54 protein-coding genes and 3 tRNA genes (1 of these 57 cut by a window edge) are annotated in these 55576 nt (G+C 71.1%); 9 read left to right on the top strand and 48 right to left on the bottom strand.

Annotated features, from left to right (window positions below):
* Nucleotides 1-24, bottom strand: the start of a protein-coding gene (locus VLK66_RS22180; RefSeq protein ID WP_325311671.1) for an FdhF/YdeP family oxidoreductase. 2361 nt of this gene lie to the left of the window's left edge; the window shows 24 of its 2385 coding nt (coding positions 1-24); its start codon is at nucleotides 22-24; its stop codon lies beyond the left edge, outside the window.
* A 503-nt stretch (nucleotides 25-527) separates the two neighbouring features.
* A complete protein-coding gene (locus tag VLK66_RS22175; protein WP_325311670.1) occupies nucleotides 528-863 on the bottom strand; it encodes a hypothetical protein in 336 nt (111 codons plus the stop codon).
* Nucleotides 864-1156: 293 nt separating this feature from the next.
* On the opposite strand from VLK66_RS22175, the gene VLK66_RS22170 reads away from it, so the two are divergent.
* Complete coding sequence (locus VLK66_RS22170) at nucleotides 1157-1348, top strand: hypothetical protein (protein WP_325311669.1); 192 nt, start codon at nucleotides 1157-1159, stop codon at nucleotides 1346-1348.
* Nucleotides 1349-1433: 85 nt separating this feature from the next.
* Here VLK66_RS22170 and VLK66_RS22165 read toward each other — a convergent pair whose 3' ends face one another.
* From VLK66_RS22165 to VLK66_RS22095, 15 genes are all read right to left on the bottom strand, one after another.
* Nucleotides 1434-2675: a hypothetical protein gene (locus VLK66_RS22165; protein ID WP_325311668.1), complete on the bottom strand. Its 1242-nt coding sequence runs from the start codon at nucleotides 2673-2675 to the stop codon at nucleotides 1434-1436.
* Nucleotides 2672-3352 carry a hypothetical protein gene (locus VLK66_RS22160; protein WP_325311667.1) on the bottom strand — a complete coding sequence of 227 codons (681 nt, stop codon included), beginning with the start codon at nucleotides 3350-3352 and terminating at the stop codon, nucleotides 2672-2674. The genes VLK66_RS22165 and VLK66_RS22160 overlap by 4 nt, the downstream gene beginning before the upstream one ends.
* A complete protein-coding gene (locus VLK66_RS22155; protein WP_325311666.1) occupies nucleotides 3345-4208 on the bottom strand; it encodes a serine hydrolase in 864 nt (287 codons plus the stop codon). The genes VLK66_RS22160 and VLK66_RS22155 overlap by 8 nt, the downstream gene beginning before the upstream one ends.
* Before the next feature lie 598 nt (nucleotides 4209-4806).
* The gene (locus tag VLK66_RS22150) at nucleotides 4807-5985 is read right to left on the bottom strand and encodes a tetratricopeptide repeat protein (RefSeq protein ID WP_325311665.1); all 1179 of its coding nucleotides are present in this window, start codon (nucleotides 5983-5985) and stop codon (nucleotides 4807-4809) included.
* Nucleotides 5986-6002: 17 nt separating this feature from the next.
* Nucleotides 6003-6560, bottom strand: a complete 558-nt coding sequence (locus VLK66_RS22145; RefSeq protein ID WP_325311664.1) for a hypothetical protein — start codon at nucleotides 6558-6560, stop codon at nucleotides 6003-6005.
* 194 nt (nucleotides 6561-6754) lie between these two features.
* Nucleotides 6755-7132, bottom strand: a complete 378-nt coding sequence (locus VLK66_RS22140; protein WP_325311663.1) for a helix-hairpin-helix domain-containing protein — start codon at nucleotides 7130-7132, stop codon at nucleotides 6755-6757.
* Nucleotides 7133-7463: 331 nt separating this feature from the next.
* Nucleotides 7464-8849: a Na+/H+ antiporter NhaA gene (nhaA, locus tag VLK66_RS22135; protein WP_325311662.1), complete on the bottom strand. Its 1386-nt coding sequence runs from the start codon at nucleotides 8847-8849 to the stop codon at nucleotides 7464-7466.
* A gap of 186 nt (nucleotides 8850-9035) precedes the next feature.
* The gene (locus VLK66_RS22130) at nucleotides 9036-11564 is read right to left on the bottom strand and encodes a DUF4132 domain-containing protein (RefSeq protein ID WP_325311661.1); all 2529 of its coding nucleotides are present in this window, start codon (nucleotides 11562-11564) and stop codon (nucleotides 9036-9038) included.
* Nucleotides 11561-11956 carry a hypothetical protein gene (locus tag VLK66_RS22125; RefSeq protein ID WP_325311660.1) on the bottom strand — a complete coding sequence of 132 codons (396 nt, stop codon included), beginning with the start codon at nucleotides 11954-11956 and terminating at the stop codon, nucleotides 11561-11563. The genes VLK66_RS22130 and VLK66_RS22125 overlap by 4 nt, the downstream gene beginning before the upstream one ends.
* 630 nt (nucleotides 11957-12586) lie before the next feature.
* The gene (locus tag VLK66_RS22120; protein WP_325311659.1) at nucleotides 12587-13282 is read right to left on the bottom strand and encodes a hypothetical protein; all 696 of its coding nucleotides are present in this window, start codon (nucleotides 13280-13282) and stop codon (nucleotides 12587-12589) included.
* 134 nt (nucleotides 13283-13416) lie between these two features.
* Nucleotides 13417-13770 (bottom strand): hypothetical protein, encoded by a 354-nt coding sequence (locus VLK66_RS22115; RefSeq protein WP_325311658.1) that lies wholly within the window; start codon nucleotides 13768-13770, stop codon nucleotides 13417-13419.
* A complete protein-coding gene (locus VLK66_RS22110) occupies nucleotides 13767-13991 on the bottom strand; it encodes a DUF433 domain-containing protein (protein WP_325311657.1) in 225 nt (74 codons plus the stop codon). Before VLK66_RS22110 ends, VLK66_RS22115 begins: the two co-directional genes overlap by 4 nt.
* 219 nt (nucleotides 13992-14210) lie before the next feature.
* The gene (locus tag VLK66_RS22105) at nucleotides 14211-14915 is read right to left on the bottom strand and encodes an AAA family ATPase (protein ID WP_325311656.1); all 705 of its coding nucleotides are present in this window, start codon (nucleotides 14913-14915) and stop codon (nucleotides 14211-14213) included.
* A 42-nt stretch (nucleotides 14916-14957) separates the two neighbouring features.
* Nucleotides 14958-15746, bottom strand: coding sequence for a hypothetical protein (locus tag VLK66_RS22100; RefSeq protein WP_325311655.1), 789 nt, complete (start codon nucleotides 15744-15746; stop codon nucleotides 14958-14960).
* Between the two features lie 57 nt (nucleotides 15747-15803).
* Nucleotides 15804-17276: a tetratricopeptide repeat protein gene (locus tag VLK66_RS22095; protein WP_325311654.1), complete on the bottom strand. Its 1473-nt coding sequence runs from the start codon at nucleotides 17274-17276 to the stop codon at nucleotides 15804-15806.
* Nucleotides 17277-17836: 560 nt separating this feature from the next.
* Here VLK66_RS22095 and VLK66_RS22090 point away from each other — a divergent pair.
* Nucleotides 17837-19366, top strand: a complete 1530-nt coding sequence (locus VLK66_RS22090) for a M28 family metallopeptidase (protein WP_325311653.1) — start codon at nucleotides 17837-17839, stop codon at nucleotides 19364-19366.
* 214 nt (nucleotides 19367-19580) lie between these two features.
* Here the strand turns inward: VLK66_RS22090 and VLK66_RS22085 are convergent, their stop codons facing one another.
* The 10 genes from VLK66_RS22085 to VLK66_RS22040 all read right to left on the bottom strand — a co-directional run bounded on the left by VLK66_RS22085 (nucleotide 19581) and on the right by VLK66_RS22040 (nucleotide 27733).
* Nucleotides 19581-20141 carry a GrpB family protein gene (locus VLK66_RS22085; RefSeq protein WP_325311652.1) on the bottom strand — a complete coding sequence of 187 codons (561 nt, stop codon included), beginning with the start codon at nucleotides 20139-20141 and terminating at the stop codon, nucleotides 19581-19583.
* Nucleotides 20142-20186: 45 nt separating this feature from the next.
* Nucleotides 20187-21461: an RtcB family protein gene (locus tag VLK66_RS22080; RefSeq protein ID WP_325311651.1), complete on the bottom strand. Its 1275-nt coding sequence runs from the start codon at nucleotides 21459-21461 to the stop codon at nucleotides 20187-20189.
* A 17-nt stretch (nucleotides 21462-21478) separates the two neighbouring features.
* Nucleotides 21479-22435 carry a DUF5677 domain-containing protein gene (locus tag VLK66_RS22075; protein WP_325311650.1) on the bottom strand — a complete coding sequence of 319 codons (957 nt, stop codon included), beginning with the start codon at nucleotides 22433-22435 and terminating at the stop codon, nucleotides 21479-21481.
* Between the two features lie 15 nt (nucleotides 22436-22450).
* Complete coding sequence (locus tag VLK66_RS22070; RefSeq protein WP_325311649.1) at nucleotides 22451-22777, bottom strand: hypothetical protein; 327 nt, start codon at nucleotides 22775-22777, stop codon at nucleotides 22451-22453.
* A gap of 143 nt (nucleotides 22778-22920) precedes the next feature.
* The gene (locus tag VLK66_RS22065; protein ID WP_325311648.1) at nucleotides 22921-24561 is read right to left on the bottom strand and encodes a TROVE domain-containing protein; all 1641 of its coding nucleotides are present in this window, start codon (nucleotides 24559-24561) and stop codon (nucleotides 22921-22923) included.
* Nucleotides 24562-25082: 521 nt separating this feature from the next.
* Nucleotides 25083-25207: transfer RNA gene (locus tag VLK66_RS22060), tRNA-OTHER, on the bottom strand.
* Between the two features lie 222 nt (nucleotides 25208-25429).
* A tRNA-OTHER gene (locus VLK66_RS22055) sits at nucleotides 25430-25554 on the bottom strand.
* A 21-nt stretch (nucleotides 25555-25575) separates the two neighbouring features.
* Nucleotides 25576-25648, bottom strand: a tRNA-His gene (locus tag VLK66_RS22050).
* A gap of 262 nt (nucleotides 25649-25910) precedes the next feature.
* Nucleotides 25911-26225 carry a hypothetical protein gene (locus VLK66_RS22045; RefSeq protein WP_325311647.1) on the bottom strand — a complete coding sequence of 105 codons (315 nt, stop codon included), beginning with the start codon at nucleotides 26223-26225 and terminating at the stop codon, nucleotides 25911-25913.
* Between the two features lie 263 nt (nucleotides 26226-26488).
* Entirely contained in the window at nucleotides 26489-27733 is a 1245-nt protein-coding gene (locus tag VLK66_RS22040; RefSeq protein ID WP_325311646.1) for an acetate kinase, read from the bottom strand.
* A 347-nt stretch (nucleotides 27734-28080) separates the two neighbouring features.
* Here VLK66_RS22040 and VLK66_RS22035 point away from each other — a divergent pair, with 347 nt between their 5' ends.
* Together VLK66_RS22035 and VLK66_RS22030 are read left to right on the top strand one after the other, a co-directional pair.
* The gene (locus VLK66_RS22035) at nucleotides 28081-28398 is read left to right on the top strand and encodes a hypothetical protein (protein ID WP_325311645.1); all 318 of its coding nucleotides are present in this window, start codon (nucleotides 28081-28083) and stop codon (nucleotides 28396-28398) included.
* Entirely contained in the window at nucleotides 28398-29735 is a 1338-nt protein-coding gene (locus VLK66_RS22030; protein WP_325311644.1) for a hypothetical protein, read from the top strand. Before VLK66_RS22035 ends, VLK66_RS22030 begins: the two co-directional genes overlap by 1 nt.
* A 152-nt stretch (nucleotides 29736-29887) precedes the next feature.
* On the opposite strand, the gene VLK66_RS22025 is transcribed toward VLK66_RS22030, so the two are convergent.
* The 7 genes from VLK66_RS22025 to VLK66_RS21995 all read right to left on the bottom strand — a co-directional run bounded on the left by VLK66_RS22025 (nucleotide 29888) and on the right by VLK66_RS21995 (nucleotide 38770).
* Nucleotides 29888-30811, bottom strand: a complete 924-nt coding sequence (locus VLK66_RS22025; RefSeq protein WP_325311643.1) for a peptidoglycan recognition protein family protein — start codon at nucleotides 30809-30811, stop codon at nucleotides 29888-29890.
* A 199-nt stretch (nucleotides 30812-31010) separates the two neighbouring features.
* Nucleotides 31011-31799, bottom strand: a complete 789-nt coding sequence (locus VLK66_RS22020) for a type II CAAX endopeptidase family protein (protein ID WP_325311642.1) — start codon at nucleotides 31797-31799, stop codon at nucleotides 31011-31013.
* A gap of 377 nt (nucleotides 31800-32176) precedes the next feature.
* On the bottom strand, nucleotides 32177-33016 hold the full coding sequence (locus VLK66_RS22015) for a LytTR family DNA-binding domain-containing protein (RefSeq protein ID WP_325311641.1): 840 nt from the start codon (nucleotides 33014-33016) through the stop codon (nucleotides 32177-32179).
* Nucleotides 33009-34145, bottom strand: a complete 1137-nt coding sequence (locus VLK66_RS22010; RefSeq protein ID WP_325311640.1) for a sensor histidine kinase — start codon at nucleotides 34143-34145, stop codon at nucleotides 33009-33011. Before VLK66_RS22010 ends, VLK66_RS22015 begins: the two co-directional genes overlap by 8 nt.
* A gap of 196 nt (nucleotides 34146-34341) precedes the next feature.
* A complete protein-coding gene (locus VLK66_RS22005) occupies nucleotides 34342-35121 on the bottom strand; it encodes a c-type cytochrome (RefSeq protein WP_325311639.1) in 780 nt (259 codons plus the stop codon).
* 333 nt (nucleotides 35122-35454) lie between these two features.
* Nucleotides 35455-37527: a chloride channel protein gene (locus VLK66_RS22000; protein WP_325311638.1), complete on the bottom strand. Its 2073-nt coding sequence runs from the start codon at nucleotides 37525-37527 to the stop codon at nucleotides 35455-35457.
* Between the two features lie 310 nt (nucleotides 37528-37837).
* Nucleotides 37838-38770, bottom strand: coding sequence for a DUF4249 family protein (locus VLK66_RS21995; protein WP_325311637.1), 933 nt, complete (start codon nucleotides 38768-38770; stop codon nucleotides 37838-37840).
* Nucleotides 38771-38928: 158 nt separating this feature from the next.
* Here VLK66_RS21995 and VLK66_RS21990 point away from each other — a divergent pair, with 158 nt between their 5' ends.
* Complete coding sequence (locus VLK66_RS21990) at nucleotides 38929-39552, top strand: Pycsar system effector family protein (protein ID WP_325311636.1); 624 nt, start codon at nucleotides 38929-38931, stop codon at nucleotides 39550-39552.
* Nucleotides 39553-39765: 213 nt separating this feature from the next.
* Here VLK66_RS21990 and VLK66_RS21985 read toward each other — a convergent pair whose 3' ends face one another.
* Nucleotides 39766-40476 carry a hypothetical protein gene (locus VLK66_RS21985; RefSeq protein WP_325311635.1) on the bottom strand — a complete coding sequence of 237 codons (711 nt, stop codon included), beginning with the start codon at nucleotides 40474-40476 and terminating at the stop codon, nucleotides 39766-39768.
* Nucleotides 40477-40643: 167 nt separating this feature from the next.
* Between VLK66_RS21985 and VLK66_RS21980 the strand changes: the two genes are divergently transcribed.
* Complete coding sequence (locus VLK66_RS21980) at nucleotides 40644-41276, top strand: nuclear transport factor 2 family protein (RefSeq protein ID WP_325311634.1); 633 nt, start codon at nucleotides 40644-40646, stop codon at nucleotides 41274-41276.
* Here VLK66_RS21980 and VLK66_RS21975 read toward each other — a convergent pair.
* Complete coding sequence (locus VLK66_RS21975; protein ID WP_325311633.1) at nucleotides 41218-42105, bottom strand: transglycosylase domain-containing protein; 888 nt, start codon at nucleotides 42103-42105, stop codon at nucleotides 41218-41220. The genes VLK66_RS21980 and VLK66_RS21975 overlap by 59 nt on opposite strands.
* A gap of 186 nt (nucleotides 42106-42291) precedes the next feature.
* Between VLK66_RS21975 and VLK66_RS21970 the strand changes: the two genes are divergently transcribed.
* Entirely contained in the window at nucleotides 42292-43551 is a 1260-nt protein-coding gene (locus VLK66_RS21970; RefSeq protein WP_325311700.1) for a 4-hydroxy-3-methylbut-2-enyl diphosphate reductase, read from the top strand.
* 152 nt (nucleotides 43552-43703) lie between these two features.
* On the opposite strand, the gene VLK66_RS21965 is transcribed toward VLK66_RS21970, so the two are convergent.
* The 8 genes from VLK66_RS21965 to VLK66_RS21930 all read right to left on the bottom strand — a co-directional run bounded on the left by VLK66_RS21965 (nucleotide 43704) and on the right by VLK66_RS21930 (nucleotide 51168).
* Nucleotides 43704-45308, bottom strand: a complete 1605-nt coding sequence (locus VLK66_RS21965; protein WP_325311632.1) for an HD domain-containing phosphohydrolase — start codon at nucleotides 45306-45308, stop codon at nucleotides 43704-43706.
* A 123-nt stretch (nucleotides 45309-45431) separates the two neighbouring features.
* The gene (locus VLK66_RS21960) at nucleotides 45432-45938 is read right to left on the bottom strand and encodes a hypothetical protein (protein WP_325311631.1); all 507 of its coding nucleotides are present in this window, start codon (nucleotides 45936-45938) and stop codon (nucleotides 45432-45434) included.
* 279 nt (nucleotides 45939-46217) lie between these two features.
* Nucleotides 46218-46577 (bottom strand): hypothetical protein, encoded by a 360-nt coding sequence (locus VLK66_RS21955; RefSeq protein WP_325311630.1) that lies wholly within the window; start codon nucleotides 46575-46577, stop codon nucleotides 46218-46220.
* Nucleotides 46574-47083, bottom strand: coding sequence for a cytochrome c (locus VLK66_RS21950; RefSeq protein WP_325311629.1), 510 nt, complete (start codon nucleotides 47081-47083; stop codon nucleotides 46574-46576). Before VLK66_RS21950 ends, VLK66_RS21955 begins: the two co-directional genes overlap by 4 nt.
* A gap of 152 nt (nucleotides 47084-47235) precedes the next feature.
* The gene (locus VLK66_RS21945) at nucleotides 47236-47703 is read right to left on the bottom strand and encodes a SufE family protein (RefSeq protein WP_325311628.1); all 468 of its coding nucleotides are present in this window, start codon (nucleotides 47701-47703) and stop codon (nucleotides 47236-47238) included.
* Nucleotides 47704-47934: 231 nt separating this feature from the next.
* Entirely contained in the window at nucleotides 47935-49260 is a 1326-nt protein-coding gene (locus VLK66_RS21940) for a hypothetical protein (protein WP_325311627.1), read from the bottom strand.
* A 65-nt stretch (nucleotides 49261-49325) separates the two neighbouring features.
* Nucleotides 49326-50681 (bottom strand): OmpP1/FadL family transporter, encoded by a 1356-nt coding sequence (locus tag VLK66_RS21935; protein WP_325311626.1) that lies wholly within the window; start codon nucleotides 50679-50681, stop codon nucleotides 49326-49328.
* A gap of 202 nt (nucleotides 50682-50883) precedes the next feature.
* Nucleotides 50884-51168 (bottom strand): hypothetical protein, encoded by a 285-nt coding sequence (locus VLK66_RS21930; RefSeq protein WP_325311625.1) that lies wholly within the window; start codon nucleotides 51166-51168, stop codon nucleotides 50884-50886.
* Nucleotides 51169-51480: 312 nt separating this feature from the next.
* On the opposite strand from VLK66_RS21930, the gene VLK66_RS21925 reads away from it, so the two are divergent.
* Complete coding sequence (locus VLK66_RS21925; protein ID WP_325311624.1) at nucleotides 51481-52458, top strand: hypothetical protein; 978 nt, start codon at nucleotides 51481-51483, stop codon at nucleotides 52456-52458.
* Between the two features lie 135 nt (nucleotides 52459-52593).
* Complete coding sequence (locus VLK66_RS21920; RefSeq protein WP_325311623.1) at nucleotides 52594-52752, top strand: hypothetical protein; 159 nt, start codon at nucleotides 52594-52596, stop codon at nucleotides 52750-52752.
* Between the two features lie 93 nt (nucleotides 52753-52845).
* Here the strand turns inward: VLK66_RS21920 and VLK66_RS21915 are convergent, their stop codons facing one another.
* The 4 genes from VLK66_RS21915 to VLK66_RS21900 form a co-directional block, all read right to left on the bottom strand.
* Nucleotides 52846-53130, bottom strand: coding sequence for a DUF427 domain-containing protein (locus VLK66_RS21915; RefSeq protein ID WP_325311622.1), 285 nt, complete (start codon nucleotides 53128-53130; stop codon nucleotides 52846-52848).
* Between the two features lie 10 nt (nucleotides 53131-53140).
* Nucleotides 53141-53878 carry a hypothetical protein gene (locus tag VLK66_RS21910; protein ID WP_325311621.1) on the bottom strand — a complete coding sequence of 246 codons (738 nt, stop codon included), beginning with the start codon at nucleotides 53876-53878 and terminating at the stop codon, nucleotides 53141-53143.
* Between the two features lie 29 nt (nucleotides 53879-53907).
* Complete coding sequence (locus VLK66_RS21905) at nucleotides 53908-54660, bottom strand: Nif3-like dinuclear metal center hexameric protein (RefSeq protein ID WP_325311620.1); 753 nt, start codon at nucleotides 54658-54660, stop codon at nucleotides 53908-53910.
* Between the two features lie 133 nt (nucleotides 54661-54793).
* Nucleotides 54794-55252 carry a polymer-forming cytoskeletal protein gene (locus VLK66_RS21900; protein ID WP_325311619.1) on the bottom strand — a complete coding sequence of 153 codons (459 nt, stop codon included), beginning with the start codon at nucleotides 55250-55252 and terminating at the stop codon, nucleotides 54794-54796.
* Nucleotides 55253-55576 lie beyond the last annotated feature (324 nt).

The following is a 55576-nucleotide window of genomic DNA, read 5'->3' as shown; positions in this document are numbered from 1 at the left end:
GTCGTTCGAGGCTTGCCTGGACATCGGGCTCACGCTCGGGGAATGGAGATGTAAGGCGTTGCGTGGAAAGGTGGTTTGGGCGCGGCGGAGGGGCAAGGTGGGGAGGGTGCGAACGTGCGGAAGTGCGGAAGTGCGGAAGTGCGGAAGTGCGGAAGTGCGGAAGTGCGGGGACGGAGTACGAAAAGTACGAGAGTACGACTCTGTCACGCTGAACCGGTAACGCGCTTCGGACGTCTCGTGCCCTCCCCCCGCGCCGGAGGGCGCGACCCCCTCCCGTTCCGGGAGGAGGTGGCTTTCCAGCATCCCCGCGCCACCGAACCCGCGTCTCACCCGGGCTTCCCTGGCGCGGCGAAGGAGGGGCCAGCCGGACGGGCAAGATGCAGCCACCTCCGCGCCGATGCTGTCCAGCTACCTCTCCCGGTACGGGAGAGGTGGACGGCCTCGGCCGGCCGGAGAGGGCGCGATGCCGGAGCGCGCGCGAACGTCGGACGACGCGCCGCGGCTCGGCATCGCGCCCGCATCGCCGTTTATACCGTGCAGCCGTCGGTGCAGACGTACGCGCCGCAGACGCTCTCGCCGCCGGGGGCGCCGCAGGTGCCGTAGCAGGTGGCGCTCGGGTAGACCGTCATCGGGCACTGGTCGGCGTACGAGTGGCAGTTGTCGTTGTACGGATCGTTGGTGCACCCCTCCGTGTCGTTGCCGCAGCCGAACGCGGCGTCGCTCGCATCGCCGCACAGCCCCCAGCAGCGCGTGTACTCCGTCCCCGACCGCGCGCGCACCGTGCCGATCCGCCCGGCCACCGCGTCCAGCGTCTCGAAGGTCTCCACCTGCAGCCCGTCCATCTCCAGTCGCAGCTTCTTCATGCGTTCCTCCCTGCGTGGTGATTGGGATAATGCGCGACGGTGCGCCCGGAAGATTTAAGATATCTCATCGAAACTCACCAGTAGGTCGCAAAAGAAGCTCAACGTACATCAACTCCACGTCACCAAAAAGAAATTTTGATCTTTATGTTCGCTATTTTGACGCTATAGGATTTTATGCTGAGGAGGATCGCATGCGTTTCCGGCGGGGACGAGGGTTGGACGCGCGGACCCGGATCGGCCATCGTGGAACTGGTTCCCGAACGATCGCCCGTCCCTTTCGCAAGGAGTCACCCATGAAGAAGCTGGCACTCACGATCGAGTCGCTGACGGTGGAGTCGTTCGCGGTGGAGGGCGTCGAGCGGGAGGGAGGGACCGTGCGGGCGCACGTCGACACGCGCTTCGGAGAAACCTGCATGACCCAGTGCGCCACGGGGATCTGCGACTGCTACTTCACCGACCCGAGCTGCAACTCTCCCTGCGGTTGAACCCCGCGCCGGGAAATACGAAGCAGGGCGCCCGGACCTACCTCGGGACGCCCTGTTTCTTGTCGCTCCCGCCGGACGGGACGGATCAACCGCCACGCCCCGCCGGCTGCTCCCAGTCGCGCAGGTGGTCGATCAGGTAGTCGATGCCGAACACGTGCCCGGTGCGGTCGTCCTCGCGGCGGAAGATGACCTGCGACCAGCCGCGCATCCCCGTGGGGATGTAGCGCATCCCGTGCATGGTCAGCTTCTGCCCGCTGATGGCGCGGATCAGCACCTGCTCGTAACGGCTGCGGCTGAGCTCCCTCTCGGGGAACAGGTTGTCCCAGGTGCACAGGCGGCCCACGTCCTCGTACTCCGGCGGGCGGTCGTCCAGGTCCAGCAGACTGGGCGCGCGGCCGCGCATCACGCTCCCGATCAGGCGGAAGGTGAACGGGTCGCTGATGCGCCGGATGGGGTGCCAGAAGTGCCGCACCGTGAGCCCCGCGATGGCCCGCAGCGACAGCTTCCGCCCGTCGGTGGTCTCCCACATCGGCCGGTCCACGTCGGCCTCGAAGGGGTTGCACTGGAAGCAGGTGAGCCGGGCCAGCCACCCCTTGCGCGAGGTGTGGGGGATGGGCGCGTAGCCGCGGATCACGGGGATGTCGGTCTGCTCCAGGATGTCCAGCTCGAAGCTGGGCCAGGTCATCACCTCGCGCACGATCCCCGTGATCAGCGTGGCCGTGGCGATCATCAGGCTCGCGCTGGGGGTGAAGTCGGCGGTGATCTCGATGCGGTCGCCGCGCGGCCGCACGCCGATCCCCGTCGATCTGCGATTCGCCGCCAGCATCATCACGGGGACGGGAAGGATGTAGCTGAGCAGGAGCGCCAGCTTCTCCACCGTGCGGTTGCGCCCCCGGCGCGCCCGCGGCAGCTCGAACGACACGTTGTAGTGCGTGCTGAAGCCCACCAGGCGCACCTCGCGCCCGTTCCGCTCCTCCCACGCGTCCAGCTCCTGCCGCACGAAGAGGATGGCCTCCCAGAGCGAGCGGCCGGCGCGCGCGGCGCACCCCCGCTCGATCTCGATCACCGGCGTGGCCACCTCGATGACGCCGGTGTCGAAGTACACGGCGCCGCCGGTGGGCAGGTGGTACGAGGTGCCCATGCGGTGCATCAGGTCGCCGCGCACGAAGGCGCGCGGGTCGCCGAACACGTCTTCGGGGCGCACCAGCTCGCCGTCCACCGCCACCTGGAACTCGGCCTCCATCCCGATCGCGGCCAGCTTCAGCCGCGCCTGCCGGGCGCGCCCGCTCTTGGTCGCGTAGTCTTCCTTCTTCGCCTTCATGCTCATGGGGCCACTGCTCCGGCGGTTTCGGTCTCGCTCGTTTCCACTTCGCCCGGCTCCTGCGGCTGCAGCTCGTCCTCGCGCCGCGCGCGCTCGCCGGGCACCCCGTGCGGCACCACCACCGTCCATCCCAGGTCCACGTGCAGGTGGTCGTCGGCCTCGGCCACCCCGCTCCCATACGGCCGCACCCACACGCCCGGCATCAGCCTTTCCGCGATCTTCGCGTAGCGGGAGATGGTCTTCCGGTCGTCCAGCCAGTCGTCGCCCACGCGGTAGATGTTGGCGGCCGTTCCCCAGCAGTGCGTGCTGGCGTGGGTGGACAGCGCGTGCGCGGGCGAGCGGTATCCCCCGTTGGCGGCGATGTGCACGTAGGTGCCCACCTCGCGGCGGAAGAGCTCCAGGAACGAGGCCAGCAGGCTCACGGCGCAGGGAAGGTAGCGCGGCCAGCCGCTCCTCAGCCGCTCCGTCTCGCGCACGTCCACGTTCAGGAACTCCCAGATCTCGAAGTTGGGCGCCAGCCCCGTCTCCAGCGCCACCTCCCAGGTGGGCACGCGGTAGAAGAAGCGCGGCAGCCGCCGCAGCCGCCCGTCGCGCCCGCGCATCAGCTCGCCGGGGCGCAGGATCCGGCGCAGCTCGTCGTTCAGCCGCGCGCCGTCGGTCACCTGCAGGGGAAAGTCAGCCATCCCGGCCTTCCCCCGCGGTCAGGTGCTCGTAGATCGCGCGCGAGATGCGGGCGATGGTGTCGCTGCGTCCCGAGGCGCCCGGCTCCCACTGCGTGAGCACGGCCAGGCAGTACGGCTTGCGGCCGGGGAGGTAGACGATGGCCGCGTCGTGCGCCACGGTGCTGATCTCGCCCGTCTTGTTGGCCACCCGCGCGCCCTCCGGCACCCCGGCGGGGATCCCGCTCCTGAACTCCTGGTCGTGCAGGATCTCCAGCATCCGCGCCGAGAGCGGCACGTCGAACGCCGTCCCCTCCTCGATGGGGCGAAGGACGGAGATGAGCCCCTTCGCCGTCACCCGGTTGTTCAGCCCCTTCTCCCACGCCCGCTCGTCTTCCACGCCGCGGTGCAGCTCCACGCCCGTCACCCCCAGCTTCTCCACCGATTTGCGGATCTCGTCGATTCCGACGAGGTCCACCAGGAGGTTCGTCGCCAGGTTGCTGCTGGTGACGATCATGTGGTACGCCAGCTCGTTCACCTTCATGGTCTTGCCCAGCGCGCGGTGCACCTCGCTGTTGGCGTCGCGCCCGCTCTCCACGTGGAACGGCTTGCCATCGGCCGCGCTGTAGAAGCGGTTGCGCACGTGCACGCGGCTGTCCAGCACCAGCACGCCCCGGTGCGCGGCGCCGAACACGCCGAGCAGGATGGGCACCTTGATGGTGCTGGCGGCGTGGAACCACTCGTCGCCGTCCAGGTCCCACGCACGTTTCGTTTCATAGTCGTACCAGGCCACGCCCACGCGCTGCGCGCCCGCCTCGTCCGCGATCCGCTGCACCGTGTCGTGGAGCGTGCCCTTCGTTGCCTTCGCCGTAGCCGTCATGCCGTCGGGTGGGTGTTTGCGGCCCGGGCGCACGCCTCCCCTGGGTGCGCGCGGGATCGGCAGGGCATTGCAGGATGAGGGCCAGCGAGGGAACGGGAGGTGCGAGAGTGCGGAAGTGCGAGAGTGCGTGCGGGAGTGCGGGAGTGCGGGAGTGCGGGAGTGCGGGAGTGCGGGAGTGGATGCGGCGGTGATCGGGCCGGGATTGCTCCGGGCGACTGAAGTCGCGGCAACAACAGCACAAAGTCCCTGCGGGACTGCCGCCTCGACATTCGAGTGATGCAAGGACGGCCGTGCATGCGGTGAGTTCTCCCCTCCCCCGCGGAGCGGGCGGAGGGGCCGGGGGAGGGAACCAGCTTGGCGGGCAGGATGCAGCCCGGCCGCGCCGATGCCTCTCCTCACGCGGAGTGCTCCCCCCTTCTCCTGGTGTCGGGAGAAGGGGGGCCGGGGGGATGAGGGCTCCGGCGCGAAGCGCCCCCGCTGTCACATGGCGGTCACCGGAACCAACGAGTCGGGAGATCGAAATGCCGCCGGACTGCGGATGATTCTGGCGAGCCGCCGATCATCTCCCGCAGCCCGTTGATGTTTTCACGTCCGCCGATCAGCCGGGGGATTCGCCGCCTTCGCCGCCTTCGCCTCCCTCGATTCCGTTGATACGCGCCAGCGTGGCGGTGATCGCCTTCGTCCGTGCGTCGTCGGGGCCGGCGGTCTCGGTGAACCAGGCGGCGGCGCGCTCAAGGTAGGGGCGGGCGGCGTCGGGGTCGCCCATGCCGGCCAGCAGCTCGCCCAGCTTGGCCTGGTCGCGGGCGGTGCTGTTGTGGCCGGGGCCGTACGCGCGCTCGTCGATCTCCAAGGCGTGCACGTACGCCTCGCGCGCGCCGGAGGGGTCGCCCACGCGCAGGCACAGGTCGCCCACGTTGCTCAGGATGGTCGCGGTGAAGGGGTGTCCCAGGCCGAATACCGTCTGCGCGCGCTTCAGCGCCCGGCGGAACCAGGCGCGCGCCGCGTCCAGCTCGTCGGCGCGCATCAGCAGCAGCGCCGCGTTGTTGGCGTGGGTGATGACGGTGCGGTCCTCCGGGCCGTGCTCGGCCTCCAGGATCTCGGCGGCGCGGACGGCGTTGGCGGCCATGGTGGGCCATTCGCCCAGGTTCAGCAGCGCGCCGTTCAGGTAGGTCAGGTCCCACGCCACGCGCACGTCGCCCTCGCCGTGGGCGCGGCGGCGCAGCTCGGCGGCGCGCTCCAGCAGACGGCGGGCGCCGCGGTAGTCGGCGCGCACCTCCAGCGCGAAGCGGCCGGCCAGGTGCAGCACCTGCGCGGCCGGCGCCAGCCCCGCGCCGGTCTCCGCCGCGTGTTCCGCGGCGGCCAGCGCGTGCGGGAGCAGCCCCTCGCACCGCTCCCGCTCCTCCGGGCGCACGGGGTCGGCGGGAAAGGCGCGCTCCATCACCGCGGCGGCGGCGGCGGACCACGTCTTCCGCCCCTCGTCGTCCAGCCGCTCGCCGGCGGCGCGGGCGACGCCGGCGTTCAGCACCAGCTCACCGCCCGCCACGCCGCCGGCGCCCGCGTCCAGCAGCGCGTCCCACAACCGCTCGCGCGCGTCCGGGTCGTGGAGCGCGGCGCCGGGCACGCGGGGAAGCGCCTCGGCCCCCGCCTCCAGCGCGGAGACGGGGATGGGGCGGGTGACGTCGAGAAAGGAGCAGAGCGCGAGCAGCGCCGCCGCGTCGGGGGCGGCCTGCGCCACGCGGTCCAGCGCCGCTTGGGGGTCGGGGGTCGAGCCGGTCATCGCGTCACGAGGTTGGATCACGCATCGGCCTCTGCGGCGCGGCGGATCGACTTCAGCATCTCCATCCGGATCAGCCCGCTGAACGGGCCGACCAGCATCCAGTAGCGGCGGAAGGCGCGGCCGCTGGCCGGGTCGGTGCAGCGCACCCGCGTCTCCGTAGCCAGCCGCACCCCGTCTCCATCTCCCCCGTCCGCGAGGGAGAAGTTCCACACGCCGATGGCGAAGCCCGGCCGCTCGAACGCGCGCAGCTCCTCCGGCGTCACCCGCACGATCCCGCCGCCGGGGCGCCAGAATCGTCCGACGACGCCCAGCACCAGCTCGTCACCCGGCGCCTCTTCCAGGACGATGAACCCGGCGCGCAGCAGCCCGCCTTCGCGCGCCTCCAGCGCCTTCCGCCGCCCCGCCGCGGTGAGCATCCCCGGCAGCGAGCGCAGCGCGAAGAGCGCCCGGACCACCGGCGAGCGCCCGAAGTCCAGCGCGCGCACCCGGCCCCACACCTGTTCCCGCCCGGCGCGGATGCGCGTCTCGTGCCGCTCGCGTACCTCCCACGCGGGCATCCAGCGGTCGATGAGCATGGGAGGGGACAGGGGACAGGGACAGGGACAGGGACAGGGGAATCGGATGATACCCCGCGGTGGATGTGAGGAGCGAGGCATCTCCATCCCCCCCACGCCACGAGAGCATCACCCGGATGCCGGACAGCAGTCCCGCAGGGACTTTGTGCTTTTGTTGCCCGCCAATTCATTGGCGGGTGGATTGGCGGAGCGCCTCAGTTCCCCGATCCTGCCCACCCGCCCCCCGCTCTGCCTCCGCCCGCCCGCCGCTTCGTTCGGCCGCCGGCGATCAGATCGCTCGGCGTGAGCGGCATCGCGGCCGCGCCCTCCTTCCAGTTCCACCAGAGCAGCTTCTCCGGCGCGTGCTCCGTCTCGCTGGCGAAGTAGACGGCGCAGCGCAGCACGTACAGCATGCACCGGTCGATGTGCATCCCCCGCTGCTGGCAGAGCCGGTCGTACAGCGCCTGCGGGTCGGCGCCGCGCAGGTCGTCCACGCGGCGCAGGCCCAGGTCCCACAGGTCCTCGGCAATCGACCTGCCCACGCCGGGGATGCGGCGGAAGTCCTTCAGGATGGCGGCTTTTTCGTCCTTCATCTTCCCCTCACAAACGTTTTGGGCGGCTCGCGCGTCTTAAAGGGTGCGCGGCGGTTGAAACCCGGCTGGGGGAGAGACCGTACGCCGATCTGGAGACGATGGGACCCGTCTCATGGTTTCCTAATCGGATCCGCGCAACAAGCCAGACGGACGGTCGGTACTGTAACGCGAGTCCGGCGACGATCGAGAATGCCGACCTTACCCCCACCTTTCGCATCTGCGTCCTCCGGGTGGGCACGGCTGAGACGGAGCAGGGAGACTCAAGGAGCAGGGTGAGACCGCATGGGCGAACGAGGCCCGTCCGACACCGTCGGGCGGGCCTCGCCGCTTTTCATCCCCCCGCCATCTCCTCCGGCGGAACCTCGGGGACGTCGCACGGCTTCTCGCGCCGCAGCAGCAGCCACCCCGCCACCGCCGCCCCGATCGACGCCGTGAAGATCCCCACCTTGGCGTCGGTCACCAGCCCCTCGCTGCCCGTGAACGCCAGGCCGCTGATGAACAGCGACATGGTGAACCCGATCCCGCCCAGCCAGCTCACCGCGTGCAGCGCCCGCCACTCGCACCCGCCGGGGAGCGCGGCCAGCTTCAGCCTCGTCGCCACCCACGAGAACAGCGTGATCCCCAGCGGCTTGCCGATCAGCAGCCCGAAGAGGACGCCCAGGGTGACCGGGCTGGTGAAGGCGTTGGCCAGCTCGCCCTTCAGCTCCACCCCCGCGTTGGCGAAGGCGAAGAGCGGGATGATGAAGAAGGCCACCCACGGCTGCAGCCCGTGCTCGATCCACTGCAGCGGCGCCTGCGCGGCCTCGGCGGTGTTCTCGAGCTCGATGATGGCGGCCTGCTGCGCGTGGTTGGTCAGGATGTCCGGCCCCTCGGGGCCCGCCTCGTCGAACCCCTTCAGGATCTGCCGCCCGCGCTCCAGGAACTCGCCGGTGTCGATGCGGGTGCGCGCGGGAATGGTCATCGCCACCAGCACCCCGGCCACCGTGGCGTGCACGCCCGACTTCAGGAAGCAGAGCCAGACGGCCAGCCCCAGCACCAGGTAGATGTACGGCCGGCGCGCGCCCAGCCGGTTGAACACCGCCAGGGCCACGATGAGCGCGAAGCCGAGGAGAAGCATGTTCATGTCGATGACCGCCGTGTAGAACACAGCGATCACCAGCACGGCGCCGATGTCGTCGGCGATGGCCAGCGCGGCCAGAAAGATCTTCAGCGGCGCGGGCGCGCGGTTCCCCAGCAGCGCCAGCACGCCCATGGCGAATGCGATGTCGGTTGCCATCGGGATCCCCCACCCGCTGGCCCCGCGGCCGCCCAGGTTCAGCAGGGTGAAGATGAGCGCGGGAACCACCATCCCCCCCAGCGCGCCGGCGATGGGAAGCGCGGCGCGGCGCATGGACGCCAGCTCGCCCACCAGCACCTCGCGCTTGATCTCCAGCCCCACCACGAAGAAGAACACGGCCATCAGGCCGTCGTTGATCCAGTGGTGCAGCGAGTACTCCAGCGCCTGCCCGCCGAAGCGCAGCGTGAGCGGCGTCTCGAAGAACCGGTGGTACGCCCCCGCCCACGGCGAGTTGGCCGCCACCAGCGCCGCGAGGGTGGAGACGATGAGCACCACCCCGCCCGACGACTCGGTGCGCGCGAAGCGCCCGAACGGCGAGAGGAAGCGCTCGATGGGCGTGGGCGGCGGCGGGGGGACGATCCGGGTCCGGTTCGCGCTCATGGGGCGAACATAATCGAATCCGGAGTCGCACGCGAATTGAGAGTAGATGCTGGTTCCGGCGCCATTCTGCTCGTGCTTCGGTCGAGCCGGAAACGACGAAAATCACGCGGAGACGCCGAGACGCAGAGAACTCCGTCCATGGGATGAGCTCTCTGCGTCTCCGCGGCTCCGCGCGAGGCCTTCCGTTCAGCTCGCCCGGATCTGCCGTATGATCGTGGGGTCGGTGATGCGGGTGTCGTCGGCCAGGAGGAAGGCCTTGCTCAGGATCACACTCAGCAGCGTGTCGCCCTCGAACGGGAGCGCGGGCGCGGCCACGCGGTTCTTCTGCGCGCGCGAGTCGGGGACGATGCAGAGGTAGCGGCTCCCCGGCTCCATCAGCACGTTCCCGCTCCCCAGGTGGATGCGGTAGGTGGCCAGCGTGCCGCGCACCTCCAGGAACCGGTCCTCCAGCCGCGCGACGGGGGCGATCTTCAGGCGCGGGAGAAGGCGCTCCAGCACCTCGCGGCGCGTCTCGGCGGTGGCGGAAAGGACGCCGAAGGCGAAGTCGCGCCAGTAGCGGCCCAGCCCCTCGCCGTCGCGCCACTGCGGGTCGGTGCCGATGCTGGAGACGCCGACGAACAGGTCCACGTCGCGCATCACCTCGCTGAGCACCAGCGGCGGCACCTGCTCCAGCGGCAGCGGCACGCCGTCGCGGAAGAAGCGCACCGAGTCGGTGGCCACGTACATCGCCACGCCGGAGTGCGCCATCATCGCCTCGCCCTCCACGCCCTCGATCCAGAACTCCGCCGTCAGCCCGGCGTGGCCGGGGATGCGCAGCGTGGGCCACATCCCCCCGTCGTACTCGCCCATCATCGCGCTCTGCCAGCCGCGCGACTTGGCCAGCGCCGCCATCTGGTGCTGCCGCAGCACGTGCGCGGCGAAGCGGTTGGAGTAGGTGAAGGTCTCCTCTTCCGCGGGCGTCAGCCGGTACGTTTCCCGGTGCGCCTGCTTGAACGGCTGCGTGACGGCGTGCCGGTCCAGCCACGCGCGCCACGCCCGCGCGTCCTCCGGCGCCGCCGCGACGGGATGCCAGAGCCCGGCCATCGTCCCATCTCCCAAACCTTCCAGCGGCCGGTCGTCCGCGTCCACCAGCGCGCCGCCCAGCCAGGCGCCCGGGCGGACCTCCCCGTCCGACTCGAAGCGCCAGATGATGCGCCGGGCGAGGAGCGCCATCAGCGGGTGATCGAGGTAGCGCTCGCGCCAGGCGGGGAAGGGCAGGGTGCGCTCCCACATGGGGATCGTCTCCAGCCGCGCGCGCTGGGCGGAGAAGGCCTGCTCCATCTCCGTGGCCGCCTTCTTCAGCGCCTTCAGCTCGTCCGCGTGCGACGACTTCAGCGCGGCGGGCGGGCTCTTCTGCGTCTTCCCGTCGCGCGTCCACGCCGTCTCCGCCTTTCCGCCGTCCAGCCGCACCTCCACCGTCCACCCGTCCAGATCGTCGCGGATCAGGCCGGGCTCCTCCATCCCGAAGGTGGAAACGGCCAGCTCCTCCAGATCGGCGGGCTGCATCCCGCGGCGGGCGGCGGCGGCCAGCAGCGTCTTCTCGATCAGCGCCTGCGCCTGCACGTAGCGGATCTTCGCGCGCAGCCGGCCGATCTGCTCCAGCGCCTCCATTCCCGGCATCTCGCCCAGCGCGGCCACGCAGGCGTTCACTACCTTGGCCGAGCGCTGGCCGACCATCGGAATCTTCCTGCCGCACGCCAGCGCCACGCCGCCCAGCACGCCCGCCGTCTCCGCGTCCGGATCGCCCGCGAGCGCCCACACCATCCCGCGCGCCAGGTCGCCCGCGCGGACGGGGAGCAGCGTGTCCGCGCCCGGCGCGATCGCGTCCAGCCACGCCGCGGCCTGGGTCCGGAACGCGTCCGCGCCGACGGTGGCGACGGCGGCGCGCGCCTGCTTCAGCCACTTCGGCGAGGCCTTGCTTCCGGCGGACTGCAGGAAGCGCAGGAGCGCCGTCCACCGCTCGCGCTCCGCCGGCTCCATCGCCTCGATGGCGGCCAGGACGCGCGTGGACCACGGATCGTCCTCCAGATACACCGCGTCGGCGCCGTGCAGGAGGACGAACAGGCGCTCGGCCATGGGGCGCGCTTCCGGCTCCGGGCTGGCGCGGAGCCGGTCGCAGAGCGGCTGGACCATGGGCCGCAGCACGCCGGCCGCGCCCTCCGCCGACCAGACGCGTTCGAGATGGGACAGCACGTGGCCGGAGCGCAGCATCAGCCACGGCCATCCGCGCGGCAGCGCGGCGACGGCCTCCAGCAGGTCGGCCATCCCCTCCGGCGTGAACTCCAGCGGGAGGGCGGTGACCACCTCCAGCAGGCTGTCCACGCAATTCCGCTCCCACGCCGAGTCCTGGCGCAGCAGGTACCACGCGACGCGGTGCATGGCCGCGACCGCCACGTCCGCGCGCTCGCCGGGCGTGGCCTGAAGGATGGGCTCGGCGCAGGCGAAGCCGCGGATGTCGGTGTACGCCGTCCAGCGCCAGTCGCGCTCGGCGATCTCCAGGACGAGCGCCTCCAAGCGGCGGTGCGCGGTGACGTACGGCCCCTCGCCGGGAAGCACGAAGGTGTCGCGCGGGCGTGGCTTCCGCCGCTCCGCCTCGAGGCGCGCGCGGATGGCCGCCTCCCTCCACTCCGCCGCCTCCAGCAGCTGCTCGGGGGTGAAGCCGGTCTGCATCATCATCCCCCCACCAGCGGCACCAGGCGCACGAAGGTGACGCCGGTGCCCAGCGCGATGCGGATCGGCTCGTCCAGCGTCTCCACCTGCCGGTCGCCCACCAGGACGAAGAAGCCGTTGGCGCGGAACGCGGCCAGCGCGGCGGCGCACTGCTTCCCGGCGTCCAGCTCGCGGGGCTCGCGCATGCGGTAGCCGTCGCGGGCGGCGGCGGCGCCGTCGGGCTGCACCAGGCCGGAGAAGGTGGCGCCGCGGGTGCGGTTGTACTCGCGCACCTCCTCGTGCACGCGCCGGGTGATCAGCTCGCGGACGGTGATCTCTTCGTCCAGAAAATCCAGCGTGCGCTCGCGGAGCACGTCGCCGGCGGCGGTTTCGTCGCGCAGCGTGAGAGTGGCGGGCATGGGAATCGGGAGAATGGTGCGGATGGGATGATTCGGAGCGGTGGATGAATGGTAGCGGCTCGCGCGGCGGGTGTCCATCGGGGATTCCTGGGGTTGAAAAGAACGGCATCACACGGAGGGAACGGAGGAAACGGAGGAGGTGGTCCCAAGCCGCATCCGGCACCACTCGATGACGTCATCCTGAGGCCGACCGCACCACAACCCCATGTCGCACAGTCATTTGCAGGCCGAAGGATCTATACCGTCCTCGCACGTGCGCCAGTGGTCTGCTCCGGATCTTCTCCCGTCCCCGATACTGAATCTGGAGGAAGAATCAGTGCATCTCGTCGAGTCACGTGCTGCCGCGGCTATGGATCCTTCGGCCTGCAACCAACTGTGCATACACTGGTTATGGTGTGACCGGCCTGAATAGAAAGTCAGTCCAGATTGTGTTGTTCTGGGCGCCCGACTTTCATCCTCTGTGGTCGCGCGCAGCGCAGTGTCCGACTCAGGATGACGTCAGGTGGGTGCGGCGCAGAAGCTGTGAACTCTCTATGTCCTCTGTGAGAAACTTCTGGAACTCGGGGAACGACCAAGCCCCGCCGGAGTGCATTTCCGGCAGGGCTTCGGGAGATGGATATGACGATGGTTTCAGAGCTTCAGCGTCGCCCCGAGGGAGACGCCGCCGCCCGTGGCCGGTGCCACGCTCACCGACGGCGATGCGGCGCGGGGCGATCCGTTGTCCACGCGCTCCCAGCGGGTGCGGCGGAACGACGGCCCGGCCATCACCCCCAGCAGCGCGCCGATCAACCCGCCGTCCACCGCCATCGCCACGCCGATCTTGCCGTCGCGGCCCGGCGTGCAGTCCACGGCGTCGGGCGCGCAGCGGACGTGCCCCGCGGCGATGCCGCCCAGCACGCCAAGCGCCGTTCCCGCCAGCAGCCCCGCGCCGCCGCCGCGCAGCATGGCCCGTCCGCGCGAGCCGCGCCCGGCGGAGCGGTGCAGCACGGTGATCTCCGAGCGCAGCACCGCGTCGCTGCGCCCCGGCGCGTCGATGAACAGCGTGTCGTCGGTGACGCGCGCCAGCGTGCCCGCGTAGCGCCCCGCGCTGGACCACACCCGCACGGTGTCGCCCGCCGCCAGCCCGCGCGCCGCGCCGCCGGACGGCAGCGTGGCCCGCGTGACCACCGGCTCGCCCGAGGCCGCGGCGCCCGTCGCCATCGCGGGCGCGATCACCGGCGTGGACGCGCGCGCGGTGTCGGACGCGGCCTGCGCGGCGGCGGTGCCCGCGCACACGCAGGCAAGGGCAAGGGAGAGCGGAATGCTGCGGCGGGCGGCGGGATTCACGGGGCGGCACCACGGTGGGGGATCCGGCGCGGGAGCGCGTGGTGCGCCCCGGCGAAGGTGAAATGCTGCCGCGCCCGCGCCCGTTCCGCAAGGGAAGCTGCAACGGGGAACGGTGGCAGCTGCTCAGCGGAAAGTTACTGCAGCCGCTTCACGTGGCGGACCTCTCCCGGCTTGACCTGGGAGACTGCCTCCCGCAGCGCCCCCGCGAGCGGATGTAGGTCTTCGAGCTTGGTGCCACCTGCAGAGATCACCACGCAGCCGAAGCTCCGGCCGGAAAGCCGTTGCTGATGCTCCATGTTGCGATCCGCGGTGATGAACACCTCGATCCCGGCGGCTTCCAACCTTCGGAGCAGCTCGCCGTTCAGGATGCCCGTCCATCCTTCCTGGGCGACCGTGGTGACGTGATGCCCGGGAAGCTCGCGGGCAAGCAGCCTTGGCAGCATCTCGTCCAGTAATACACGGCGGCCCGCTGTCACCTCCTCGCTCATGCGGCGTGCGGAAGCCGCGAGAGGAGGGCATGCGCCGCATCCTCCAGGAACTGGATTGCCTGTTCCCGCTTCACCGACGGGAAGTTGTCGAGGAATTCATCGAGCGTGTGGCCGCCCTCGATCCAGTCCAGCAGGTTACGAACGGGAACCCGGGTACCGATGAATACGGGCTCGCCACTGACGATTTCAGGGTGGCTGTGAACCACGGATGATTCGAGCATGTCGGACCTCCTCTCAGGGTTACATCGACGCAAGCTAACGCGAAAAGAAGATGCGGCACACCCTCGTTCACTTCCTTGAAGCTGGCGGGTCCATCGGTTCGTGCTCCGGCGTCAGCACGCCGAAGACGATTCGTACACGCGAGCGGCTCGTGGTGGACGAAAGCGATACCTCCCCCGATGCCCCGCGCGAGCTCGCGGGGGTGAGCAAGCGCTTTCCCTTCAGGTAAGCCCGTCGTCGCGCACCGGCGCCTCCGTGCCTGGCTCCGGCAGAAACGGTTGCGCAGGCTCCGCGTACTCGCGCGCGGCGGGGACGGACATGTCCGCTTTCCGCTCGTTCCACAGCGGCTCGCGCACGACGGTCGCCGCGTCCACCGCCGCCGCCCTGTCCAGGACGAAGACGTGGCGGAACCCCTCGCGGCCCAGCTCGCCGAGCCCGCCGTGCAGCTGCGCGTGCTGCTGCGAGACGACGTGCGGCGGCACCTGCCGGCCGGCGCGCCCGCGGTTGCGCTCGGCGCACACGTCCTCCGGCAGATCCAGCACGATGGCGACGGGGGTGACGTTGCACTCGCGGGCCAGCGCCAGCAGCGGCTCGCGCGCCGCCGGCCGCACGTTGGTCGCGTCGACCACGGTCAGCCGCCCGGCCAGCAGCCGGCGCCGGGCGACGAAGTGCAGCACGTCGAAGGCGTCCGCCGTGGCGGTCTGATCGTTCTCGTCGTCGCGCACCATCGCGCGGAAGAAGTCGCTGGACAGCACCTCCGTGGGCCGGAAGTGCTTCCGCGCGAAGGTGGACTTGCCGCACCCGGACACGCCCACCAGCACCACCAGCGAGATCCCGGGGATGCGGATGACGGGCGCCCGCCCGGCCTGCGGCTCGTCGTCTTCCCCGCTGCCCGGCGCCGCGGGCGGCACGGCGTTCTCGGTCATCGGAAGATGGATCCCGGTTGATGCGAATCGGTTCCGGCGCGGCTACGCATCCGTTTTCGCGGCCAGGCGCGGATGCCGGTCGCGCGCGTCCGGGCGCCGCGGGATGCGCGACAGCAGCGTGCAGTGCAGGTAGTAGCGCGCCATCATCCCCTCCGGCCAGTCCTCCCGCACGCGCGGACGGTCGATGTCGCGCAGGGTGCGGGCATCCGCGCTGTTCGTCTGCAGCTCCGGGTTCCGGCTGCGGATGCGGTCGGCCTCGCCGGCCGGGATGCGCACCGCGTTCTCCAGCACCACGCGGTCGATGCGCCAGGGGTAGATCATCGCCGGCATCCACTCGTCCGACGACCAGCCCGCCCGGTACGCGTCGGGATCGAGCTCCAGCGCCACCTCGCCCGCCACGCCCATGCCGGGCTGCAGCCACTCCGGCGCGAACCACACGAACCCCAGCAGCCCGAAGTCGAGCACGCACGTGTCCTCCTCGCGGTGCGTCACCCGCGCCTCGATGCGGTACACGTCGTCGCCCAGCGCCAGCGCGCGCGGGTGCTCCACTTCCGCGGCGGCGAGCGAGAGCGGCTCCACGCGCAGCGCGAAATCGATCTTCCGCCCGCGAGCCAGGGTGCCGTACGCGCCGTCGTCCACCAGCCACGGCTCGATGGCGGCGATCCAGTCGTTCCCCGGGTCGCGCGGCTCGGCGTCCGGCGGCGGACGCGACGTCCACCTGATCTGCGGCGGCGGGAGATGGTCCACCTCCGCGATCAGCTTCTCGGCCTCCGCCAGCACCGGGTCGAATCGCCGCGCCTTCCGCGCGGCGCCGTTCTTTCGTTTCACCATGCTTCTGGTTCACCCTGCGGGGCAGGGTCCCATGGTTGTAACTGCGATGCTGCGATTTCAGCCTGCCTTCGAAGCGGGCGATGAATGCCGCCGTCGTCCCCGGCGGCTGGGGATCGCATCGCCCGCCGCCGCGGCCCGCGCGCGCAGCGCCTCCGCGCGGGCATGGAAGTACGGCCGCGCGGACGCCGCCAGCCGGTCCGCGTCCTCCAGCGCGCCGGCTACGTCGCCGCTGCGAAGGCGGAAGCGGGCGCGGAAGAGCACCGTCCACTCCGTGCGCTCGCCCGCGGCCTCGGTGGCCTGGATCTGCCGCGTGGCCGCGTCCTCCGCCTCGTCCCACCGCTCCAGCCGCTCGGCCGCGCGCGACAGCAGCCCCCACGCCCGCGCGTTCAGCGGCTCCGCGGCGGCGACGCGGCGCGCCACCCTCGCCGCGTGCGCCGCGCGGCCCAGCCCGAGCAGCACGTCCGCCATCACCATCAGCGCCCGAGGCTCCCCCGGGCGCGCCCGCAGCACGCGCCGGATCACCGCCAGCGCGTCGGCGTCGCGCGACTGGAAGTGCAGCTCCCGCGCGAAGCGCATCCGGCACTCCCACGCCGGCTCGCCGCGCTCCACCTGTCCGGCCAGGTTCCCCAGCGCCTCGCTCATCTTCCACAGCAGGCGGTCGCCGTGCACCCGTCCACCGCGGCCGGTCGCGCGCGGGTCGTCCGCCAGCGCCCCGAACGGCAGCGCGATCCCGCCGTGCCGCGCCACCCACCGCTCGGTGAGCGCGATCTCCGCCGCGTACCGCTCGCGCAGGTAGGGGAGGACCACGCCCCGCGTCCATTCGTGCTGCATGGCCTCGGCGTAGCGCTCCACCGCGTCGCGGTCCTCCGCCAGCCAGCGCCCGCGCGCCACGCGCTCGGTGTGGTCGTGGTGATGCGCCACCTCGTGCGCCAGCACTGACAGCGCCTCCATCCGCAGCAGCGGCTCCCACACGGCGCGGAGCGGATGCGCGGGGTCGATCACGTAGGCGTACAGCTCGATCGCCGCCGCGTCCGGGCGGTAGCGCCCCAGGATCCGCCCGGACCAGGCGCCGGGGAAGCGCGAGTACGACCATCGCCCGGTGAACGGGTCCGGCTCCTCGCCGCCCGCGTCGCTCTGCGCCAGCTCGTCCTGCGCCTCGCGCCCCAGCCGCATCTCCACCCGCGCCAGCCCGTCCGTCACCCCGCGCGGCAGGCGGCGCAGCAGCTCGCGCACGTCGTCCTCGCCCGCGGGAAACCAGACGTGCGGCCCGCGATCGGTGGCGGCGATCGAGATCGAATCGAGCGCCGTGTGCCCCCGCTCGCGCGGGCGCCGGCCGGTGCGCGCGCCGAACTTCATCCCCCGTTTGCGGTCCAGCTCGCCCCGCGCTCGCTCGACCGCCTCGTCGCGCACCTCCTCGCGCGAGACGTCCTGCGCCTTCAGCCGCGCCAGCGAGGCGCGCGTCGTGTGGATGCTCCGCGCCACCGCTACGCCGCCTCCGCTCTGGTAGTCGTAATCATACGGATCTGGCAATCACCTGCGCTAAAACGTACAGAGTGACGCGAATTTAAGTCGTCCCCACGCCGCACGCGTCCAGGGAGGATGAAAGGAGATCGGCCGTGAGCGCCGATGCTGCGGAATGAGCGGATCAGCCTCGCGCAGTTTGCGAGGCTTCCCGTAGTTGTTGCTGCGACGCTGCGACTTGAGTCGCCGGTGAGGAGAGCCAGCTCGCGCGCTTTCTATTCAGGCCGGCCACACCGCCGTTGATCCCGCACGAGCGGTTGCAGGCCGAAGAATCTATAAGCGAGGTCGCACGTGCGCTGTCGGATTGCATGATCGATCCCCCAACCGGTATCAGAATGGTTCCTGGCCGATGTTCATCTCTACTCGCTGGTGCCTACGTCGCGTCGGGTCTCTCCTCGATTTACGGATGGGCGATGAAAGTCGGGGGAGATGGAGTTACGTTGTGTCGCCCGGCCAATCTCCGGCCGTTTCTCTCATCGCGCTCCTTGAAACGATCGAGCGGGGAGGATGAGCACGGTCCGCATCTCCACGCTTCGATCCCGATCCCCCCCGCCCCGCCGCCGATGCCGATGCGACGCCGTCTCCCGATCCTCCTTCGGCTGGCCGCCGTGCTGGCCGCGGCGCCGCTCGCCGCGCAGCCGGCCGCCTCGCGCGCCGCCGTGGACCGCGCGGCCCGCTCCATCACCGTGAGCGACGTGCGCGCACGCATCGCCTTCCTGGCGGGCGACGCGCTGAAGGGGCGCGACACGCCCAGCCCCGGCCTCACCGTGGCCGCCGAGTCCATCGCGGCGGTGTTCCGCGCCGCCGGTCTGCGCCCCGCGGGCGGCGCGGGCGGCTTCGTGCAGCAGTACCGGTTCCAGGGGCACCCCGTGGCCCCCGCCGCGCGGCGCCTGGGCTTCCGCGCGGCGGACGGCACGGCCGTCGAGTGGGCGTACGAGCGCGACTACTTCGCCTTCGGCGCGCTGCACCCGGCCGAGAGCGCCGAGGCCGTGTACGCCGGCGCCGCCGCCATGCACCTTCCGCCGCTCCCCGGGTCGGTGCGCGGCAAGGTGGTCATCTACTCCCTCCCCGGCACCCTCATCGAGGGCGTGGGGATGCTGAGCACCGCGCTCACCGCGGGGCTCTCGGCCGGCGCCGCGGGCGTGCTCCTGGTGGCCGACCCCGTGGCCGACGCCGACAGCATGGCCTGGTTCTCCCGGCAGATGGAAGCCTCGGGAGTGTACACGCCGGGGCCCGTTGGCGGGCTGCGCTACGACGCCGCCCGCGCGCTCTTCCGCGCCGCCGGGCTGGACCTGGACTCGCTCCGCGCCCGCCCCGCCGGCGAGCCCATCCCCCTCCGCGGCGTGCGGCTGACCATCGAGCAGCCCGCCGTGGCCGCGGAGGTCACCGCGCCCAATGTCGTCGCCATCCTCCCCGGCAGCGACCCCGCGCTCCGCGGCGAGTACGTGGTCATCAGCGCGCACTTCGACCACGTGGGAACCGGGCGGCCGGACGCGCACGGCGACTCCATCTTCAACGGCGCCGACGACAACGCCTCGGGCACCGTGGCGCTCCTCGAGGCGGCGCGGGCGTTCGCGCGGCTGCCGCGGACGCCGGCGCGCTCCATCCTCTTCCTGGCCGTCAGCGGCGAGGAGCGCGGGCTGAAGGGCTCCGCATACTGGGTGCAGCACCCCACCGTTCCCATCGCCCGCGTGGTCGCCGACCTGAACCTGGACATGGTGGGCCGCAACGCGCCCGACACCCTCTACCTCATGGGCCAGGAGTACAGCTCGCTCGGCCCGGCCGCCCACCGCGTGGCCGCCGCGCACCCGGAGCTCGGCTTCCGCGCGCTGCCGTCGCAGGCCGACCCGAAGCTGCAGTGGTTCAGCCGCAGCGACCACGTGGCGTTCATCATGGCCGGCGTCCCGGTCCTCTTCTTCACTACCCTGCCGCACCCCGACTACCACCGCCTGAGCGACGAGCCCTCGCACCTGGATGCCGAAAAGCTCACCCGCGTCTCGCGGATGCTCTTCTACGTGGCCCACGCGGTGGCCAGCGAGCGGGCGCGGCCGGCGTGGACGGCCTCGGGGCTGAACCGGGCGCGCGCCGCCATCAAGTAACGACGGCGGTTTGGGGCGTGTTTGGCGCCGAGGCGCCAAACCGGGCTGCGCGCGCGGTAGGGCACGGTACGACTGTGCCCAACCGCGCCGGGCCCCCGGCGGATCCACCATTTCCCCATCTCCATCTCGACGAGCCGGCACCCGCGCCGCCGCCCCGCCGGGTTCCCGGCCCTCCGGGCGCGCATCCCTCACGCGATTCCCCGCACGCCCGCGTCTAGCCCGGCGTTTCACCCGCGGCCCGCGACGCGGCGAGAATGCTCTCCACGACCTCCGTCTTGGCGTTCGCGTAGTCGTTCATGTCCGGCCACTCGCGCGCGGCCAGCTCGCGCTTCACCGCCTCGTAGCGGCGCCGGTCCTCGTCGCTGGCGCGCAGGCGGTCGCGGAAGGCCAGGTAGCGCCCGATCTCGGCGCATCCCTCCGAGTAGACGTGGACGTGCACGTCCCGTTCGGGGGTCCGGAGCATCCGGTGCTCGTGCCAATCCGGCTCCCGCACCCGCAGGACGTACCCCGCCTCCCGCAGCGGGGAGAGATACGCGGACTCGTCCGCGGAATCGGGGACCACCACCAGGATGTCGACGACGGGCTTGGCGGCCAGCCCCGGCACCGACGTCGACCCGATGTGCTCGCTCCGCAGCGCGCGGCCGCCCAGCGCGCCGGCGATGATCCGGGCGTGCCGCTCGAACACCGCCGGCCATCCCGGATCGTACTCGGCGATCCGGATCTCGCGTTGCTCGGCCCCGCCGATCAGGCCGGTCTCCAGCGGCTCGTCCGCCATCTAGCTCCAAGCTCCAGTAGAGGACACCCAGGCCGGGCGGTAAGGTCAATCCTTGTACGGATCGATCTCCCCCGCGCCGGCCATGACCACCACCAGCGGCTGCAGCACGTGCAGCACCTCGATGGTGGGCCCCTGCGCCTCCAGCACCCTGTTCAGGCGCCGGTACACCTGCGGCGCCTCGTCCAGCCCGCCGCCGCGCAGGATCACCCCCTTCTTCCCCAGCCACTCCTCCACCATCCGCGGCTGGATCTTGCCGTGGCTCTTCACCATCCCGCGGCGGGTGCGCTTGCCGGCGGCCTCGGTGCGGCTCATCACCCGGCCGGCGCCGTGCACGGTGCTGAACAGCGCCTCCCGCTGCGTGCGAGCCACCTCGCTCCCCGGGTCGGCGGTGGCGCCGCGCACGATCACCGCGTCGTCGCCCATCGACCCGCCGATGAAGCCCAGCTGCCCGGGGAACGCGGGCGTGGCGCCCTTGCGGACCACCACGTACTCCACCGGCTCGCCCTCGGGCCCCACGTGCATCTCGCGCCAGGCGAAGTTGTGGTGGTTGTGCACCAGCTCCACCTCGGTGCCGCCCAGCAGCTCCACCACCTTGCGCGCCACCCACTCGCGCCCGGCGTAGGCGTAGCGCCCGGCCAGTTCCATCAGGTGCCAGTAGTCGTGCCCCACGGGCTGGCGTACGTCCAGCAGCACCTCCTTCTCCCTGCCGCGCTCGCCCCAGGCGCCGCCCTGCGACAGCGACAGGAAGTCGCTCGCCACCGTGTGCCCGAAGCCGCGGCTGCCGAAGTGCACGCCCACCCACACCGCGCCGTTCTCGTCGGCGAACACGTCCACGTAGTGGTTGCCGCTCCCCACGGTGCCCAGCTGGCGCCGCGCCTTGTCGCGCAGCGTGTCGCGGTAGCCGCCGGTGTTGGGGATGGCGTACCACGCCGGGTCGTTGAACAGCGGATCGTCCACCGGCGCATCGTCGGCATCGTTCCTCCGCCCCAGCCCGAACGAGATGGTGTTCGCCACCTCGTCGGCCACGCGGTTCGCGCGCCGGTCGCTGATCAACCGGTGCGGGTTGCGCCGGATCTCGTCCAACGCCAGGTCCTTGGTGAGGTCTTGGACACGTAAGTCTGTGCGAATGGCGCAGTTGCCGCACCCGACGTCGAACCCAACGCCCACGACCGACACGTGATCACGATACGCCGTGACGCCACCGATAGGCATCGTGAAGCCAACGTGCCCGTCCGCCATAAGCGCGGCACGCTCCGCGCGGCTCGCCACGTCGTGGAACTGGCGCAGCGTGTTCTCCTGGTGCTCTCCGAAGATCTTCATCGTGCTCACACCCAATCTCATCCATACGGGACAACAGCTTCGATTTCCGACTCCACGATGGGCGGATCCCACCGCGAATTTCCTCCGGGCATGAATTGCCTCAAGAAAGTGAGCATCTCTCCGGGCCGGAAGTGGTCAATTACTTGTTTTGTAGAGCGAAAGGCTGCATTCCACACCACGTCAGCCACTCGTCCGAAGTCACGTAACCCACGAATCGGAACAGAACGGGCGATGTCGTTCCTGATTGAAATGTGGTCCTGCACCCATGTACCATGCACTGCATTGGAGTCTAATCTGTAGAATATCTCGTACTCAGATTCGTATCCCAATCGCTTCGCCAGATTCCGGTGGTCATTGGGGCCGCCAAACAGTTGAAACCACTTCAAGCCGGCTAGCTTCTTCTGTCGATCGATTTCTGCGTTTACAAACTGGAAATCCGGTACTTCCCTGATTCGCTGTCGTATTTCCGCTATGTTCTGCCTCGCTCCTGCGATTTCCTCCTCGGAGATCGCGAGAATTCTTTCCTTGTCAAACACATTCGCCGCGCTGATCACAGACTTCAACTCGTCGTTCGAAGCTGTTCCCGGAATAAAGCGTTCGGGTTCGGCGATGCGCTTGCGAAGGTCCAGCACATAGAACTGGCACGCGCGGCGATGAACATCTGCGTTCAACATCCACTCCAAATTCCAACTCGCCTCCAGCAGAGCTCTTGCTTGCAATCGGGCACCGTAAACCTGGCCCGAGCGGAGCAGTAGCTCAGCCGCGTCCATTAGCGCCACGTTCCGGTGATACAGAACGCCGACCCCAACCACGCGGTCGGTATCGCCGACACCCATGCTGTGAATGCGGATCTCGAGGTTCGTAGCGAAATCGATCAGCTCACGAAGGACATCGAGACTCGCACCGAAGTAGCGTTCGACGTCCTTCGCTGATTGCGCCGCATCCAGTACGAGTGGATGAGCCTGCAGTCTCATCAGGGCCACCTATCATCACCAGTTCTCGTCGTCGTCCCAGCGGCGGTCGGCGCGCTCCTCCTTGTTGCGCGCGTACACGAACGCCCGCAGCCGCGAGCGCTGTGCCTCGGTGCTCTCGTGGATGCTCTCCACGCGGGCGGTGCGCAGCCACACCCGCCGGCCGTGCAGGTCCACGAACTTGGTCCAGCGCGGCCGCCAGGCGCGTTCCAGCAGGGCACCCACCCGCACCGCCGTCTCCGCCGAGACGTAGTACGTGTCGCAGCGGGACTCGATCGTCCAGAAGTCGCCGAACTTCGGCTCCTCCCGCGGATCCTCCTGCTTCGCCTTGTTCCTCGTGTCCATGGTTCGCGTTTCGGTTGATGGGCGCGCGGACCGAACGATATCGGCCCGCGCGCCCGGTCACGGTTTCCGGGTCTTCATCTCCATTCCGTTCGGACGCTTCCGCCGGGGGGCGGGCGCGGCCGGGAGCTCCCGGACCGCGCCGCCTACCGCGCGAAATCGGCGATCAGCGCCGGCGTGGCCGCGTCGAACCCGGCCACGTCCAGCATCCCCGCGTCGTCCGGGTCCGCGATGGTGAACCCGTTCGACGCCATCGCCACGACCACCAGCTTCGCGGCGATCCCGGTGGCCTCGCGGTACTGCCGCAGGGCCTGCGCGGGGTGGACGTCCCCGGCCCAGGTCTCGTTGTCGGTGTAGACCACGAACAGGTCCACCGGCCACTTGCGGGTGCGCGCCTCCAGCATCGGCAGCGCGCAGTCCGTCCCGCCGAACGGCAGCCCGCTGGTCTTCGCCACCACGTCGTCCAGCCGCTCGCGCGGCGAGACGGCCAGCGTGCTTAGCCCCGTGGGGAACCCCGCGTGCATGCTGCGGCGCGTCCCCGCGGTGAAGGCGGTGAAGAAGTGCCGCGGCTCGGTGGCCGCCGTCACCAGCGCCATGGCCGCCGCCGCCTCGCGGCAGCTCACGAAGTCCAGCCCGTGCACGGGGGCCATCATCGACCCCGACACGTCCAGCGCCAGCATCGTGCGCCGCCCGCTCGGCTCCACCGCCCCGAAGGCCAGGTAGAAGGCCGCATCCAGCGCGTCCACCACCCGGGCCACCGGCTGCCACGAGTGCTGGCCGCGCACCCCGCGCCCGGCCGCGTAGGTGCGCAGCGCGGCCAGCACCTGCACCGGGTGCACGCGCGCCCGCTTCAGCGCGCCCGCGTCGGCGATGCGCGCCGCCACCCGCGCGGCCGCGTCGCTCCCCGGCGCCAGCACGCCCACCCGGGTGAGCGTGGCCAGGTTCCGCACCAGCGCGGTGAGCGGCATCTCCTCCAGGAGCGCCTCCCACACCGCCGGGTGGGTGAGCAGCTGCGAGGGCAGCATCTCGCGGGTGAGCCGGTGCTCGCGCACCAGCGCCGCCGCGCGGGCCGGCGCCATCTCCGCATCCGCGTGCAGCTCGGCCACCGCGCGCACCAGCCGCACGGCCTCGGTGTCCGGCGCCTCGCCCACCTCGCCGGTCACGGCTCGGCGGAGCAGGGCCCGCTGCTCGTCGCTCTCCGGCCGCGGGTGGGCCAGCCGGAGCGCGTCGCGGTGGCTCCAGCCGTCGCGCTGCGGGTACTTCAGGAGCTGGTAGGCCAGATCACGGGGCGGCCGGGCCGTGTACCAGCGCCCCACCGCGCGCCGCACGCCGCGCCCCCACCCGCGGAACGCCTGCACGTAGCGCAGCCAGTGCAGCAGGTGCGTTCCCGTGCGCGCCACCCGCGGCAGCGCCTGGAGCGCGGCGGCGCGCGTGGCCTCGTCGCCCATCCCGGCCGCCATGGCCAGCACGAACAGCGCGGGGTCGTTCTTCGGCGCGCGCCCGGCCTCGCTCACCTCCACGGCGCGCCGCACCACGCGGGCGCCATCCTCGCCGATGCACTCGGCCACCGAGCGGGCGTTCTCCACGGTGAGCTCGCGCTCGCCCACGTAGAAGGTCCCGCCGTCGCTCCCCAGCACCAGGAAGCGGTCCAGCCGCGCCCACTTGTCGAGCGCCCACGCGAACCCGCCCGCCGAGTTGGGCACCTGCGCGGTCCCGGGGATCGGCGCGCCCTGCGGCGTCGCGAGCGCCCGCAGGCGAGTCGCGAAGTGCTTCGTGAAGTCCATCATGTCACTCGCCTCCTTTCCGGCGAGAAGGGGTTGATAATCGCCCCGGCTGGGGCACCGCGGACGAGCGTCCCGGCGGAACGCCGTGCCGGCTTTCCCGAAACACGGTCCCATCGTTAACCCGCGCGGTTCGGCCCGCGGCGCCAGGGCCGGGGGAGTGTGGACGGAACCGGATGATGAGTCGCCCCCGGACCGCCCCGGCGAAGGGGCGCTTCGTTGACAGCAAAGGATACGATCACCCGGAAGCCGCGACCCGGCCCCGCCCAAGTCCTGATCCACCAGAGACATTCATCAGCGCCGCGGATGAGGTCCGTGCTGCCCGCATTCGTTTGCAGCGATAACCGGGCAGCGCCGACCCGCGGCACTCACGCACTTCCGCACTCACGCACTTCCGCACTGTCGTCCTGCCTCACCGCCGCACGCGGACGAAAAGTCGCATCGGCCCCGGGGTCGCATGTTCCCGGGTAAGGGTGCGATAACCGATCGCGTGCGGCCCGCGCGCGACGGTGCGGCAGATTCCTTCATGGAACTGGCGGGATTCGAACCCGCGGCCTCTCGAGTAAGATTCGATAACCCTCGTCCGTCGGCCCGGCATCGCGGCCGGACAAGTGGTTGGCGAGGAAGCGCTCTACCGCTGAGCTACAGTCCCATCCTCCGTCCCGATCTTCTTTCTCCGTCACGACGAGCACTGGAATCGGAGGATTGATGGTTCTCCTCCGTGCCTTCTGCGCCCTCCGTGAGAGCCCGTCCCGACCTGATCCAGCCTGTCGCCACGATGCCGCGGCCGCAGTCCCGCAGGGACTTTGTGCTGTTGTTGCCGCGAATTCATTCGCCCGGCCGAACCCCAAAGCCTGATCCGCGCGGGGGTGGAAGCCCGGCGGGACTCGAACCCGCGGCCCCCGGATTAGCGATGATCCTCCCACGTCGGCCCGCGTTGCGGCGGACGAGGAGGCGGGGAGGAAACCTCCGGCGCTCTGGCCGCTGAGCTACGGGCTTCCACACCACGCGCGGACGAGGGGCGGCCGGTGGGACTCGAACCCACTCCCCCGGATTCACGGCCCGGTACTCTCGCCGGTTGAGCTACGGCCGCCATCACCTCGTCTGTCCTGCGCTCCGGCGTGGGCCGGCGGAAGCGCTCCGCCTTCGGCGCGGGTGGTCGCGTTTGCACCCGAACCTGGGGCGTCACGCCCCGCCGGCCCGCCCGCCGGTCAACCGATCTTCATCTCCATCCACTCCTCCTGCCGGTGTGGGCGCGGACCGGAACGAGAATCGCCCCGCCCGCAGGGTTCTGCGCGGGCGGGGCGATGGATGATCGCTCCCGTGGACGGGCGATGCAGGGCGCGCGCTGGCGCCTACATCCCGGTCCTCCCGCGCTGGTTGCTGCTCTTGCCGATCGCGTCCAGGGCGGCATTCGCCGCCGACGGGCGCACGTATCCTCCGATGCGATGGATGCACGTCTCCCGCTGCGCGCCGGGCTTCGTGCCGGCGTGCGGGGCGTTGCGATCGGGTCGGGCGAAGCGTGCGTGCGTCATCTCGCTGCGTTCGGTGGTGCCGGTCCTGAAATCCACGAAAACGAAAAGTCGCGCCTCCGATGTCTCGCCGTGCAGCCGTGCTGCGGGCGCGGCCGTCCTCCCGCGCTTGGCGGGGCGGAACTGCCGAACGATCATCGGGACGCGACTCCCAAGGGCGCCAACTCTAAACGAGCCCGGGAACGGTGTCAACCCCCCATCTGGCCGCGTTGGACAAAGCAGGCCGCGCCGCATTTCCTCCCTCGTGCTGCAAACCTCTGGGAGATGCGAGGATGGAGATGTTTCGCCAGCTAACTGGAGGCGTTCTGCCTGCGTGAATCGAGCGGAGAATGGCAAGGCAGCGAGTCCGCGAAGGCGGACTTCGGGCCGTTGTTGCCGCGATTTCAATCGCCCTTCCACGTTCAATACCGCGTCTCGATCCCGTGCACCACGCGGTACGTGTCGCGGGCGATGAGCAGCTCCTCGTCCGTCGGAATCACCCACACCTCGGGCTGCGACCCTTCCGCGCTGATGCGCCCCTCGCGCCCGCCGGCGGTCGCCTCGTTCGCGGCGGGGTCCAGGCGCACGCCGGCGAACTCCAGCCCCTCGCACACCTTCGCGCGGATGCGGGCCGCGTTCTCGCCCACGCCGCCGGCGAAGCAGATGGCGTCGGCGCCGCCCAGCGCGGCCAGGTACGCGCCCACGTACTTGCGCGCGCGGTAGCAGAACAGCTCGATGGCCAGCCGCGCGCGGCGGTCGTCGTGCTCGTCGGCCTCGGCCATCAGCTCGCGCATGTCGTTGGTCAGCCCGCTGATGCCCAGCAGGCCGCTCTGCTTGTTCAGCAGCAGCTCCACGTCGTGCAGCGACAATCCCTCCTTCTGCCCCACGTAGTCCAGCACCGCCGGGTCCACGTCGCCCGAGCGCGTGCCCATCACCAGCCCCTCCAGCGGGGTGAAGCCCATCGACGTGTCCACCGAGTCGCCGTCGCGGATGGCGCACGCCGAGCAGCCGTTCCCCAGGTGCAGCGTGATGAGGCGCGACCCTTCGCGCGGGCGGCCGGTGAGCTGGCGCCAGCGGTAGCTCACGTAGCGGTGGCTGGTGCCGTGGAAGCCGTAGCGGCGCACCCGGTGGCGCCGGTAGAGCGAGTAGGGGATGGCGTAGAGGAAGGCCTGCTCGGGGAGCGTGTGGTGGAACGCGGTGTCGAACACCGCCACCTGCGGCACGCCGGGGCCGAGGACCGCGCGCACCGCCTGGATCCCCTTGAGGTTCGCGGGGTTGTGCAGCGGCGCCAGCTCGATGGTGTCGTCGATGCCGCGCAGCACCGCGTCGTCGATCAGCACGGAGCGGACGAAGCGCTCGGCGCCGTGCACCACGCGGTGCCCCGCCGCCCCGATCTCCGCCACCGAGGCGATGGGAACGCCGGACTCCTGGTTCGTGATCCACTCCAGCAGGTGGTCCACGGCGGCGCGGTGGTCGCGCATGGGCGCGCTCCCCGTGCGCGGCTCGCCCTCGCCCGCGCGGTACGACCACACCGCCTCGCCGCCGATGCGCTCGATCTGCCCGCGCGCCAGCCTGCGGTCGGCGTTGCCGGCGAAGCGGTGCTCGTCGGTGTCGATGAGCTGGAACTTGAGCGTCGACGATCCGACGTTGAGGACGAGGATGTTCACGGATACGAAGCCGGGCTGCTGCTCTGGTTGGCGGATCGGGATTCCGCGTCAGAGTAGCAGGCCGGGTGCGCGCGGGCCAGCGGCACCAGCTCACGGCTCGATCCCCGGCGACACGTCGACGAGTGAATGGATATCATCGAATTGCTTCACAAGACGCTTGATCTCGAACTGCGGGATTCGCATAGTGGTGATGCGAATTCCTCCTCGACCTACCCAGCCATTCAACCTCGTCCTTTTGGAGATTTTCCTCGGTCCGTTCGGACGCCGGGAAATCGATCGACGGCTGACCCTCCAATCCGAATGCAGGTTCCCGTTTCCACACCGTACCCTCGCACCGGAGCAACAGCATGCCGTTCATGGGAGTGATGTCCATCGACGACCAGGTCGCGATCACTTTCCACGCCGATCCGGCCAACGGGGGAAGCAGCGCGCTGGCTACCGGATACGTCCCGGACGGCTCGCATCTGCCGCCGCCGACGCAGTTCGACATGGTGGCCCCGGGTGGCGTGCAGACCCAGCACACCCGGGTTCAGGCTGCACTGAGCCTGAAGATCACCGTCGACGCTCCCGTCGACGGTGGCGGTCAGCTCCAGGTGTTCGTGAACGACACCCTGCGCGATCAGGGACAGGTGGGCGACACCATCTGGACCTACGCGATCGTATGATGACGACGCGCACACACCGAGCGGTGCGGGTCTCGCTCCCCGCTCTGATCGCGGGCACGCTGGCGGTGGGCGCGCTCGCGCGGCCCGTCGTCGCGGATGCGCAGACACGCGACATCCTCTGCATCCAGCGTTACAACGCGGTGGCCGGAAAAACGGTCTTCGATCCCACGAACGCCGCTCAGGCGGCGAAAGGGTGCCAGCTCGTTGCCGTCGCCCTGACGGCGGACTGGGGCGCGCGCGACCTGTTCGGCAGCGCCGTGAGCCCGCGCGACGTGTCTGCCACGCGCGACCAGACGACCGCGTCACCCGGTGAGCGCACCGCGGCCATCGAGCCGGTGGAGGCCGCGGGCGGCTCGGTGGCGGCCGTCGGCACGCAGAAGGGGGCGGGCGCGGTGGCGGCCATCGCCATCAACCCGTCGCTGTTCTTCGTCGATCCCGCCAACGTCGAGGAGGTGTCGAAGTGGAGCCGCTTCTCCGACGTGACCGTTCTGGTTCCTGCAAGCAACCTCAACGGGAGCAACGAGGACGATGCCACGGACGGGGTGGATTACATCGGCATCCGCTGGGGCCTGAACATCAACGGATTCAGGCAGGGAACCGAGGTATACCGGAAGGCCGTGGCCGCCTACAACCAGTTCCTGGCCGCGAGCGGGGTGTCCACCAGGCGCGTGCGTGACCTGCTGCTCGCGCTTCCGTCCGACGACGGGGTGGAGAGCTGCATCCGTGCGCTCTCGACGGCGCAGACGCTGGATGACGATGCGGTGTCGTCCATCACCCAGGTCTGCGGGGGTCCTCCGATCCCGATCGACCCGTCCAGCATCACCGGCCTGCAGGATGCCATCCGTCAGGCGCGGATCCAGGCGGATGCCAGGTATTTCGGCCTCGATCTTCGCGCGGACTTCGGCGACCTGACCCTCGCGGGGGTCGATACGCTCTCGGGAACCTCGCTGTTCGGAGGGATCGGCTGGGGCCGGCGCTCGGTGGGCTCGGGCAACGCCTCCACCGGGATTCGGGCGAACGCCGGCGTGCGGTACTGGAATCTGAAGGATTCCACGCAAAGCAATGTGGCCGTCGAAGGCGGCCTCGCGTTCGAAGCGATCCGGTTCTACAACTTCCAGCGACTCAGCATGGTGGGCGGACTGGACTTTCAGTGGCGTACGAGCAATTCCACGTCCGACGACGACACATCGATCGAGTTGCGGGGCTCGGTAAACGTGCCGGTTTTTCCAACTGCGAGCGTCTCCCTCAACCTGGCGGCTCCGCTGGTGGGAGCGCGGCGCGCTCCCGTGCTCAGCATCAAGGCCAACTGGCGCCTGCTCCGGTCGCGAACGTTCTGATCCCACGCGGGACCGGGCGGGCATCCGCTGCTCGCCGCATCCCACGGCAACTTTAGAACGCCGCAAAACAACGACGCCCACTCCTCTTTGCAAGGGAGTGGGCGTCGTTCGTATCGGACGTGGATGGAGGTAAGCGCCGACGACACTCCGGGCTACGAGGAGGCCTCCGCCAGTTCCATCCCCCGCTCGGCGAACACCGCCGCTAGGCGGCGGGAGACGAAGGTGCTCCAGTAGCCGTTGGCCACCAGGCCGCGCTCGGTCTGGAAGCGCTTCAGCGCGGCCCCGCTGCGGGGGCCCCACTGCCCGTCCACCCCCGTCGGGCCCAGGTCGTAGCCCAGCTCGGCGAGCGCCGTCTGCCGCTGCGTGACCGTGCAGGTGGGCGTCCACACGTCGTCGATGGCGCGGTCGGGGTAGATGCCGCGCAGCACGCGGGCAAACGGAAATCCGCTCACGTCCACCTTGTAGCCGGGGCACAGGTCGTGGTGGCCGTGGTGGTCGTCCGGCCCGATGTGCGGCCAGCGCTCCACGATCTCGCGGCCGATGGAGATCATCATCGCCACCTGCTCGCCGGTCCACGGCTGCACGCGGATGGGCTTGCCGTCGGGCGTGGCGGTCTCGATCCAGTCGTCGCCCACCATGTCGTCGGCCGTGGCGTAGCCGATGTTCACCGTCTCCACGCCGATGGTGGAGCGCGAGCCCTTGTAGTCGGGCGACCCCAGCGGGCGCCCGTCCCAGCGCAGCGTCTGGTTCAGCCCCGCGTGCCACGAGCGGTTCTCCAGCGTCACGTAGCGGTCCACGCCCTCGTCGTAGCCGCGCCCGATGCCGTAGTGCGCGCTCGCCTCGCCCCTGCGCTCCGCGTTGCGCCCGCCCAGCAGCCGCCGGCAGAGCTCCAGGTCCCACGTGACCGTCCAGTGCCAGGTCACGCCCAGCGGGCGGCCGCCGATGGACTCGGGCCAGCCGGCGCTCACCGCCTGCCCGTCTTCCAGCGGGATGAGTGCGCTCTCGTCGATGCGGAACGGCAGGTCGGCCATGGCAACGGAAAGGCCGCCCGGGGCGGCCGCTTGGGTCGGGGTCATGCTGCTGTGCTGCGCGGGTGGTGCCGGTGAGCCGGGCGGAGGCGGGGTCCGGGCGGCGGGCTGGCGAAAGATGCTCGTGCCGGCGGGGCGCGTCAACGCTCACCCCGTGCGAGTTTTCACCTGTTTCCGCCGCGCGCCAGACGTTCCGCCGCGCCACCAGTCTGGCTGGATCTCACGCGGAGGCGCGGAGGCGTGCTGGTCAGGCGTCGTCCGGATGGCGGGGGAGGGCAGGGGAAAGGAGATGGAGATCGGGGACGCGGCGCGACGCTCTTCGCAGGCGCGCGGCGGCCCGGGCGAACACGGCGGCGGAGAGGGCGAGGACGAGCGCCGCGGGAAGGGCGACGCGCGGATGCGTGGCCGGCTCGAAGTCGGGGAAGGTGCCGCCGAACGCCAGCACGCCCACGTTCCACGCGAAGTGCAGCAGCATCCCCGCCCAGATGGAGCGCGTGACCCACGCCGTGTATCCCAGCGCCACGCCACCGATCACCCGGATCGGCACGCCGCCGGGGTCGAAGTGCGCCAGCGCGAACAGCACCGCGGTGACGCCGATGGCCCACGCGGGCCCAAAGCGGCGCTCCAATGGGCGCTGGATCCATCCGCGGAAGGCGAACTCCTCGGTCAGCGGCGCCAGCCCGGCGATCAGCATCACCAGCACCAGCGTGCCGCCGGGGCGGTCGCCGTACTCCAGGATCTGGCGCGGCAGCGGCCGGTCGTGCGCGAGGTGGAGCGAGGTGAGCAGCATCCACATCGCCAGGGCGCCGGCCGACATCACGGGCGCCAGCACCGCCAGCCACGGCCACGCGCCGCGCGGAACGGGGCGGACGCGCGCGGTGGCCCGGGCGCGGGCGGTGGTCCACCCCTGCGGCGCGGCGTGGCACCACAGGAACATCACCGCGACCGCGGTCAGCCAGAACATCGCCAGGCGCGGCGGTATCACCAGGAACGCCGTGGCGCCCACCTGCCACAGGAAGAACAGCAGCGCCGCCACCGCCACATCCCGCAACGAGATCAGGACGATGCGGGGGGTGATGCGGCGAGCTTCGGGACGATTCAAAACGGAGATTCGGGACCGGGCATCGGACGATGGAAATCGAGCGGAAAGATAACGGCCCGGAGCAATGAAGGCGCCTCCCGGATTGAATGGAAGCGCCTCCTGGATCAAAGACGGCTGAAGCCGCAGCGCCGCGGCATCAACGACGAGAAGCCTGCCGCGCAGGCCGGTATTCGCGTGCGGAAATCGGCCCGCGCCGTGAGTTCTGCTGTTGAAGCCTCGCGCAGTTTGCGAGGCTTTCCGTGGTTGTTACCGCGACTTCTTCAGTCGCCTTTATGAGAGCGGCGATCTCCACCGAGACGTTCGCCGCCGTCCTAGATCCTCGCGCCCAGCAGCTGCTGCAGCCGGTCGCGCCGCGCGCGGCTGAGGCGCAATTCGCTGCCGTCGCGCATGATCACCACGTACTCGCCGTGGAAGAGCGGCTGCAGCTCCTTCACGCTGGCCAGGTTCACGATGGTCGACCGGTGGATGCGGAAGAAGCGGCGCGGGTCCAGCCGCTTCTCCAGGTCGGCGATGGGCTCGCGCAGCACGTGCACCGCGCCGCCCGCGTGGATGCGCACCACGTAGTCCGCCGCCTCGATCCAGTCCACCGTCTGCACGTCCAGAAGCGTCACGCGGCTGTTCTTCTTCACCACGATCCGCTCGGCGAACCGCGGCGCGTCGGCCGTCTCCGCCACGGCGGACGGCGAAATCGTCGTTGCCGGGAGATGCGGGGCAGGGGAGTCCGGCGACAGCATCCGCGCCAGCCGCGACGCCAGCTCGCGCACCCGCCCGTCGCCGATGCGGGCGCGGGCGCGGGCCAGCGCGCGGGCAAAGCGCTCGTCGTCGAACGGCTTCAGCAGGTAGTCGGCGGCCTCGGCGTCGAAGGCGCGGACGGCGTGCTCGTCGAAGGCGGTGACGAAGATCACGGCGGGCGTGCGCTCCGGCCCCAGCGCGTTCAGCACCTCGAAGCCGTCCATCTCCGGCATCTGCACGTCCAGGAAAACCAGGTCGGGCTGTGTCGCCGCGATCGCGTCCAGCGCCTCGGCGCCGTTCCCCGCCTCGGCCACGACCTCCACGCCGGCCTCCGGCTGCAGCAGCACGCGCAGGGTGCGGCGCGCCAGCGGCTCGTCGTCCACGATCACCACGCGGACGGGCGCCTGCGGCTCAGGCATCGGCGGTCGCGAGGCGCAGCGGAATCTCGACCAGCGCCACGGCGCCGCCATCTTCCCCCGCCGCCAGCACGAAGCGGTGGCGGGCGCCGTACAGGTGCGCCAGCCGCTCGCGCGTGTTGGCCAGGCCCACGCCGCGGCGGCCGTTCGCCTTCGGGCCCGGGCCGTCGTCGGTCACGCGCAGGCGCAGCATCCCGCCGGCGTGCGTCACCTCCATGTGCACCAGGCCGGCGGCGGCGCGCGCCTCAACGCCGTGGCGGATGGCGTTCTCCACCAGCGGCTGCAAGATCAGGTTGGGCACCAGCGCGTCCAGCGGCGCATCCGCGGCCACGTCGATCACCACGCGCAGCCGGTCCTCGAAGCGGATCCCCTCCACCTCCAGGTAGCGCCGCGCGAAGTCCAGCTCCTCGCGCAGTGGCACCTCCTGCGCGTCGCGGTTGCGCAGCGCGATGCGCAGCAGGTCGCTCAATCCCACGAGCATCCGGATCGCCGCCTGGTCCTCCTTCACGCGGATGAGCGAGGCGACGGCGTGCAGGGTGTTGAACAGGAAGTGGGGATGGATCTGCATCTCCAGCGCCTGCAGCCGCGCCTTCAGCAGCTCGCTCTCCAGCGCCGCCTCGCGCTCGCGCTTCTCGGCCAGCGCGCGGTTGTACTGAACCGCGTGGGCGATGCCGACCACCGCGGCGTAGCTGAACACGTTGATGAACAGCTTGGCGAAGAAGCGCTCGGCCAGCGTGCCGCGGTAGCCGCCCAGCAGCGGCCCGAACACCACGTCGCCGCCCAGGTCCAGCACCGCGAAGCCGAGCGCGAACGCCGCGTGCAGCCCCAGGTTTCGCACGCGGATGCCGCGCTCCAGCGGGAAGCGCGCGGCCAGCCAGAACATCGGCGGGGTGAACGCCGCCCACAGCCACACGCTCTCCAGGTTCCACGCCACGTAGCGCAACCCGGGGAACGGCTGCCCGCCGAAGAGCGCGGCCAGGTAGCTCTGCGTGAGCCCGAACGCGCCCACCAGCGTCCACGCCGCGAACATCAGCCCCACCTCGGCCCAGCGCACCGCGAAGCGCGGCCGGGCGGCGGCATCCGCGCGCGCGGTCGTGGCGCAGTCGGGCGTCCCGGCGAGGGCAAGGCTCATCGAAAACAGCTTCGGGAGATGGGGATACGGCTGCGAACCGGGAACGGTAACCATCCTCCGATCGGGTGGTCAACCGACGTGCAGCCAGATGCCGGATGCGTGCAGCGAAATGGAGATTGCCGATCTCACGAGAGCAAAAGAGGTCGCGGAGAACCTGGGATCCGTCCTCCGCGACCTCGGTGCGAGACCTCTGGATTCAGGGCCGCGGCGCGGGGGTCGGCGTGGCGCCGGACAGCTCGTCGATGCGGCGCTGGACCTGCGGGTTCTGCGGGTCCTTCTGCTGCGCCATGCGGTAGCGCACCAGCGCCTTGTCGCGCTCGCCGCGCTGGCGGTACACCTCGGCCAGCGCGAAGTCCACCTGGCCGGAGTTGGGATAGAACTCGCTGTTCATCTCCAGCAGCGCCGCGGCCTCGGCCGTCTTCCCCTGCCCGGCCAGTCGTCGGGCGAGATCCGTCACCGTCCCCTCGCTGAAGTCGTAGCGCCCGGACGCCAGCTGGTGCTCGCGCAGGTCGCGGTAGCGCGCGATGGCCGCCGGCGCGCCGCCGCTGTCGATGGCCGCCTGCAGCACCCGGTCCAGCGTGGTGGGAACGGGGAGGCCGCGGTGGCAGGTGATGCATCCCACGCCCACCGGCGGATCGCGGCGGTGCGGCACGTTGGGCAGCACCTGCGCGTTCAGGTCGCGCGTCATGCGCATCATGAAGCGCGCCTTCTCCTTGGGCACCCTGTCGTCCGACGCGAAGTTCATCGTCTCGCGCCCGCCGGGCTGCGCGGCCGGCGTGGCCACGTGGCAGTAGGTGCAGCGCACCCCCAGGCTGTTGGAGAAGTTGCGCATGATGGCCACCAGCGAGTCGCGCGGGATGTCCTTCGGCAGCACCTTCAGGTTCTCGAAGTGATCCGGGATCTGCGCGTGCAGCGGCTGTGCGGCGAGCAGCGCGGCGGCGAGCGGCACCAGCGCGAGCGGACGGATTCGGCGCATGCGGTTGCCCTGGCGTGGGGTGTTCGTCGTTGCAACGGAGGACTCGGAAGATGCAACCGCAGAACGCGTGCGCGCCAGATTTTCCTGGCGGCGAGTGGCGCTCCTCCCCGCTGCTCATGCCGCTACCCCCGAATGAATTCGGGGGCAACAACCGCACGAAGTCCCTGCGGGACTGCTCTCCAGCATTGGAGCGACGCACCGACGCGCGTGCTCCCGCTGAGTTCTCCCCCTCTCCCGCGGAGCGGGCGGAGGGGGCCGGGGGAGGGGGCTGCATGGCGGGCAGGATGCATCCCTGTCGCACCGCCGCTGCTTCGCCCGCCCCGAGCTCCGCGCTCAGGACCTGGCCGCGGGATGAGGGTCGCCGGGGTGCGGGTTCCGCGCGACCACGCGCTGGTACGCCGCCAGCAACTCCGCGCGGCCCAGGCTTCCGAGCAGGCGCCCGGTCTCCGCGTCGATCACGGGGAGCGAGCCCACGCCGCGGACGCCCATCTTCCGCATCGCCTCGAGCAGCGTGTCGGCGGGGGTGACGCACTCGGCCGGGTTGGCGAGGTCGGCGGCGAGGAGGACCGCTCCCAGCGACGGCGCCTCGCGGGCGGCGCGGGCCAGCTCGGCGACGGTCACGATCCCCAGCAGCGCCCCGTCTTCCTCCACCACCGGGTACTCGGTGCGGTCCGCGCGGCCGAGCTGCTCCATCAGGTGGTCCAGCGTCGCGTCCGCGCGGATCCAGGGGGCGGCGCGGTCGTACACGTCGTCCACGCGCACGCCGGCCAGCACGTCGCGGTCGGTGCCGTGCTCCAGGTGCTCGCCGCGCCGCCGCAGCCAGCCGCTGTACAGCGAGTCCGGCTCCACGTGCCGCGCCACCACCGTGGCGATCACCGTGGCCATCATCAGCGGCAGCACGATGGCGTAGTCGTTCGTCATCTCGAACACGATCAGGATGGCCGTGATCGGCGCCTGCGTGGCCGCGCCCACCACCGCCCCCATCCCCACCAGCGCGTACGCCTCGGGGTGCAGCCCCAGCCGCGGGAAGAGCTGCGTCATCAGCACCCCGTACGCGCCCCCGGTCGCCGCGCCGATGTACAGCGACGGGGTGAACACGCCGCCCGTCCCCCCGCTCCCCATCGTCAGCGACGTCGCCACGATCTTTCCCAGCGCCAGCAGCGCCAGCGTGGTCCACGCCATCCGCCCGAACACCTGCACCCGCACGGCCAGGTGCCCGTATCCCACCAGCATCCCGCCACTCATCCACACGATCAGCCCCACGATCAGCCCGCCCAGCACCGGCAGCATCCACGGCCGCAGCCGCAGCCGCTTCGCCACCGTCTCCACGCCGAAGAAGGTGCGCACGTAGAGGACGGAGACGAGCCCCGCCACCACGCCCAGCAGCGGGTAGAAGAGGATGACCTCGCGGCGCAGGGTGAAGCCGTACTGCGCGGGGATGGGGAACGCGGGGTGATTGCCCAGGAAGGCGCGCGAGACGACCGCGGCGAGCACGGCCGCGACCACCACGGGCGGGAAGGCGGCCACGCCGAGCGAGCCCAGCACCTCCTCCAGCGCGAAGAAGGCGCCCGCCAGCGGCGCGTTGAAGCTGGCGCTGATCCCCGCCGCCGCGCCGGCGCCCACCAGCACCTTCACCCGCTCGGGGTCGAAGCGGAAGGCGCGGCCCAGGACGGATCCCACCGTGGCCCCCAGCACCGCCACCGGCCCCTCGCTCCCCGCCGAGCCGCCGGCGCCCAGCGTCACCGCCGAGGCCAGCGTGCGGAAGAGCGCGGGGCGCGCGGGGATCTCGCCCTGTCGGCGGGCCACGGCCAGCTGCACCGCCGCCACGTTCTCGCCGCCCTCGCGGCCGCGCAGCGAGCGCACGATCGCCCACGCCGCCGCCAGCCCCGCGGCGGTGATGAGGGGGCGGTAGATGGCCAGCACGCCGCGCCCCAGCACGTTCCCCGTCCACCGGTAGAACACGGTGAAGGCCAGGTCGATGCAGCGGTAGAAGGCGACCACGCCGAAGGCGCCGACCAGCCCGATGGCCACCGCGAAGGCCAGCAGGATGGCGTTCTCGCTCAGCTCGCGGCGGTTGAACCAGTCCACGAACGCCAGCCACCCGCGCGCCGCCCGCGCCTGCCCCGCCTCGACCCCGCGGGCCAGGCGCCGGGCCGTGTGCGCCGCCCGCCGTCCGCCGCGGTGCGCGCGCCGCATCGCTCGCCGCCGCCACTCGCGCCGCCGCCGCGCCTGCGCCGCCACGAGGGACGGGACTTCGGCAGATGCGTCCCCCGCCGCGATCCCCGCCTCCTCCGCGCCGGGGGCGGATCCGGGCACGCCGAAGCTCCGCGGCTCGACCTCGTCGTCCGCGGGCGGATGCGTGGGGCGGGGGGATTCCTCGCCGTCTCCTGGTTCTTCCTCGACCACCGGCTGATCTCCGGACCTCGTTCCGCAGCGGGCGATGCACGGATCACTCCGGAGCCGCGGACAAAGGGCTCCCATACGCCCGCCCTGGGGGAGAGTTCCCCCACATCCGGCTTTCGAGATTCCGGATCTGGTACAAAGGGCGGCGATCCCAAGACTACATCAGCATCCCTCGAGCGCCGGGATGCCGGGGAGCAGTCCCGCAGGGACTTCGTGCTGTTGTTGCCTGCGAATTCATTCGCCTTCAGGAGCTTTCAGCGGCCTCCAGCGGCCTTCCGATCCTTCGATCGGCCCTCGATCCCCCTCGCTCTCCCTACCCCCGCAACCCGCACCGCGGCGTGGACGTGCTCCGCTGCACGGTGATGAACGCGCGCTTCTGCACCAGCGATGCGAACACGCCCACGCCGCCGCCCACCACGGTGGAGATGCGCACCTGGCCGGACGGGTTGAAGCTGCCGCCGCGCGCGCTGGTCACCCAGTTGCGGTCCGCCGCCGACACCGTGGCCAGCATGATCGTCCCCGCGGGAAACCCGTGCGCCACCGCGGTCAGCAGCTCGTCGCTGTAGTTGAATCGCTCGAACACCCCGTACTCCGTAGGCAGCACGATGGTGGTGTCCGTCTCCGACACCGACACGCCGCGCAGCTCCAGCGGATCGGGAACGAAGAAGGGCACATCTCCCAGCCCTTCCCGCAGCCGCGTCACGCGGATGGCGGACAGGTACCCCGCCGCGCCGGCGGAGCGCGTCCACAGCATGTTCAGCGCGCTGTCCGGCGCCAGCGAGCACGGGGGCGTGTCGAACGGCCCCCGCATCGGCGGCACCGTGCGCACCTCGAAGTCGCCGGGAACGTGCGTGCGCCCCTGAATCACCCGCCCGTCCGCCGTCTCCACCCGCAGGTCGTAGGTGCCGCCGGGGTGCACCCACGCATCCTCGCCCGCGGACGACGAGTAGCAGGTGCCGTGGAAGCCGAGCGAGTCGGCGCCGGTGTACACGGGGTCCACCTGGAAGCAGTTCGGCACGTCCTCGTGGAAGCGGTGCCCAACGCCCGCCTCGTCCGTCACCGTCACCGCCGCGCCCGGCACCCCCGCGGCCTCGTGCCCCTGCAGCGAGCGGTGCAGCAGGATCTGCTGGAGCTGGACATCGGCGTAGAGCACGCCTTCGACCACCACCACGTCCTCGCCCGGCTCGGTGACCACCTCGGCCAGGTCGCACCCCGCCGATGCCAGCAGGAGCGCGAAAATCGCCATCGCCCCAACGCGTCTCGTCCCCCCGCGTGAAAACATCCGGGCTCTCCCCTTTGTGCCGCATGGTGCCGCAAACGAGTTCATCATACTAGATTAGCGGCAGCGGCGCCGCCGGACGACGGCCGCCGCCCTCCGCGGTCCCCCTCCACAGGCAGCCTCGCATGGACATCACCGCCCTCCCCGGCACCGAATCCGAAGCCGAAAGCGACGCCCCCGCCGGGCCGCACGGCACCATCGAGATCCCCGGCCCCATCGTGGGCTCGCTCGCCCGCTCGGCCTCGGTGGAAGAGGACGAGTTCATGGACGACTACCTGTGGGCGGTGAACGGGTACATCAACGACCACATCCGCTTCTCCGACACCAAGGCGGGGTCGGTGATCGTGCTGGCGGGCGCGGTGCTCAGCCTGCTGTACGGCGGCGGGCTGCAGCGCATGTTCGCCAACCGCCCGTTCTCGGAGTGGACGGTCACGTCGGTGTCCGCGCTCCTCGCCTTCCTGGCGCTGGGCGCCGCCGTGCTGACCGCCGCGTGGTCCATGCGGCCGCGGCTGGTGCGCGTGCACACCACCGGCTTCATCTTCTGGGAAAGCGTGCTGGCCCACGGCTCGGCCGACGCGTTCGTCAAGGCGCTGAACGGCCAGAGCCGCCAGCAGCTGCTCGACCACCTGTCGACCCAGATCTACCACGTGAGCTTGGTGTGCAGCCGCAAGTTCCTGTGGGTGGCGCGCTCCATCCAGCTCTGCCTGGCCGGCGCGCTCCTGGCCGCCGTCGTCCTCGTCTTCCGCTGACGCGCTGAAGTCCCGCGTCTCCCGGACGAGACAGGGAAGTGACAGGATCGATCGAAAGGCAGGGCGATGCGGAATCACCCTCCGCGTCTCCGCGTGAGATCCAGCGATGCCGCGCCGGAGCGGAAACATCGGACCGGACGAAAGGCCGACGAAAGACGAGGGGCGAACCGCAATCCGGTCCGCCCCTCGTCTCGTCGGTGGATGACGACGATCCTACGCCGCCACGCGCTCGCCCAGCGTCGCCACGTCCTGCGAGCGGATCGGCCGGCCGACGCTCAACAGGTCGACCACGCGGTCGGGGGACGGCAGATACTTCAGCGCGGTCGCCCGCATCCCCAGCAGCAGGTTCACCGTCACCAGCGTTCCCGGCACCTCGGTGCGCGAGAGCATCGAGGAGAGCTGCGCGCGGGTGTTGTCCTGGAAGTTGCGCGCGACGATCACCAGCGTGTCGGGCATCTCCTCCACCGCCGCCTCCACGGTCTTCGCCGCGGGCCCGCCGATCGTGAACTGCACCGCGGGATAGGCCAGCACGATCCCCTCGCGCCCGCCCACCGAGAAGCGCACCGCGCCTTCGGGCCCCACGTCCTCGATGCGCGCGTTGCCGGTCAGGTCCTCCACCACCCGCCCGATCCGCCCGCGGAACTCGTCGGCCACCAGCGGCCCCTTCAGTGAGAGCGAGCGCAGCGACTCGGCGAACCAGCGGTCCGCGTCGAAGTGGCGGTAGCAGGGAAGCAGCCGCCGCGCCGTGGGCACGTCCACGAAGCCCGTGGCCGCCAGCGCGTCGAGGAGCGCGTCGCCTTCCAGGTGGGGCGCGTGCGCGGCCACGTGCCGAAGCGCCGCCTCCATGCGCTGCCCGTCGTCGCCCGTGACCAGGGCGGGAACGGGAATGCGGAGCGCGTGCGCGAGGTTGCCGAACCAGATCATCGATGCATCCGTGTACTGCCGTTCAATGCCGGGGAGAAGCTGGCTTGGACTATGCCGCACCCCGCCCGCGCCGTCAAGGGAGCCCGCGTGCGGCTTGACACCGGGAGCGCGCCGCGCAGATTCGGGAGCGTCCCGACGCCATCACCGTACCCCGCACCCCACCGAACGTGCGACGTCCGTTTCCGGCCGCAGCCGCCGCCCTGCTCGTCGCCCTCGCCGGCTGCGACCTCATGAAGGTGGAGCGCACGCCGCGCAGCTTCTACACGCAGCGCGACCCGGCCCGCATCGACCAGCAGGAGGCCGCCAGCGAGATCCGGGCGCGCGTCCGCAACTTCGCCGAGGAGATGGGGCGGGGGAACCGCGCGCGGGCCATGACCGCCATCAACCCCACCGAGGACGTGCTGGTGATCGGCTCCGACGCGGCGGGCGGGGTGGCGCGCATCGGCGTCCGCGGGCTGGCGGCGGCGCTCGACAGCGTTCCCGTGCCCGCGCCGGCGGTGGCGCGCACGCCGGACCTGCGGGTGGAAGTGGGGCTCAGGGAGCAGACGGGGTGGTTCTCCACCCCCATCCAGTTCATCGGCGCGGCGAGCAGCGCGCCCGACCAGTGGCTGCGCGCCTCGGGGGTGTTCTCGCAGGACCGGGGGGATTGGAAGCTGGTGCAGATCCACCTCTCGCGCGCCTACGTGGCCCCCGCCACCACGCGGGCCGACAGCGCGCGCCGCGACACCGCGGCGAACGATTCTACTGGCCGCCGCCCGGGTCCGCGGGGCGCGCGGACGCCGAGTCGGTCGCGGGAATAGATCCCGGCGGCAGGCGGATCACCTCGGGCTCGCCCCCCCATCCCACCGGCCGCGTCATCGGCGCGTAGTCGATCCCCGGCTGGAAGGCCAGCATCTCGTGCATGGCCCCGTCGAACGCGGCGCGGTCGATCCGCCCCCCCTCCAGCAGCCGCCGCAGCACCTCGTTGCGGCGCGCGCCCACCGCCCCCGGGCTGGCCTGCGGGTTCACCAGCCGCGGCGGCAGCATCATCCCCGCCAGCGTGGCCGCCTCGCTCAGCGTCAGCTGCCGCGCGTCCTTGCCGAAGAACTCCTGCGCCGCGTGCTGCACCCCGTACACCCGCCAGTCGCCCGCCTTCCCCAGGTAGATGCGGTTCAGGTAGTACTCCACCATCTGCGCGCGAGAGAGCCGTGCCTCGGTGAGCGGCACCATGAAGGCGCGCCACGCCTGGTCGTCCACCCCGCCGCGCAGCCGCTGCACCTGCGTCACCAGGTCCACCGTCATCCGCGGCCGATCCTGCCGCCCGTACGGCGACAGGCGCTGGAAGGCCGAGGTGTCCACCACCGTCATGAACGCGTCGGGCACGTAGCGCGGCAGGTCGCGGGCGCGCACCCAGTCGGGCCGGCGGCGCGCCTGCGTGTACTGGCCCAGCAGCCCGCGGTCCAGGCGCGAGCTGGCCATCACGGCAAAGATGATCATGACGATCACGATCACCCCGCCCGCGATCAGCAGCAGGATCAGCGAGCCGCGGTGCTCGCCTCCCAGGCGCGTGCGCTCGGGTACGTCGCGCGTCCACCGTCCGGTCCGCGGCGCGCCCCCCAGTGCCTTGGGCTTCGTCTTTCCCAGCTTCAAGCGCGTCCTCCGGCTCCCCCGAGCCCGGTCGGTGTATATCCCTGCGGAGCGGCGTCCAGGGGGCAAAAACTATTCCCCCCACGCCGCTTGCGCGAGGTTGCCCCCGGCCGCGGGCGGGGTTAGCCTTCACCGCCGCCTGATCGGCGGGCGCACGCCGTACCCCGTACTCTCGCATATCCGTTGCCGGTGGAGCAGAACTACTTCCGCCGCGGCTTCGGCCTCCGCAAGGAGATCGAGCCGCTCATCCGGTCCGAGTACCACAGCGCGCTGGTGGACCGCATCCGCGCGCACGGCTACGAGGAGACGTACGGCCACGGCCGCGAGCAGGTGACCGTGCGGCTGGCCGAGGAGTTCGGCTTCTGCTACGGCGTGGACCGCGCGGTGGACTACGCCTACGAGACGCGGGTGAAGTTCCCCGACCGGCGCGTCTTCCTTCTCGGCGAGATCATCCACAACCCGCACGTGAACCGCCGGTTGACGGAGATGGGCGTTGTCTTCCTCCACGCGGACGAGGGCGGGCGCTTCGACTTCTCCGCGCTCGGCCCCGACGACGTGGTGATCCTCCCCGCCTTCGGCGCCACCGTCGAGGACTTCCGCCGGCTGCAGGAGACCGGCGCCATCCTGGTCGACACCACCTGCGGCAGCGTGCTGAACGTGTGGAAGCGCGTGGAGCAGTACGCGCGCGACGGCTTCACCGCGCTGGTCCACGGCAAGCACTACCACGAGGAGACGCGCGCCACGGCCAGCCAGGTGTACCGCTGGCCCGAGGGGCGCTTCCTGGTGGTGCGCGACATGGCCGAGGCGCGGCTGGTGATGGACTACATCGAGGGGAAGCCGGGGGCGCTCACGCGCGAGGCCTTCCTGGAGCACTTCCGCGAGAAGAGCTCGCCCGGCTTCGACCCCGACCTGCACCTGCAGCGGATCGGCGTGGCCAACCAGACCACCATGCTCTCGGGCGATTCGCTCGCCATCGCCGCCGAGGTGGGGAAGGCGCTGGAGCGGCGGTACGGGGGAGATGCGGGGTACGACGCGGCGCAGCGCTTCCGCTCGTTCGACACCATCTGCTCGGCCACGCAGGAGCGGCAGGACGCGGTGGTGAAGCTGGTGGACGACGAGGCCCGCAAGCCCGACGTGATGCTGGTGATCGGCGGCTACAACTCGTCGAACACCAACCACCTGGCGGTGATCTGCTCGCGCAGCACCGTCACCTACCACATCGCCGACGCGCGCTGCATCGACCCGGAGCGGCGCACCATCCGCTTCAAGCCCAGCGGCACCCCCTTCGACGCGCCCGAGATGGAAGCCGAGGACTGGCTCCCCGACGGCCCGCTGGTCGTGGGCCTCACCGCCGGCGCGTCCACGCCGAACAACAAGATCGGCGAAGCGGTCGAGCTCCTCCTCCGCACCCGCGGCATCCCCCTCGAGGAGCCCGCCGCGGCCGCGTGAGGCCGCCTTCGGCGGAGTACGAGAGTACGAGAGTACGAGAGTACGAGAGTACGAAACAGCGACGGGCGGCCGATTGGCCGCCCGCTTCGTTTGCGCATCGATCCAGATCCCGCGCCGGATCGTACTTCCGTACTTTCGTACTCTCTTACTTCTCAGCTCACTCCGGCGCGCTGCTGGGCCTCTTCCGCCGTCCCCACGATCTCCGGGAAGATGACCTTGAAGATCTCGAAGATCTCGGGGTCGAACGAGCCCACGTCGTCCTCCATGATCGCCAGCGCCTCCTCGGGGGTGAGCTGGCGCCGGTAGCTGCGCGCCGTCGTCAGCGCGTCGAACACGTCCGCGATGCGCAGGATCCGCGCGGAGAGCGGGATGGTGTGGGCGGTGAGCCCGTCAGGGTAGCCGCGCCCGTCCCAGCGCTCGTGGTGCGAGCGCACCATGGGGCGGATGTCCCACGGGAACTCCACCGGCGCCAGCATCTCGTCGCCGATCACGGGGTGGCGCTCCATGATGGCGCGCTCCTCGTCGGTCAGGCGCCCGGGCTTGTTCAGGATCTCCTCGGGCACCTCGGTCTTCCCCAGGTCGTGCAGGAACGCGCCCATGCGGAACCACACGATCTCGCGCTCCTCCATCCCCGCCTCGGCGGCCAGCCGGCAGGCGTACTCGGCCACCCGCTCGCAGTGCCCGCTCGTGTACCGGTCCTTCGCCTCGATCGACTCGCCCCAGAACCGCACGAGGGAGAGGAAATCGTTCTCCAGCTTGGAGATGCGCTCGCCGATGTCGGCCTGGTGGCGCTCGGCCTCGAGCGTCATGAACAGCGAACGGGCGCGGTTCAGCTCCTCCAGCGCCTCGCGGTTCCGGTTCAGCGCCCGCAGCACCAGCGCCAGCTCGCGGTGCGACTCGGCCTCGCCCAGCGGGTAGCGGGCCTCGCTGGCGATCTGGATCGCCTGCCGCAGGTACACCTCGGCCAGGTGAAGCTTGCTGACCGAGCGGTGGATCACGCCGTAGCATTTCATCGCCACCGCGCGCCCCTCCGCGTCGCCCATGCGGCTGAACGTCTCGTACGCCTCGTCGCAGCTCTCCCGGGCCCGCTCGGGCTCGCCGCGCGCCAGGAACATCTCCGAGCGGTTGATGTGCACCGTGCCGGCGGTGCCCACGTCGCCCGTCTTGCCGCAGAGCTCCAGGGAGCGCCGGAAGAACGAGTCCGCCTCCTCGAAGCGCTGCAGGTCCACGTGCAGCATCCCGATGTTGGTCAGCGCCTGCGCGCAGCCGCGCAGGTGCCCCGCCCGCTCCATGTACTCCAGCCCCGCCGTGTAGCGCTCCAGCGCCTCGGCGAAGTCGCCGCGGATCGAGGCGATGATCCCCAGGTTCTGCTCGATCTCGCCCAGCGTGCGCTGGTCGCCCGCCACGCGGGCGGCCTCGCGGGCCGCGCCGTAGCTCTCCTGCGCGGCGGCCAGGTCGCCGTGGCTCAGGTGGAGGATGCCCAGGCCGTTCAGGGCGCGCGCCTCGCGGCTCGCGTCGCCCTGCAGCACCGCCACCACCAGCGCCAGCTCCAGCACCTCGGTGGCCAGCTCGTCGCGCCCGGCGGCCCGGTGTCCGTGCCCTTCCTTGGTGATGACCTCCAGCAGGGACTCGGCGTGCCCGGCGCCCAGCGCCTCGGTGAATGCCTGGGCATAGCACCGCTGCGCCGCATCGCGCTCGCCCACGAGCTCGTGCAGTGTGGCTTCCTCGAGCAGCTCGCCGCAGCGGGGCAGGATCACGGGTACGACCTTCGGCCAAATCGACGTCAAACGGAAAAGGGCGCCCGCCGCAGCGTGGCGCCCTGTGCTGCCCGCGCACCCTCGGCGAGGGTGCGCACTACGGGCGGACGGACTTCCGCCCGCTCAGGAACCCGCGTAGGCGTACTTCGAAAAGTGCGGGAGCGTGGCGCGGATGCGGTTGCCGCCGAGATCGCTGGTGGTCAGCACCTGCTCGATCTGCCCGGTCGCGTCGTTCAGGTACACCACAGCCGTCCGGTTGAGCCCCGACACGTCGGCCCCGCGCGGGTCCAGCGTCAGCACCGGCTGCCGCCCGGCCGGAAACACCAGCCCGTGCGGCTGGATCTCCACGCCCACGACCTCCGGATCGTCCGTCACCGTGATCTGCGTGGGCGAAGCCAGCGCACCGGCGGGAAAGGTCAGCGTCTGCCCGGCCGGCGTGGTGATGGAGCCGCCGCGCGCGTCGATCACCGCCGAGGAACCCCCGCCCGAAACGTCGAAGCGCACGCTGCTGGAGCGGTGGACGACCTGCAGCGGCGCGGAAGGCGACGACGGGCTCTCGGCGCACCCGCCGATGGCGATGAGGATGCCCGCGAGGGCGGTGGCAGCGGCGCGGAAACTGGTCTTGGACATCGGTGACAACTCCGTAACTCGGTGTTTATGCGCGAGGGCGGGGATACGATTCAGGACATGTTGTAGGCTGATTGCACCACACTGTACGATGACGGGCGAACCCTGTCAACACTTACGGGTTGGACCGAAAGCCCCTCCGCGTGCAAGGCGCCACCAATAGTAACCGCCCGCCGAGACGTGTCCCGGCGGGCGCTGTATGCCTCCGCAAATCGCTTGCAAACACCCGGACGGGAGCGGCGCGCCGGGATGCCCGCTCCCGCCGCGCCGCCGCGTCCGTCGTCAATGGTGCGCGGGCGGGCCCGCCAGCACCCTGAAGTTGTGGTTCAGCACCGCCCAGATGCACCCCACGCCGGCGATGGCCAGGAAGCTCCCGGTCAGGAAGTACGCCACCACCGCGCCTCCGCGCCCGATCGTGCTCCAGCTCTGCGCGGCCACGAAGGCGGTAACGGCCAGCGCCAGCAGCGAAAGGCCCACGACCACCCCCACCGCGAGGCCGGCCAGGCGCATGGTGCCCTCGCTGACCTCCGGCATCCCGATGGCCGAGGGCCCGCGCGGGCGCGGGTTGGCGTCGGCCCAGGCGCGGTAGCGCGCGCGGACGGTCTCGTCGGTGCGTTCGGGCTCGGGGTTGCGCGTGCTCATGACTGGTGGCTCAGCGCGAAGACGTAGGCGGCCAGGGCGCGCACCTGCGCGTCGTCGAAGTTGCCCCCGCCCTTGGGCGGCATGGGCGCGGGGTGCTCCCTGGGCTGCGGCACGCCGTGGGTGATGGTGGCCACGATCTCCGGGTACGCCCCGGTGATGTTGATCCACTTGGCGTCGCTCAGCGTGGGGCAGGTGGTGGTGCCCGCGCCCGCGGGGCCGTGGCACCCGGCGCACACGGTGCCGAACAGGTCCTGCCCCTGGTCCACCATGGCCTGCGTCACGCCGGCGGGCAGGTTCTTCGCCGCCAGGCGCGCCTGCGCGGCGCCGGCCAGCCCGCCGGCGGGAACCGGGGGCGGGTCGGGGTTGGTGGCCTGGGGGATGGCGGGCGTCTCGCGGTACGAAACGCGGTCGTACCCGTAGTCGCCGCCGGGGTGGCACCCCGCGGCAGCCAGCGCCAGCGCGGCCAGCAGCGCCGCGCGCGCAAGGCCGGAAGTGGGTCGAAGCATCGGTCTCTGGTCTCCTGTCGGTCCGGGGCGACAAAAGAACGCGGCCGCCCGCCCCGCGCAAGGGCGTTTCCCGCCCCGGGCGTACGGAAGCGCGCGGCTCCCGGGCCGGTCCCCGGACATCCGTCCTCCTCCCGCATCCCCGTCCATCGTCGTCACGGCGCGTCCCCTGAGCCGGTCTCGGCGGCGGCCTGGCGGGCGGCGCGCTTCAGGCGCTCGACCATGGCGTTCAGGCCGTTCTCGCGCGCCTGCAGCCCGATCTTCCCCATCACCTGGCGCACGAAGTCGGGGGGGATGGCGAGCGTGGTGGCGGGCGGCTGCCCGTTCAGCGCGTCGAAGAGCATGGCCAGCAGCGCGCGGATGGCGGCGCTCTCGCGGGGAACGTCGGCGTGGAAGTACATCTTTCCGTCCTGCACCTCGGGGAAGATGGCCACCGGCGTCTGGCACTCGTGCACGCGGTACTGCGCCGCGTCCAGCCCCTGGAAGCGCTCGGGAAGGGGCGGCAGCTTGTTGGCGTACTGCACCAGCGCCTGCCGCGTCATGTCGGGCGACAGCATGGCGAAGCGGCGCAGGATGCGCTCGATCGACGGCGGGATCCCCGCCGTGGAAGCCTGTTCGGTCATCGGAGTCGATTCGCTGCAGGGTGTGGGCCGGAATATATGCAGGCCGGGAAGAAGTGCGGGAGTGCGGGAGTGCGGGAGTGCGCTGGAACAGCGACGAGGGCGGCAGCGCCGACCGAGAGCAGGACGCACTCACGCACTTCCCTGGCAGACGCGCGAAGGGCGGCCCCGTGCGGGGACCGCCCTTCGAAACTTCCACCCGGCCGCCTCAGCGCGCAGGCGGATGGATCTGCATCACAGCGTGCTGAGCGTGGTGCTGTACTTGGCGTTGATGCGCAGCGCGAGCTCCCGCGCGATCAGCAGGTGCGCCGCCGAGCTGGGGTGCACGCCGTCGTACGAGATCAGCGTGCCGAAGAAGTTGGGCGCCGCGAAGGTCGCCGTGGGCCCCGTCGGGGGAACCGGGCAGCTGGTGAGCACCGCCCCCTGGATGGCCGCCGCGCTCCCCGTGGCGAGCGCCGCCGGCAGCGCCTGGCACTTGCGCACCTGGTTGAAGCGCGCCGTGCCGTTGATGGTGACCGTGCGCGCCAGCTCGGGGCGCAGGATGTCCATCGGGTTCACGTACAACCAGCCGTTGGCGTCGGCCGCGGCCTTCAGCGCCGCGTTGTACGCCGCGATGCGCGCGCCCAGCACCGCCCGCTCGGCCGCGTCCAGCAGGAAGGTGCCACCCTGGGCGGAGGCCGGGTCGCAGTTGATCTCCGGCAGCGCGCTGGAGACGATCTGGAACGACACCAGGTTGAACGCCAGCGGGTTGGGCGTGCCCAGCGCCGTCACCGGCGAGCAGTTGGCGTTCACCGGCTTGCCGTTGAACTTGCCCGCCGCGTCGCGCGACAGGAAGAAGTACGCGCCCGGCTGCAGCAGCGGCGAGGCGCTGTCGGCGAACACCACCCCGATGAGCACCGCGCCCTGCGCGCCCGACTGCTTGATGGCGTTGGCCAGCTGCGTGACGCTGGCCTGGAACGGCGCCAGCCGCGTGAGGTTGCTGTCGGCGCCGGCAGCCAGCGGCCCCAGCGTGCCCGAGAGCGCCGCCGAGAGCGCGTCGTTGTTGCCGATCCACGCCGACACGAAGGTGGGCTGCGCGTCGAGCATGGCCTGCACCTCGGTCTTCCCGCCGGTGATCAGCGAGTACAGCTGCGCGATCTGGCCGCCGGGGATCTGGAACAGGTCGGCGATGCGCACCCCTGGCACGGCGACGTTGCCCGGAGCCGGCGAGTGCGCCGAGTCCACGCGCACGCAGGTGCTGGCCGCGGTCGACGGGGTGAGCGGCGCCGTCATCAGCGGCGGGCACCCGGGACGGGCGAACAGCGGCTGGTTGAAGGGCGTCCCGGCGCGCTGCGCCAGCAGGTTGGGATACGAGTTGCGCTGCGTGGAGTCCACGATCCCCGCCGACTGGAACCCGGCCGTGATCGAGTTGCCCAGCGACACGTACCGCGCGAACAGCGCGCCGCCGTTGGCCGGGGTCTGCAGGGTGGTGAGCTCGTCACCGTCGCCCACGCACGCGCCCAGCGCCATGGCGGCCAGCGCGGCCACGGCAAGGAAGGGGCGTTTGTTTGCCACTCTCATGCGTCTCTCCTGGGGGTTGTCTTGCATTTCCATATGTTTACCGGACGAGCGGAACGGACGCGGCGTCACTGGCCGCTGCCGCCGTTGCCGAAGTGGTACGACAGCGTGAAGCCGAAGGTCTGGCCGGTGGCCGAGTACACGCCCACCAGCGGCTCGTCGGGGCGCACGGCGCCGCGGCGGTCGGGCTGGTTGATGTACTGGAACGAGAAGTCGGCCGTGAGCGCCCGCGTGGCGCGGAACCCGATCCCCGCCGTGTAGTAGTTGCGCTCGCCCTCGGGAAGGAAGGGCGTGGCGCGCGGCGTGGCGGCGGTGTTGTACCGGTACCCCAGGCGGAACGCCAGCGCGTCGCTGTACTCGAACTCGGCGGCCGCGCGGAAGGTGTTGGTGTCGCGGTAGTTCAGCGTCAGCGTGTCCAGCCCGCGGTTCTCGAAGTCCAGCACGAAGCGGTTGAAGCTGCTCCACCCGGTGCGCTGGTAGTCGAACATCAGGTTCAGCACCTCCACCGGGCGGAAGCTGATGCCCGCCGTGACCTGGCTGGGGAAGGTGATGCTGGTGGCGATGCCCTGGTCGCTGAGCGGCCCGCCGGCGGCGAACTGCGCCGCCAGCAGCGGGTCGAACAGCGTGCCGGTGGGGATCTGCGTGAAGTCGGCGGTGCCGTCCAGGTCCACCTTGGCGCGGTGCAGGTAGCGGATGCCCAGGTGCGTACGGTCGCTCACCCGCAGCAGCGCGCCCACGTGCCCGGTCACCGCGTTGCCGCTCCCCTTCAGCACGGCGTCGGCGATGTCGGTGCCGCGCAGCCCCACCGTGGGAGCGTCGGCGCGCTGGTGCACCTCGATGGTGCTGTGCACCACGTCCAGCCCCGCGCCCACCGACAGCCAGCCGGGGATGATCTCGTAGCTCAGCGTGGGCTGCAGGTAGTACGCGCGCAGCGAGTTGTCGTACCCCGTGTAGCGCCCCTCGAAGTTCGTGGTCCCCGCGGCGGTGCACTGCGCGGTGGTCTGGCCGGCGTCGCACACCGGCCAGTCCAGCCCCAGCCCGTACGGCGCGAAGGCACCGATGGCCGCGGCCAGCCGCGGCTTCACCTTCACCGACAGGAACACCTGCGGCACCGGCACGATCTCGGTGGAGCGGGTGATGTGGTCCGTGGTGCCCAGCGGCTGCTGTCCGGGATCGTAGGTGAAGTCGCCGCCCGCGCGGATCAGCGTCACGCCGATGCCGAAGTTGCTGCCCTGCGTGGCCAGCGCGCCGGGGCTGAAGTACACGGCCGACCCGTCGTTGCAGGGCGACGCGATGCCGGCACCCACGCGGCCCGACATGCAGGCGCTCTGCTGGTCCACGCTCGAGCCCTGCGCGTGGAGCGGGGTGCCAACCGCGGCGCACGCGAGCGCGGCGGCGCCGGCGATTGCCAGACTTCGTCTCATGCGAGTCTCCTTGGGTGCTGAGCGGTGATGCTCCGGGCAGGAAGGCCCGGAAAGATGTGCGTGCGGAGTGATGCTTTTTCTGGATGGGCCGGGTATCGACGCGCAGCACGATACATCGCGGGCACCCGGTTACGCAAGCACGGAACTCCGCGTCACCACACGGCTTCCGACGTTCGCGGCGCGTCCGGGCGCTGAGCGGCGCTCACCGGCCGGCGGCCGCGACCACCAGCGTGCCCGCCGCGTTCGCCAGCGCCACGCAGTTGGCGGCCACGAACACGGGGTTCTTCAGCCGCAGCGAATACACCAGGAACAGCAGGCTGGCCAGCGTCTGCATCCCGAAGAAAAGCGGGTCCACCTCGTCCGGGCCCTGCGTCAGCGCCTTCACGAAGGTGTAGGTGAGCGACGCCGCCAGCGCCAGGCACGCCACCCATCCCACCATCTTCACTCCCATCCGGTCCGACGCGCGCCGGCTCGGTGTCTTCCCCATTCCCCCTCCGCGGTGTTCGCCGCCAGATGTTCACGGCGCGGCGGGCGTGATGCAGGGCCCGTTCCGCGGGAGCACCCGGTCTCGCACTTTCCGTCGACGACAGTCAGGGCAGGGAAGGGGGACGATCGGAAGAGGTGATTCGGCATCATCCAGGTTCGATCCCCATTCCTCGCGCTTCGATGCCGATCAGTCTTCAACGGATCGGAGATGAAGATCGATCATCCTACCTCCATCTCCCGATCCGCTCCGAGTCTTACATCCGGCGGGGGATTTCGTTAGATTGATGAGAACCGTTCTCAACCAGAGGCCTGCATGAGCGTTCAGACCGTGGCGACCACATTCCGGCAGATCTCCGAGACCGAGCGGGGCGAGCGCGCCCGCCGCGCGGCCGCGGGGGCGCTGGTGCTCGCCTGCGTGGAGAACGCGCGCGCCGGCACGCTGGACGAGTTCAGCCTCCGCCGCGCCCGCCGCGAGGCCGAGGCGCTGGAGAAGTCGCCCGAGAAGTCCATCCTCCTGCGCCTGCTGATGGTGGCCGAGGCCGCGGCGCCGGACGAGCCCCGGATGGCGGCGGCGCTCGTCTCCTACGCCTGCGAGCTGGAGCGCACCCGGCGCCTTTCCGAGGCGGACGCGGCGGTGACGCTGGCGTTCGTGCTGGATGGCGCGGGCTCGGCCACGGCGCTTCACGCCGCGCGCCTCGCCCGCAAGCTGGGCGACCGCGAGCGCGCGCTGGCGCTGTACTGCGCCGCGCGCGAGCTGGACGGCGGCAGCGGCATCATCGCGCGCCTGGCGCAGGTCGGCGAGGCGGTCGTGTCCGCCGACCCCGTCCGCGCGCTGGGCCGCGCCATCCGCCGCGCACTGCAGGCCGGCGACGCCGAGGCCGCCGCGGTGGGGCTGGAGGAGCGCGCCGCGGCCCGCCGCAGCGCGGGCGACCGCCGTGGCGCCGCGCGCGACCTGGTGCTGGCCGCCGGGCGCTTCACCGACGCCGTGGACCGCGCGCGCGTGGCCCACGAGCTCGCCGGCGTCACCCTGGCCGCGGGCGACGCGGAAGCCGCCCGTGAGGCGCTGCAGTTGGCCCTCGCATGGGGCGATGCGCCGCAGCAGGACCACGCCCGCACACGCCTGCATACCCTCGCGCGCGACCTGGGCGACCAGGTGGGGATGCGCCGCTGGCGCTCGTTCAAGCGCCCGCCGCTCGTCTCCATGTCCGCGTACCGCGCCGCGCCCGCGAACCCGTCGCTCGCGCCGCGCCTCCTCCGCTGGCGCGAGTCGCTGGCGGCCGCAGAAGCCTGATTCGGTCGTGATCGGGGGACAAGAAAAGGCGCGGAAGCCGGGCTTCCGCGCCTTTTCGCTTCCATCCGCGCCGGATCTGCGCTAAACTTGAAGCATCCTCCCACCACAGATCCACATCTCCACACCACCCGGAGCATGCAAAAGCTCTTCTGGACCATCGGCGCCACCGTCGGCGGCTGGGCCGGCTGGGCGCTCGGCGAGCCCATGGGAATGATGACGGCGGCGCTGCTCAGCGCGGTCGGCACCGGCGTAGGCATCTACGCCGCCTACCGCATCATCCGCGATTACTTCTGAGTTCTTCTGATGATTGGCTCAGCCAATCATCATTCCAAAGAATAGCGGCGCACCATCGCTGATGCGCCGCCTAAAGTCTGTGATCCCTCCGGCTTACCGCTCCACCTGCACCCCGCGCCAGAACGCCACGTGCCCGGCGATGTTGCTCGCGGCGGGCTTGGGATCGGGGTAGTACCAGGCCGCGTCCGCGTTCTCCTCCCCGTCCACGGCCAGCGAGTAGTAGCTTGCCGTTCCCTTCCACGGACAGACGGTGTGCGTGCCGCTGTCGCGCAGGTATTCGCGCTTCACCGCCTCGGCGGGGAAGTAGACGTTCCCCTCCACGATCTCGAAGGTGTCGCTCTCCGCGATCACCGCTCCGTTCCAGGTCGCCTTCGCCATCATCCCTCCCTTACGGTTTGCCCGCGATCCCGCCCGCGGCCGCGACCACCGAGTCGAGCGCCGCGTACGGCCGCACCGCCCCCGACGCGTCCAGCACGAACGCGCGCTCCGGCATGGGCGCGGAGCCGGGCTGCAGCTGCACCGCCGTCGCAACCAGCGAGCCATCCGCCTGCCCCGCCCAGTCGCGCAGCTCGTAGCCGTCCGGCAGCACGCGCCGGAAGCCGCGCCCGTCCAGCGCGCTCACGTACAGGCTGCGCCGGTCGCGCGAATCGACGCGCCCGTCACCGTTCGAGTCCCCCAGCGCCGCCTCGTACACGATCCACCGCAGCGTGTCGCTCCGCGCGTCCGCCGCCGCCTGTCCCGGGTAGCGCACGTGCGCGATGTACGCCGGACGGTCCAGCAGCAGCCGCGCGCCCCGCGCATCCAGGAACGCCACGTTCACCGCCGGCGCCTCGGGCCCGCGCGCGCTGGACGACGTGTTGCGGTACGTGTACCCCGTCCCGCGCCGGATCACCACGATCCGCGCGTCCGACCCGCGCACCGCCTCCGGCGGATCGTAGCGCAGCGGCGCGGCGGCCTCGGCCCGCGACGAATCCGCGCGCGTCGCCGGCGCGGATGCCGTGTCACCCCCGCCGAGCCCCGCCAGCGCGCCGATCAGCAGGAAGATGCCGCCGGCCACGAGCAGCGCCAGCAGCACCAGGCCGTTGATCAGCCACACCCACCGCAGGATCCGCTCGACGCGCGTCATGGAAGGCCGCGGAGAAGGAGAAGTGTCCGTCACAGCCCGCTCGGGTGGTCGATGAAGGTCCACTCCATCCCGAACCTCGCCGCCAGGTGCGCCGCCAGCGCGCGCACCCCCCACGTCTCCGTCGCGTAATGGCCGCCGAGCAGGAGGTTGATCCCGCCCTCCTCGGCGTCGAAGAAGTTGTGGTGCCGCGCCTCGCCGGTCAGGAACGCGTCCAGCCCCGCCGCCGCGGCCGCCGCGATCTCGTCCGCGCCGCCGCCGGTGATCACCCCCGCGCGGCGGATCCGCTCCGGCCCGCCGGGCACCAGCCGCACCGGCCCGCCCAGCGCCTGCTCCGCCCGCTCGCGCAGCTCGTCGCGGGTGACGTCCAGCTCGCCCCACACGCCCACCGGCGTCCCCTTGTACTCGCCGAAGCTCCCGCGCGGCTCGATCCCCAGCTCCCGCGCCAGGATGGCGTTGTTGCCGACCTCCGGATGGATGTCGAGCGGGAGGTGGGCGGCATAGACGGCAAGGTCCGCGTCCAGGATGGCCTTCAGCCGGCGGTAGCGGCGGCCGGTGAGGGGGCGGTTCCCGTCCCAGAACAGGCCATGGTGCACCAGCAGCAGGTCCGCGCCCCAGCCGATCGCCGCGTCGACGGTCGCCTGCGCCGCGTCCACCGCGCACGCCACCCGGCCGATCTCGCGCGGAGAATCCACCTGCAGCCCGTTCAGCGCGCCACTCCAGTCGGGCACCTCGCGGATGCGCAGCCAGGTGTCCAGGTAGTCAACAAGCTCTGAAAGCCGCATGTGTGGCCGATGTTGGGGTCCTTCCCACAAACAGGTGGAAAACTCGGGTGGAAAACCCGCCCCTCTGCGTGTGGAAAACGCCCAACCCGTGAAAACGCAACGGGTTGGGCGTACTTTGGGCGATTGTGGAAAACTACCCCCAGCTCTGTGGAGTATCCTCGGCCGGACCGGCGGGAAGGGCGCGCGGCGCGGGCTCCTCGCCCAGCATCTGCACCTGCCCGTTGAAGCGGCACCCCTCCTCCAGAACCAGGTGCTGCGCCCGCGCGGAGATCTGTCCCTCGATCCGCGCGGTGGCCTGCAGCTCCAGCCGGCTCTCGGCGATCACCGTGCCCTGCACGCGCCCGCCGATCACCGCGTCCTGGGTGACCACGTCGCCCACCACCTCGCCCTCCTTCCCGATCACCACGGCCTTCCCGGCGCGCACCGTACCCTCGATCCGCCCCTCCACCCGCACCGTGCCCTCGGTCAGCAGGTCGCCGGTGATGCGCATCCCCGGCCCGATGATCGACATCGAGCTCTCGTTGGCCGCGGCCCGCGCCGAGCCGGCCTTGTCTCGCGCCACGCTGTCGTCCTTGCCTTTGAACAGTGCCATCTCGATCCTCGCGAACCGGCTCACACGAACCGCCAACCGCCGGGTTTGGGCGTGTCCCTCCGCTGCGCTCCGGGCCGGGCTGCGCGCGCGGTAGGGCACGATACCACTGTGCCCAACCGCGCCGGGCCGCCGCCGCGCCGGGCTTCCGTGAGAGTCCGCCGCATCGGTGAGCGCGCGGCGCCGTCCCGGCCCTCCGGGCGCGCATCCCTTCTATGAGCACGCGCCGGTGTCAAGGGCCTGGAGGAGGGCAAAACCCGCCTCAGGGGCAGTTGTGCGTCTTTCTGCCCCACTGCGATTCAATGGCACCGCCGCACTGCGGGCCGC

Source organism: Longimicrobium sp., assembly GCF_035474595.1.
Lineage (GTDB): Bacteria > Gemmatimonadota > Gemmatimonadetes > Longimicrobiales > Longimicrobiaceae > Longimicrobium.
The sequence above is the reverse complement of the archived record's forward strand: the minus strand, read 5'-3'. Positions and strand labels throughout refer to the sequence as shown.

Bases quoted from the DNA above. Each gene is read 5' to 3' on its own strand.
- VLK66_RS22175 (WP_325311670.1), bottom strand. From the start codon at position 863: ATGAAGAAGCTGCGACTGGAGATGGACGGGCTGCAGGTGGAGACCTTC.
- VLK66_RS22170 (WP_325311669.1), top strand. From the start codon at position 1,157: ATGAAGAAGCTGGCACTCACGATCGAGTCGCTGACGGTGGAGTCGTTC.
- VLK66_RS22165 (WP_325311668.1), bottom strand. From the start codon at position 2,675: ATGAGCATGAAGGCGAAGAAGGAAGACTACGCGACCAAGAGCGGGCGC.
- VLK66_RS22160 (WP_325311667.1), bottom strand. From the start codon at position 3,352: ATGGCTGACTTTCCCCTGCAGGTGACCGACGGCGCGCGGCTGAACGAC.
- VLK66_RS22155 (WP_325311666.1), bottom strand. From the start codon at position 4,208: ATGACGGCTACGGCGAAGGCAACGAAGGGCACGCTCCACGACACGGTG.
- VLK66_RS22150 (WP_325311665.1), bottom strand. From the start codon at position 5,985: ATGACCGGCTCGACCCCCGACCCCCAAGCGGCGCTGGACCGCGTGGCG.
- VLK66_RS22145 (WP_325311664.1), bottom strand. From the start codon at position 6,560: ATGCTCATCGACCGCTGGATGCCCGCGTGGGAGGTACGCGAGCGGCAC.
- VLK66_RS22140 (WP_325311663.1), bottom strand. From the start codon at position 7,132: ATGAAGGACGAAAAAGCCGCCATCCTGAAGGACTTCCGCCGCATCCCC.
- nhaA (WP_325311662.1), bottom strand. From the start codon at position 8,849: ATGAGCGCGAACCGGACCCGGATCGTCCCCCCGCCGCCGCCCACGCCC.
- VLK66_RS22130 (WP_325311661.1), bottom strand. From the start codon at position 11,564: ATGATGATGCAGACCGGCTTCACCCCCGAGCAGCTGCTGGAGGCGGCG.
- VLK66_RS22125 (WP_325311660.1), bottom strand. From the start codon at position 11,956: ATGCCCGCCACTCTCACGCTGCGCGACGAAACCGCCGCCGGCGACGTG.
- VLK66_RS22115 (WP_325311658.1), bottom strand. From the start codon at position 13,770: ATGAGCGAGGAGGTGACAGCGGGCCGCCGTGTATTACTGGACGAGATG.
- VLK66_RS22110 (WP_325311657.1), bottom strand. From the start codon at position 13,991: ATGCTCGAATCATCCGTGGTTCACAGCCACCCTGAAATCGTCAGTGGC.
- VLK66_RS22105 (WP_325311656.1), bottom strand. From the start codon at position 14,915: ATGACCGAGAACGCCGTGCCGCCCGCGGCGCCGGGCAGCGGGGAAGAC.
- VLK66_RS22100 (WP_325311655.1), bottom strand. From the start codon at position 15,746: ATGGTGAAACGAAAGAACGGCGCCGCGCGGAAGGCGCGGCGATTCGAC.
- VLK66_RS22090 (WP_325311653.1), top strand. From the start codon at position 17,837: ATGCGACGCCGTCTCCCGATCCTCCTTCGGCTGGCCGCCGTGCTGGCC.
- VLK66_RS22085 (WP_325311652.1), bottom strand. From the start codon at position 20,141: ATGGCGGACGAGCCGCTGGAGACCGGCCTGATCGGCGGGGCCGAGCAA.
- VLK66_RS22080 (WP_325311651.1), bottom strand. From the start codon at position 21,461: ATGAAGATCTTCGGAGAGCACCAGGAGAACACGCTGCGCCAGTTCCAC.
- VLK66_RS22075 (WP_325311650.1), bottom strand. From the start codon at position 22,435: ATGAGACTGCAGGCTCATCCACTCGTACTGGATGCGGCGCAATCAGCG.
- VLK66_RS22070 (WP_325311649.1), bottom strand. From the start codon at position 22,777: ATGGACACGAGGAACAAGGCGAAGCAGGAGGATCCGCGGGAGGAGCCG.
- VLK66_RS22065 (WP_325311648.1), bottom strand. From the start codon at position 24,561: ATGATGGACTTCACGAAGCACTTCGCGACTCGCCTGCGGGCGCTCGCG.
- VLK66_RS22045 (WP_325311647.1), bottom strand. From the start codon at position 26,225: ATGATCGTTCGGCAGTTCCGCCCCGCCAAGCGCGGGAGGACGGCCGCG.
- VLK66_RS22035 (WP_325311645.1), top strand. From the start codon at position 28,081: ATGCCGTTCATGGGAGTGATGTCCATCGACGACCAGGTCGCGATCACT.
- VLK66_RS22030 (WP_325311644.1), top strand. From the start codon at position 28,398: ATGACGACGCGCACACACCGAGCGGTGCGGGTCTCGCTCCCCGCTCTG.
- VLK66_RS22025 (WP_325311643.1), bottom strand. From the start codon at position 30,811: ATGACCCCGACCCAAGCGGCCGCCCCGGGCGGCCTTTCCGTTGCCATG.
- VLK66_RS22015 (WP_325311641.1), bottom strand. From the start codon at position 33,016: ATGCCTGAGCCGCAGGCGCCCGTCCGCGTGGTGATCGTGGACGACGAG.
- VLK66_RS22010 (WP_325311640.1), bottom strand. From the start codon at position 34,145: ATGAGCCTTGCCCTCGCCGGGACGCCCGACTGCGCCACGACCGCGCGC.
- VLK66_RS22005 (WP_325311639.1), bottom strand. From the start codon at position 35,121: ATGCGCCGAATCCGTCCGCTCGCGCTGGTGCCGCTCGCCGCCGCGCTG.
- VLK66_RS21995 (WP_325311637.1), bottom strand. From the start codon at position 38,770: ATGGCGATTTTCGCGCTCCTGCTGGCATCGGCGGGGTGCGACCTGGCC.
- VLK66_RS21990 (WP_325311636.1), top strand. From the start codon at position 38,929: ATGGACATCACCGCCCTCCCCGGCACCGAATCCGAAGCCGAAAGCGAC.
- VLK66_RS21985 (WP_325311635.1), bottom strand. From the start codon at position 40,476: ATGATCTGGTTCGGCAACCTCGCGCACGCGCTCCGCATTCCCGTTCCC.
- VLK66_RS21960 (WP_325311631.1), bottom strand. From the start codon at position 45,938: ATGTCCAAGACCAGTTTCCGCGCCGCTGCCACCGCCCTCGCGGGCATC.
- VLK66_RS21955 (WP_325311630.1), bottom strand. From the start codon at position 46,577: ATGAGCACGCGCAACCCCGAGCCCGAACGCACCGACGAGACCGTCCGC.
- VLK66_RS21950 (WP_325311629.1), bottom strand. From the start codon at position 47,083: ATGCTTCGACCCACTTCCGGCCTTGCGCGCGCGGCGCTGCTGGCCGCG.
- VLK66_RS21945 (WP_325311628.1), bottom strand. From the start codon at position 47,703: ATGACCGAACAGGCTTCCACGGCGGGGATCCCGCCGTCGATCGAGCGC.
- VLK66_RS21940 (WP_325311627.1), bottom strand. From the start codon at position 49,260: ATGAGAGTGGCAAACAAACGCCCCTTCCTTGCCGTGGCCGCGCTGGCC.
- VLK66_RS21935 (WP_325311626.1), bottom strand. From the start codon at position 50,681: ATGAGACGAAGTCTGGCAATCGCCGGCGCCGCCGCGCTCGCGTGCGCC.
- VLK66_RS21930 (WP_325311625.1), bottom strand. From the start codon at position 51,168: ATGGGGAAGACACCGAGCCGGCGCGCGTCGGACCGGATGGGAGTGAAG.
- VLK66_RS21925 (WP_325311624.1), top strand. From the start codon at position 51,481: ATGAGCGTTCAGACCGTGGCGACCACATTCCGGCAGATCTCCGAGACC.
- VLK66_RS21920 (WP_325311623.1), top strand. From the start codon at position 52,594: ATGCAAAAGCTCTTCTGGACCATCGGCGCCACCGTCGGCGGCTGGGCC.
- VLK66_RS21915 (WP_325311622.1), bottom strand. From the start codon at position 53,130: ATGGCGAAGGCGACCTGGAACGGAGCGGTGATCGCGGAGAGCGACACC.
- VLK66_RS21910 (WP_325311621.1), bottom strand. From the start codon at position 53,878: ATGACGCGCGTCGAGCGGATCCTGCGGTGGGTGTGGCTGATCAACGGC.
- VLK66_RS21905 (WP_325311620.1), bottom strand. From the start codon at position 54,660: ATGCGGCTTTCAGAGCTTGTTGACTACCTGGACACCTGGCTGCGCATC.
- VLK66_RS21900 (WP_325311619.1), bottom strand. From the start codon at position 55,252: ATGGCACTGTTCAAAGGCAAGGACGACAGCGTGGCGCGAGACAAGGCC.